The organism is Bradyrhizobium sp. BRP56 (assembly GCF_020194035.1).
Lineage (GTDB): Bacteria > Pseudomonadota > Alphaproteobacteria > Rhizobiales > Xanthobacteraceae > Bradyrhizobium > Bradyrhizobium australafricanum.
In genome coordinates this window covers 1-43,218 of the sequence record NZ_JADYVV010000080.1, presented here as the reverse complement: position 1 = coordinate 43,218, position 43,218 = coordinate 1, and the positions used below count along the sequence as shown (strand labels likewise).

Below are 43,218 nucleotides of genomic sequence, written 5' to 3'. Positions count from 1 at the left end.
CGGACCGAGCTGCCATTGGCCGATAGGCAGGCAATCTCGCATCGGTCGTCCAGAGAGAGCTGCTTGTAAGTCCGCCCCATGGCAACACCTCCTCAAGGAAGTGTTGCACTTCGTTTGTGAACTCAGGAGGCGGCCTAACTCACGACAGCGGCGGCCTTACCGCCACACCGACTTGTCGGCGTCCCAGCGCTGGCCCTTGAACTCCTTGAGCAGCGCGTCGATCGCGCCGTTGTCGTCCCTGGTCTCGCTGCCTTCCTCGTCGCTGCTGGAATCGTCGGACAGATTCAGCTTGGCGCCGGCGCTGTCGTCCGATGTCGAGACGGTGGGGCTCGAGACCCACAGCATCAGCCGGTCAGAGCTTCCGGGCTTGTCGGGCGAGACCAGGGCAGTGACCTCGTAATTCTGGGTGAGGCCGAGTGCCGGGTAAATCGAGCTGGGCCGCTTCAGCACCAGCTTGAGCTTGCCTGTGTTCGCGTTCCACGTCGCCGAGGCGGGCTTTGCGGCAAGCGTCTTCGCCAGCACGCCCGCGATCGCCGATGCCAGCTTGTCCTTGTTGATCTTGTCGCCCTCGCGCCAATCGGCGGCAGCAAAGCGGATGGTGCGGTCCATTTCGACCACGCCGCTGGTCCAGCCGGCAGCGGTCACGCCGGGCGCGGATTTCGCCTTGGCGAGCAGCGCGCCGGCGTGCTCGGGATCGACGGTGAGGTTGATGGTCTGCTCGCCGGAGCGCATCGCATCGCAGGTCACCGCGAGGCTGGAGGTGCCGATCTCGACCGCCTCGCCCTTCAGGCTCTTGAGAAAATCCGCCGCCGCATCGAGCTTCACCCGCACACCGATCGATTCCGGCGAAACGTCGGTGAAATCCTTCGGCTGCGGCGTGATGCCGTCCTCGGTGGCCTGGTTGTCCTGGAATTCCTTCTCGCTGAGATCGGAATTGTCCGTCGAGGCGACCTCGGTCACGGTCTGGCCGATCGTGATCTGGCCGCGGAACTCAAAACCGTCGCCGGTTTGCTTGCGGTTCAGCTTGATGGTGACCGGCTGCTTGTCGGCGACGCTCTGGGCGATGCCGGAAAGCGTCTGGCCGCTGACGGTCAGGTTGGCGACGAAGCGGTCCTTGCGGTCGGAGCTCTTGTCGGCGGGATAGCAGACGTCGAGCACGGCCGCGGTCACGGTCTTGCCCTGGCGGGTTTCCTTCAGGACGACGTCGGCATTGCCGTCCATCAGGCCGTCGATCGAGGTGAAATAGCGCGTCTCGGGGCCATTGGCGGGAGCCGACTTCGATTGCAGCTTCATCTGGGCGAGGGCAGGCGCCGAGGTGACGGCAAGACCGAGCAGCAGGAGCGGGAGCGCGCGCATACGATAAGTCCTCGAAGGGCAGAATCGGTTCCGTCGTAACTAGCAAACCTCCATGTCATTGGCCAAAAAAGAAGGCCGCCTAACGGCGGCCTCGCGCCGCGATCGCGGTCATGTGCGTTCGTCAGGTTCCTCGCCGCCCTCCAGTCGGCCGCGCAGCACCGTCACGACCCGGCTCACGGTTTCGAGGTCCTTCATCGACAGCCCGTCGGCGAGGCCGTTCACCCAGGGCAACTGCAGGCGCATGGCCGCGTCGAAGCTTTGGCGCCCCTTGGCGGTCAGCACGACGAGCTGGGCGCGGCGGTGATGCGGGTTGGTTTCGAAGGCGACGAGCCCGTCCCGTTCGAGGTCGTTGACGATCCGCTGCACGTTCTGTCGGGCAGCGCCGAGGTCGCGCGCCAGCCATGCGACCGGTTGCGGGCGCTCTGTGGCGACGATGGCGCCGAGGATCTGCCAGCGCGCGCTGGTCAGCCCGAGCCCGGCCACCAGCCGGTCGCCTGATGTGAACAGCAGGCTGTTGAGCCTGAACAGGTCAGGAATCAGGGTGCTCAGGGCTTCGCCCGCCGGCGTTCGCTTTGCATTCGGCATTTGTCACCATATAAACGTATTGACATCATAATGTCAATTTCTGTATGTATCCATCAGTACGGAATGACATTATAACACCATATCGAACGGAGCCAACCATGCCGCAGATGCGTCCCCTGGACCCCGCTTTCCCGATCGACCGCCAGCTCGCGGTCGAGGCCAGCAACGTCGTGCTCGTCAACCTCTTCACGCTCGATGCTGCCGACGAGGACACCTTTCTCAAGGCCTGGCAGGACGACGCCGCCATCATGAAGCGGCAGCCGGGCTTCATCTCGACCCAGCTGCACCGCGCGCTCGGCGAGAGCCCGGCCTATCTGAACTACGCGGTCTGGGAATCCACCGCCGCCTTCCGCGCCGCCTTCATGAACCCCGAGTTCAGGGCCAAGCTCTCGGCCTATCCGGCCTCGGCGGTGGCCTCGCCGCACCTGTTCCAGAAGGTGGCGGTGGCTGACATCTGCGTCGCGTAACGGACTGTCAGGCCGTCGCGTCAAGGATCGCTCAGCTGTGCACCAGCATGCCGACCCCGAGCGTGGCGGCAGCGGCCGAAACGATATGTCCAGAAATCGCAGAGGCGCTTTTGGACGATGACCGGCAGAACCGGAAATGACGTAATAGACGCCATAACCCGCGCCGAGGACGACGAACGTCAGCGTTTGCTTGATCCAGAACGTCAAGACGATCGCAAAATCATCGATGCTGTTCGAGGCATAGGTGCCTAACGCGAGCACGGCGCCGATCGCGTAGAACAGCACGAGCGTCAACGTCAGTGATCTGGCGTCGCGGGACATCAGATGATCCTTGCACCTCGATCGTAATCAAACTGCAAAAAAGAAGGCCGCCCGGAGGCGGCCTTCGATCTCGATAGGGATGTGGGAGGCTTAGAAGCCGCCCATGCCGCCCATTCCACCCATGCCGCCGCCGCCCGGCATTGCCGGCGCCGCGTCCTTCGGCAGTTCGGCGACCATTGCCTCGGTGGTCACAAGCAGACCGGCCACGGAGGAGGCGTCCTGCAAGGCGGTGCGCACCACCTTGGCGGGGTCGATGATGCCCTTGTCGACCATGTCGACATAGTCCTCGGTCTGGGCGTCGAAGCCGAAGGTCTCCGACTTGTTCTCGAGGATCTTGCCGACCACGATCGAGCCCTCGACACCGGCGTTCTCCGAGATCTGGCGGACCGGAGCTTCGAGCGCCTTGAGCACGATGTTGATGCCGGCCTGGACGTCGGCATTCGGGTTGGTGAGCCGGCCGACCGCCTTCTTGGCGCGCAGCAGCGCGACGCCGCCGCCCGGCACGATGCCTTCCTGCACCGCGGCGCGGGTCGCGTTCAGCGCGTCCTCGACACGGTCCTTCTTCTCCTTGACCTCGACCTCGGTCGCACCGCCGACCTTGATGACGGCAACGCCGCCGGCGAGCTTGGCGAGGCGCTCCTGCAGCTTCTCACGGTCGTAGTCCGAGGTGGTCTCCTCGATCTGCGCCTTGATCTGGCCAACGCGGGCGTCGATGTCCTTCTTCTTGCCGGCGCCCTTGACGATCGTGGTGTTCTCCTTGTCGATCACGATCTTGCCGGCGCGGCCGAGCATGTTGATCGTGACGCTCTCGAGCTTCATGCCGAGGTCGTCGGAGATCAGCTGACCGCCGGTCAGGATCGCGATGTCCTCCAGCATCGCCTTGCGGCGATCGCCGAAGCCCGGCGCCTTGACGGCGGCGACCTTGAGCCCGCCGCGCAGGCGGTTGACGACCAGGGTCGCCAGCGCCTCGCCCTCGACGTCCTCGGCGAGGATCAAGAGCGGACGGCCCGACTGCACCACGGCTTCCAGCACCGGCAGCATGGACTGCAGGCCGGACAGCTTCTTCTCGTGCAGCAGGATGTAGGCATCCTCGAGCTCGGCGGTCATCTTCTCGGCGTTGGTGATGAAGTAGGGGCTGAGGTAGCCGCGGTCGAACTTCATGCCCTCGACGATGTCGACCTCGGTCTCGAGCGACTTGTTCTCCTCGACGGTGATCACGCCCTCGTTGCCGACCTTCTGCATCGCCTGCGCGATCATCTTGCCGATCGCGGCATCGCCATTGGCCGAGATGGTGCCGACCTGGGCGACTTCGGACGAGGAGGCGACCGGCTTGGCGCGCTTCTCGATGTCCTTGATCACGGCCGCGACCGCGGTGTCGATGCCGCGCTTGAGGTCCATCGGGTTCATGCCGGCGGCGACCGACTTGGCGCCCTCGCGGACGATGGCCTGCGCCAGCACGGTCGCGGTGGTGGTGCCGTCACCGGCGGTGTCGTTGGTCTTGGAGGCGACCTCGCGCAGCATCTGCGCACCCATGTTCTCGAACTTGTCGTCGAGCTCGATCTCCTTGGCGACGGTGACGCCGTCCTTGGTGATGCGGGGAGCGCCGAAGCTCTTCTCGATGACGACGTTGCGGCCTTTCGGGCCGAGTGTCACCTTCACGGCGTTGGCGAGCACGTCGACACCGCGCAGCATGCGGTCGCGGGCCTCTCCGGCGAATTTTACGTCCTTGGCAGCCATTGATTTGAACTCCTGGAATGTTTCGATGCGGGCGCCGGCATCTGCGCTCGTCATTGCCGGGCGAAAGCACGAAGTGCGTCTTCGTGCCAGATGACCCGGCAATCCATCGTCCTTGCGAGAAATCTTGCGAAGATTGATGGATGCCCGGGTCAAGCCCGGGCATGACAGCAGAGGGTGCGGCGGGTTCTGGAATTGCCGGCCCTATTACGCCAGCACGCCCATGATGTCGGACTCCTTCATGATCAGGAGTTCCTGGTTGTCGAGCTTGACCTCGGTGCCCGACCATTTGCCGAACAGCACGCGGTCGCCGACCTTGAGGTCGATCGGGATCAGCTTGCCGGCCTCGTCGCGGCCACCCGGGCCGACGGCGACGATCTCGCCCTGGGACGGCTTCTCCTTCGCCGAGTCCGGAATGATGATGCCGCCCTTGGATTTCTCCTCGGCATCGATACGCTTGACCACGACGCGGTCGTGCAGGGGGCGGAAGGTGGATTTAGCCATGACGTTCCCTCTTGGAGGCTCGGTTTCGGGTCCGGTTCATCGGGACCGGCGTTGGATGCCGGCCCGGTCGGCGCTGGGCAGGACGCCCGACGCTCTTAGCAATCGTGGTGCGAGAGTGCTAATGGTGGGCCGGGAAATATGGCTTGGCGCAGTTTCTGTCAAGCAAACGGGTTAAGGCCTTGGTGAGGCCAATATAGGATGGTGGACCAGAAACCAAATCGTAGCGATGACGTAATTTTGTCAGACGTCATTGCTCCGTCTTAAGTTTTACGCTTGGCTGCGGGACGGGTGCGGCCGGGACATAGTCGGGGGATGCATATGATCAGGTCATTCAACGCGCGATTGGTCGCACGGTTCGCGGCTGTTTCGGCGCTGACGACACTCTTGGGGGCGTGCGGCAGCATGAGCCTGCCGTCGTTGTCGTCGAACCCTGAGCCGGCGCCAGCCGAGCCGGGGGTCGCCCCCGAAATGCCCGCAAGCATCCGCGCCGACGAGATCGTCGGCCGCTGGGGTCTCGCCTCGTTCCAGAATCCCGCCGATCGCGCCCGCACCGAGGCCGCCGCGCGCGGCCAGTGCAAGCAGCCTTACGTGATCGGCGCCGGCCAGAACGGCGGCGTCATCATGCATCTGGCCGACCAGGCCACCCCGCAGGAACTGCGGCTGAAGGGTTCCCCGAGCGGCAAGAACTATATCGGCCCGCCAGGACCGACGCCCGGCGAGCAGGACCGCGAGATCGTCTCGTTCGACGGCCGCGTCATGATCACCCGCTTCGTCGACAAGGACGCCGGGGTCCGCTACGGCAACATGGTCTATGTCCGCTGCGCGCCAAGGGCGTAACGGCGGGACTTCGAGCTATCTGCCGACATAGCGCCGCATAGTCGGCGCACCTCTCTCCCTGTGGGAGAGGTCGGATTGCATCGTCAGATGCAATCCGGGTGAGGGGTCTCCCTCCGCGAGTGACCCTTTCGAGATTTGAGTAGGCGGCGACAACCCCTCATCCGGCGCGGATTGCATCCGCGCCACCTTCTCCCACAAGGGGGGAAGGGAAGGAGACCCGAAAACGCGGCCTTACCGCCGCACGCCAACCCGATTGACGCCGCCATTCAAATTGCCGCCCGCATTGTGGCGGACCGCAGCGCGCGCCACCGGACGAGGCCTGAGCACGACGCCGGCCCGCGCCACGCAACCCTGCGGGTAACCGACATACGTGCAGTAAACCACGGCCTTGGCCGGTGCCGGACTGAGCGCAACACCGGCAATCCCCAACATGAGGCTCGCGGCTATTCCTGCAACCGTCACGGACTTGGCTGGAACGATGTTCGTCCGACGCATGGTGATCCTCCTCATCGCGGGCGGGCCAAAAGATGGTGCGCCGCTTCAGGCGCGGCCCAAGGTATGAGCGGCAAGGCATGGATCGGATTGACGTAGATCAACGCCCGCGCGCGGCCGTACGTCTGTGTGTGAAGTCGGCGCAACGACAGCACGAGCATGGCGCTGTGTCTGGTGACCTCTACTGAGTGGGCTCGCGCAAACAAAAACGCCGGCCCGAGGGCCGGCGTTTTTCGTTTTGATCCGACAAACTTCAGTTGAACATCGCGTCGATATCGTCCTGCGAGGCGTGGCCGGCGTCGCCGTCGAGCTTCGGGCCGTTGAGCAGGCGGGCATCGCCTTCGCGGGTGTCGACGATCGCAGGGACGTGGGTCTTGATCGCGTCGACGCCGCCCCAGATGTTCATCATCTCGTTGATGTGCTGTTCGATGAACTTCATGGTCTGCATCACCTTGCTGATACGCTGGCCGGTGAGGTCCTGGAAGTTGCAGGCCTCGAAGATCGAGACCACGCGCTCCTGAATATCTTCGCTGAGCCGCTTCTGCTGGTCGGGCGTGACGTTGTTGGCCAGCGCGGTCGCCGCCTGGTCGATCGCCTCCACCGCCTCGAGGATCTGCTGGGTGGCCTGTTCGGTGCCGCCGACCACGGCGCCGAGTTCGCCATTGACCTTGGCCATCTCCTCGCCGTTGAAGCTCTTGCCGTGCAGCACGGCGATCTCGCGCTTGGTGCGGCTGATCGCGTCGTGGATCAGGTCGAGCTCGACCTTGAGCTTCTCGCACTGTTCGACCTGCGCACGGTAGGTCTCGAGCAGCGCGTGGGTCTCGGCGACTTCGCGGGCGACCGCGGCATCGACGCTGTCGCCGGTGCGCTGTGCCGGTGCTGCGGCCATCTGGGCGCGGATCGAGCGAAGCTCGGCCATGATCTCGCGATGCATCGGACCGAGATCGGCGCCGCTGGAAACATCCGGCTCCGGCATCACAACCTCGCCCATCGCCTGCTCGACACGAAAACGCTTGCGCTTCACTGACATGATTTTCATTCCCGCCCCTTCACTGAAGTCCGTTCTAGACAGAGCGGATTTAACGTCAGGTTCACGCCGGAACTGTTTGCGCGGATGGCGCGCAAGCGCGGCGATACCGGCGATTAACCATGTCGCTTCGCCGTTCACGCAAAATAAACGCTGTCACGGAAAACCGCGCTGCATTGCCGATGTGGTGAATCGAAACGGCCGATCCGTTTACCAAACCGATGCGGTTTTCATTGCTTATTGACCACGTGCAACGGCGCAAAGTCGGCGCCTCGCGCATCACGTCACGACGAAACCAGTACAGAGTACGTCGATGTTCAGGAAAACCACGCTTGCGCTGCTCGCCGGCGCGTCTTCTCTTATTGCCGTTCCCCATCACGCCATGGCGATCGACGCGGCAGCGCCCGCCGGGCCCGCCGTCATCTATGCCAATCAGGGCGCTCCGCAGCCGCCGATGCGCACCGCCTATGTGCAGCCGCAGCGCTCCAACATGGGCGGCGGCTTCATCGAATTCCTGTTCGGCGATGCGCCGTCGTCGCAGGGGTATTCGCCGCAGCCGATGTATCAGCAGCAGCCGGGCTATTACGGCAACCGTCAGCTGCCGCCGATGGATCCGCAGCAGCAGATGCTCCGGCAGCAGGAAGAGGCCGCGGGCGACCCGGCGCAGCGTCCGTTCGATCCGAGATACGAGAAGCAGCTGGTCGACTATAGCGGCAGGGAAAGCGCCGGCACCATCGTCGTCGATACGCCGAACAAGTTTCTCTATCTGGTGCAGGGCGACGGCCGCGCGCTGCGCTACGGCATCGGCGTCGGCCGGCCCGGCTTCACCTGGGCCGGCGTGAAGACGATCTCGGCGAAGAAGGAGTGGCCGGCCTGGACGCCGCCGCCGGAAATGCTGGCGCGCCGTCCCGACCTGCCGCGGCACATGGAAGGCGGCCCGGAAAATCCGCTCGGCGCCCGCGCGATGTATCTGGGCTCCTCGCTCTACCGCATCCACGGCTCCAACGAGCCCTGGACGATCGGCACCAACGTCTCGTCCGGCTGCATCCGGATGCGCAACGAGGACGTCATCGACCTCTACGGCCGCGTCAATGTCGGCGCCAGGGTCGTGGTGATGTGAGATGCCTGTCTTCGTAGCCCGGATGGAGCGAAGCGAAATCCGGGACAGCGAGCCGCACGATGCGTCAACCTCCCCTTGAAAAGGGGAGGTCGCTTTGCTCAACAGAGCAAAGCGGGTGGGGATCATCTCTCTCCACGAGCAGCGGCGTTTGTGGCTGACCCCCATCCTGACCTTCCCCCTTTCAGGGGGAAGGAGAACAGCTTCTGCCCAGGCTACGACTGATCAAAATGAAAACGGCCGCTCTATGGAGCGGCCGTTTGTGTTTCAGGTGACACGCTTACGCGTAATTGCTGTCGTCACCGTCTCCGCCGCCGTCGAAGCCGTCGTCATCATTGTCGAAGTCGTCGGCGTCTTGATCATCGTCACTGTCCCGGTCGGCCTGCGCCTGGTCGAACGCGCCGGCGCGCGAGCCGCTGTCGCGGTTGGAGCCGATGTCGTTGACCCCGGCGTCACGCGCGAGGTCGCTCGACGACTGGTCGCCGCCCCAGGGACGCGAACCGCCGCCGAGGCCGCCGGCATCGGCCATCGACTGGTGGCTGCCGCCACCCATCATGCCGCGGATGCTGGAGAGCAACAGTCCGCCGCCGACCACGCCGGCCGCGGCCGCCGCCGCCGTGCCGAGGAACGAGCCGCCACCGCCACCCGGCGCGCCGCCGAGTGCCGGCGGCTGCGGGCCGCCATAGCCCTGGCCGTAGGGTTGCGCGGGCTGGCCGTAGCCGCCGCCGGCCTGCTGCATCGCCTGGCCCGAGTTCCAGACCGGGCGGCTGCCAGGATCGCGGCCGCCCATGTCGGGCGCCCGCACCGGCGGCACCGAACCATGCTGCTGGCCCTGTCCGCCGAAGATCGCATCGCGCATCGAATCGAGGAAACCGCCGCCCTGCTGCTGGGCTCCCTGCTGCTGGCCGACCGCGGCCTCGAGTTCCTGGATCCGGTCATGGGCGCGCTTCAGCGCCTCGTCCTGCACCAGCGCGGTCTGCACCAGCGCGTAGACCGCATTCGGCGCGCTGCGCAGGCCTTGCACGATCGCGGACATGGCCTCGCCGTCGCGCGGGGCATTCTCCAGCTTGGCGAGCCGGTCGAAGAGATCGTCGATCAGTTGGCGTTCTTGCGGTGTCATGGCGTTCTCCATCGCGTCGATCGAATCGGCGCGTCCGAGATGTAGGACGGGGTTTGTGGCGCAAGGAGTGGGGGCCAGAATTAAATTTATGTATGCGACAATACGACCGGCGGGTTCTTATGAACCTTGTCAGGCCAGTGTAACTTTATTCAGGGCCAGCAGCGCGGGGAAATCGTCGCCTGCGAGATAGGCATGCTCGGTCTCGCGCTGCGTCGTGAGCGGGTCGAGGCTCTTCAGCGTTTCGTCGACGAAACCTGGATGGCACATCACGAGCCCGTCCTCCGGCATGCCGTCGAGGAAGCCCTGCATCAGCGCCGCGAAATCATTGCCGCGCGTAAAATCATAGGCGCCGGCGAAGGCCGGATTGAACCGCAGGCCGGCTCGCTGTGCCTTGATCCGGAATTGCGTGCTGAGCACGTTCAGCACCAGCGCCTTCGGCGCGGCCAGCTGGCGCGCCAGCGGGCCTTCGCGGCCGCACTGCCGCACCCAGGCGCCCGGCGCGCGCTCCTTCACGGCGCGCAGGAAGCCGTCGCGCACCTGCGGGAACAGCTGCGCGTGCTGATGACCGTCGACGAAGTCGGGTGCGCGGCCGAACAGATCATGGAAGGCGTCGAGCTGCGCCAGCACCTCGGCATGGACCAGTTCGGCGTCGAGCCGGTGCATCAGCCCGGCGCGCAGCAGCCGCGGGAAGGGCAGGAACATGTCGCTGTCGAGCGGGCGGAAATGCATCGTCAGCGGCCGGAACGGCGCGGTCAGCGTCACATGCAGCCCGATCGCGCAGCGCGGGCTGTTCGCCACCGACGCCGTGAGTGCGCTGGCCGCATCGCGGCCGATCGCCGGCGTCACCGTCATCACCGACGTCGCATTGAGGCGGCCGCGCTCGATCAGGTCGCGGATCGCGCGGTTGACGCCGTCGCTCAAGCCATAATCGTCAGCACACAGCCAGATCCGGCGCGGCGTATCGGTGTTCATTCCGCGGCGGTCCGCTCGGAGGCATTTTGCGCCGCGCCGCCGTCGGCGTGCTTCTCGGTGTGCTCGGCGACGAAGTAGATCGGCCGCGCTTTCAGCTCGGAGAGGATCTTGCCGATATATTCGCCGACGATGCCGATCATGATCAGCTGCACGCCGCCGATCGTCATCATGCCGATCATCAGCGACGGATAGCCGGGGACCTGCTTGCCGGTGGTCAGCACTTCCCACAGGATCGAGAGGCCGAACAGGAACGCCACGCCGGCGAGCAGCGCGCCGAGCAGGCTGGCGAAGCGCAGCGGCGCCACCGAGAACGAGGTCAGGCCCTCGATCGACAGGCCGATCAGCCGGCCGGCGTTGAAGGTGGTGACGCCATGCGCGCGCGGCGCCGGCTCGTAATCGACGCGGATCTGCCTGAAGCCGATCCAGCTGGCGAGGCCCTTGAAGAAGCGGTTGCGCTCCGGCAATTGCCGCAGGGCCGCGGCCGCGCGCGGCGACAGCAGGCGGAAGTCGCCGGCATCCTCCGGGATCTGCTGCCGGGCGCCCCAGTTGATCAGCGCGTAGAAGCCGCGCACGGCCAGCCGCCGCGCGGCCGATTCATTGTCGCGATGCGCCTTCGCCGTGTAGACCACGTCGTAGCCGTCATCGATCCAGTGTGCGACCAGTTGCTCCACGAGCGTCGGCGGATGCTGGCCGTCGCCGTCCATGAACAGCACCGCGCCGCGGCGGGCGTGGTCGAGGCCGGCCATCAGCGCCGCCTCCTTGCCGAAATTGCGCGACAGCGACACCACCTGCAGGTCGAGCCCGTCGGCGGGCAGGCCGCGCGCGATCATCAGCGTGTTGTCCGCGCTGCCGTCATCGACATAGATCACCTCGCAGGCGAGGCCATAGCGGGCGCGCAGCGTCCTGGCGAGGTTGATCAGCCGCTCATGCAACGCAGCAAGCCCGGCCGCCTCGTTGTAGACGGGCACGACGATCGACAGACCCTGCCCGGCGGCGGTCTTGGCGGTCGTGGTCAGGCTGGAAACGTCAGAGCCCAGCATCATCGATCAGGTTCCAGAACTAGAGCGTTTTCGAGCGAAATGGCCTTCCGCCTCGCACGAAGACACCGTGTCAAAACGAGAGATCCCTCGAACACAATATGGTACCGCAGGGTAGCTGTCGCCAACATGAACGGCGTGGCCGCCTCATTGTCGCAGGAACGCCTCGAGCCTGGCGAACAGCGGGTTCTCACGGTCGAACACATAGTCCAGCGACACCACCGACACGGTTTCGGCGCCGTGCTCGCGCAGGAAGCTGCCGAGCGCGTAGAGCTTGCCCGGTGGGCAGTGCAGCGTAAGCATGCCCGACGAGGTCGGGCCGCCGAACGGGGCGACCACGCCGAAGCGGTTATGCGCCTCGGAGAGCAGCGCATCGTTGCAGCCGGCGAAGCGGGTGCGGACCTCGCGATACTTGCTGGCGCGGGCGCGCGCCGCGATGTGGTCGAGGATCACGCGCGCGGTCTCGCGGGCGCCCTTCGACCAGTCGGCATCCTTCGACGCCACCAGATTGGCCTGGCTGCGCAGCATGACGCCGTCGTCGAGCACCTTGAGCCCGTTGGCGGCGAGCGTCGCCCCGGTCGTCGTGATATCGACGATCAGTTCGGCGGTTCCGGCGGCGGGCGCGCCCTCAGTGGCGCCGGCGCTCTCGACGATGCGGTAGTCGCCGACGCCGTGTTTGGCAAAGAAGCCGCGCGTCAGATTGATGTATTTGGTCGCCACCCGCATGCGGTGATTGTGCTGCTCGCGGAAGCCGCTTGCGACGTCGTCGAGATCGGCCATGGTGCGGACGTCGATCCAGGCCTGCGGCACCGCGACCACGACATTGGCATAGCCGAAGCCGAGGCCTTCGATCATCAGCACGCGCCTGTCGGCATCGGGAATGCTCTCGCGCACCAGGTCCTCGCCGGTGACGCCGAGATGCACCGAGCCGCGAGCCAGATTGGCCGCGATCTCGCTCGCCGAGAGATAGGCGATCTCGACATTGTCGACGCCGGCTATGGTGCCGCGATAGTCGCGGGCGCCGCCGGCCTTCGACAAGGTCAGCCCGGCGCGGGCGAAGAAGCTTTCGGCGTTTTCCTGCAGCCGCCCCTTGGAGGGAACGGCGACGACGAAGGGCGTGCTCATTGGGCGGCTCCGAGGGAGGTGGCCTGGCCATGCCGGGTCATCGCCTCGATCCAGACCGAGAAGCCGACCGCGGGGATCGGAGCCGCCGAGCCGAGCTGCGTCATCAGCCCGTCATAGCGCCCGCCGGCGACCAGCGGCTCGGCGCCGTTGCCCTTGGCGTGCAGCTCGAACTCGAAGCCGGTGTAGTAGTCGAGGCCGCGGCCGAACGCGGTGGAGAACCGGGTCTTTCGAATGTCGATGCCGCGCGCGGCCATGAAGCCGATCCGGCTCTCGAGTTGGTCGATCGCGGCGGCAAGGTCCAGCTTGGCCTCGCCAGCCAGCGCGCGCAATTGCGCGACCGCGTCGTCGGGATCGCCCGCGATCGCCAGGAAGCGCTTGATGGTCGCGACCGCATCGCGTGGCAGCGCGCCGCCCTTCAGCGTCGATTGCTCGAGGAAACGGTCGGCGATCTCGGCCACGGTGCGGCCGCCGACATTGGTGGTGCCGGCGATCGACATCAGATCGGTGACCAGCGCCAGCGCCGCCTTGCGGTCCGAGCCGGCCAGCGCGGCGAGCACGCCCTCATATTCGTTGCGGCCCGGTGCCGTCTTGAGCGCTAGCTGCTCGATGTCGTCGGTCAGCGAGACCTTGCGGTTGAAGTCCTTGATCAGCCGGCGCCGCCACACCGGATAGAGGTCGAGCGCATCGATCAGCGCGTTGAACAGCGCGACGTCGCCGGTGCGGATCTCGACGTCCTTCAACCCGAACGCCGTGGTCGCCTCCAGCGCCAGCGCCAGCATCTCGGCGTCGGCCGCGGCGCGATCCTGCCGCCCGAACGATTCGATGCCGGCCTGCAGGAACTGGCTCGGCGCACCGCCGCGATAGCGGAACACGGGGCCGAGATAGCTGAAGCCGGCCGGCTGGCCGGCGCGGGCGGAGGCGAGGTAGTCGCGCGCCACCGGGATCGTGAGGTCCGGGCGCAGGCAGAGCTCCTCGCCGCTCGGGTCGGTCGTCAGATACAGACTCTTGCGGATGTCCTCGCCGGAGAGATCGAGGAACGGCTCGGCCGGCTGCAGGATCGCGGGCTCGGACCTCTGATAGCCGGCCTGCGCGAACGAGGCCAGCAGCGCATCCGCCCAGACGGCGGATCCGGCGGCGGATCGTGGTGCGGCAGCTTCGGTCATCTCGACGTCCAATTCGCTCCGGACCAGGTTCCGGTGCGGGTTCCAAGGGTGGTTGGGGGCAGCCCTTACCATGGCCGGATCGGGGTTTCGACAGCGATCGGCCAAGTGGCTTAATGATTGCGTGCGTTAACGATTTTACGACGGCTTGGCTAGGGGCAGATGTTCCCCACAATCGGTGGCGTAGCCCGGATGTAGCGCAGCGAAATCCGGGGCACCTCGCGCCGTTGAAAAGGTTTCCCCGGATTGCGCTGCGCTTCATCCGGGCTACGCCCGCCAATCCCCCAGAGCCGCCTGCACCAGCGCCAGCGCGGCGACGGCGGCGGTGTCGGCGCGCAGGATGCGCGGGCCGAGGGCGAGGCGGAGGATGGCGGGCTGGCGCAGCAGCAGCGCGCGCTCCTCGTCGGCAAAGCCGCCTTCCGGACCGATCAGGACATCGATCCCGCCATTCGCAGCCGTTGCCGCCGCCAGCGCCTGCACCGGGCTTTCGACCTCGGCCGCCTCGTCGCAAAACACCAGCAGCCGCGCCGGGTCGCGGCCCGCCAGGAAACGCTCGAGGGGCAGGGGGTCGGCGACCTCGGCGAGCGAGATGATCCCGCATTGCTCGGCCGCCTCGACCACATTGGCGCGCATCCGCTCGCCGTTGACCCGCGACACCTGGGTGAAGCGTGTCAGCACCGGCACCAGCCGCGCGGCGCCCATCTCGACCGCCTTCTGCACCATGTAGTCGAGCCGCGCATGCTTCAGCGGCGCGAACACATAGGTGACGTCGGGCAGGCGGTCCTGCGCGCGGGTCTGTGCCGCGACCGTCAGCATGTCGGGGCGCTTGCGGCCGGAAATCTCGGCGCGCCATTCGCCGTCACGCCCGTTGAACACCAGCACGCTGTCGCCGGCGCCGAGCCGCAGCACGTTGCCGAGATAGTTGCTCTGATCGCGTTCGAGCGGAACGGTTGCGCCGGCGCCGAGCGGGGCGTCGACAAACAGGCGGGGGCTGCGGAAATCGAGTTCAGGCATATCCGAGGCGGCTTCAGTGCGGTGTGGCCAGTTTACCAAACTGCGCGACACCGTAATCCCGCGGACTCCTCAGGAACTCGCCAGCCAGGTAATATTGAGCGTCGATATATTGCTTCTGTCACCAAGTCATTTCCTTAGTCCAAGGGGCCGCTTGCACGCGGTCCCTTTTGCTGTTCGGTCGCCCGCGGCGTCGGCCCATAAATCCAAACCGGGGCCTTACCAAAAATCCTGTTCAGGCAAATTTGATGGTCCATTTTACCGCCGTTCGTAGCCTAAAGGCTTAGAATCGGGGAACAATTTAATGTGGCCGGTGTGGCCCTACGCCGCGCTGTCGCCTAAATCCACGGGTTGTTAAGGCCTCACAGGAATCGTAAAACGCCCCCAAAATTCGTTGCTTCGTTTTTGTTGCGCTGGGGTTGCCTGGACCTTTTGCCGGAGAAACACCCTCGATGATCCGCCGTCTGATCGTGCTGACCCTTGCCGCGACCGCCCTGTCCGTGGGGCAAGCCGCCGCGCAGAGCGCCTTTCCGGCCCCGTTGCCCAATCAGGCCGGTAAGGCCGGCACCGCGTCCGACCCCGCGTTTCCGCCGGTCAATGGCATGCGTCCAAGCCAGGCCGGAACCGCCTCGGATTCCGCATTCCCGCCGGTCAACGGCGCGCCGGCGGCCAGGGTCGGTGCCACGCCGTCGGCATTTCCGAGCAGTGGCGCGGCCCCCATCGCCGGCGGCGGGCTGTCGTCGCCGCCCCCGCCGGGTGCGGGTGGTGGTGGTGCCGCCGACGCCTGCATGAAGAATTTCACGCCGCTGCGCGAGGATGCGGAGAAGCGCGGCAAGGCGATCAAGGCGGCGAGCGATCGCCACGCCAGCCCCCAGGAGGCCTGCAAGCTGATCGGCAATTACAGCCAGGCCGAGATCAAGATGATCAAATATGTCGACACCAACGCGCAGAAGTGCGGAATTCCGCCGCAGATCGCCGACCAGCTAAAGGCCGGACACAAGAATACCGAAGCGCTGCTGAAGAAGGTCTGCAATGTCGCGGAGCAGGCGGCGGCGCAGCCGCGTGGGCCAGCGGGGCCGAGCTTGAGCGACGTGCTCGGTTCGTCCGCCTCGCTGCCGGAAGCGACGCCGACCAAGAAGGGCGGCAGCACCTTCGATACGCTGAACGGCAACGTCCTCACCCGTTGATGGATCACCCATGAGCGATGTCTCCACCCGCGTTGCCGATTCCACAGGCAACTGGGTGGATACCCATGCGCCGGTCTGGACGCGGCCTTATCTGCGGCTTGCGCGCTACGACCGGCCGATCGGCTCCTGGCTATTGTTGATGCCGTGCTGGTGGTCGGCGGCGCTTGCCGCCGGCGTCGCGCATGATGTGCGCTCGCTGCCGCTCGTGGTCCTGCTGTTCTTCATCGGCGCCTTTGTGATGCGCGGCGCCGGCTGCACCTGGAACGACATCACCGATCGCGATCTCGACGCCAAGGTCGAACGCACGCGGTCGCGGCCGATCCCCGCCGGGCAGGTCACGGTGACGCAGGCGGTGGTCTTCATGGTCCTGCAGGCGCTGATCGGGCTTCTCGTGCTGCTGCAGTTCAACCGCTTCGCGGTGATGACCGGCATCGCCTCGCTTCTGATCGTCGCGATCTACCCGTTCATGAAGCGGATTACCTGGTGGCCGCAGGTCGTACTCGGCCTTGCCTTCTCCTACGGCGCGCTGATGGGATTTGCGGTGACGCTCGAGCGCATCGATGCGACCGCGATTGCGCTCTACGCCGGATCGATCGCCTGGGTGATCGCCTACGACACCATCTACGCCCATCAGGACGCCGAGGATGATGCGCTCATCGGCGTCAAATCCACCGCGCGCCTGTTCGGTGCACGCACCCATCGTGCGCTTGTGATCTTCTATGGTCTCGCCGTGCTTTTGATCGGCGTGGCGTTCGCACTCGCGGGGGCGCGCTGGCCGGCCTGGATTGGGCTGGCGGCGTTTGCGTTGCATCTCGCCTGGCAGGTCCGGCGGCTCGACATCAGCGATGGCGCGCTCTGCCTGCGCATCTTCAAGTCCAACCGCGACGCCGGCTTGATCCTGTTCGCGAGCCTCGTCGTCGACGCGGTGCTGCGCGCGGCGTGACGACTTCGCAGGATGGGTGGAGCGAAGCGATACCCGTCATTCTCGCCGCAGAACAAGAGTTGATGGGTTTCGCTTCGCTCTACCCATCCTACGCAGCTCGAAATGACGGCGAGAGGTACGACAAATCACGCATGCGCGGGTGATGACACCGCGTGGTGTGAGACGATGAATCGAAACCCATCCTCATCGTCGTCCTGGCGAAAGCCAGGACCCATTACCCCAAATCACAATTGTTGCGCGACGCTGGGGCCGCGATCCCGTTCATCACCGAATGCGGTGGTAATGGGTCCTGGCTTTCGCCAGGACGACGGCGATGGAGGGAATGCTGAGTGCGCCGAACTCAATCCCGCGCCATGATCTCGCGTTCGTCGCGATGCACGCTGGCTTCGTTGAGCTGGACGCCCGCGCGGCGCCGGACCAGGAATTTCGGTCTCCGCGCGCGGATCGCGTTGCGGCGACGGCGCCGCGGGGAGGGCGTCCGCGGCACCGGCTCGGTCAGTTGCGGGAGACGGAAGATGTCGCTCCACATCTGCCAGGCGGAGCTGATCTCCTCGGCGTCCGAACTGGAGCCGAGCGGAACGCTGAGCGCGGGATCGCGGTGAACCAGCACCAGCATCTGCGCGTCGTCGATCCCGCGCACCGCGATGCCGAGAAAGTCGCTGACGCGGACATTGACCGCCATCCGCATGCCGAGAACGGCACGGCGCAGCACGACATGTTCGCGATGAAGCTCGACCTGCCGCATGCCGCCATCCGCGCGCGCGTCCTGCGCGTGGAAGCTGAGCGGAAGGGAAAGAGGGTCGAGCCGCAACGCGCAGCTCGACCCGGCGGAATTGATTCCGCTTGTTGGTGTTTGACGCCTCAAAGCTCTGTCTCCCCGCCGGGATTTTGTTCCCGGTCGTTGTGTGAGAGCCTAGCCGAGCGATGTCCGTTCCCCCTTAAAAAGCCTGGTTAATCCCTCCTCACCTCGTGCCATGATTGACAAGAGGTTGGCCCGCATGATTGACGAAGCCTTGCCCCGATCACTCAAATCTTTGTTGCCTGCCGGTGCAAAGTGCTTGAAATCCCTGTGAAACCGGCACATCTGGTGGGTCTGTCGACCTCGTTCCGGCCCCCCCTCAATCCGCAGGAATTCGTTCGTGAACTCTTCACCATCTGCATCGCGACACGGCGATACCTCCGATCTGTTCGACCAATCGGGCCTGAGCGACCTTGCGCAGCGCCTGGTCGATGCCGCCAAGCGCGCGGGCGCCGATGCGGCCGATGCCATCGCGGTGCGCGGCGTCTCGCAGGGCGTCGAGGTGCGCGACGGCCGCGTCGAGGAAACCGAGCGCTCCGAAGGCGATGACGTCGGCCTGCGGGTGTTCGTCGGCCAGCGCCAGGCGGTGGTGTCGACCAATGACGTCAGCGGCGACGGGGTCGCCAAACTTGCCGAGCGTGCGGTCGCGATGGCGCGCGTGGCGCCGGACGACAAATATGTCGGTCTCGCCGATCCGGCGCTCCACGCACACGATTTCCCCGATCTCGATCTGCTCGATCGCAAGGTTCCGAGCACGGCCGAACTCGAGCAGCGCGCGATCGAAGCGGAGGCTGCGGCGCTCGCGGTCAAGGGTGTCACCAAGTCCGGCGGCGCGTCGGCCTCGACCGGGATCGGCGGCATGGTGCTGGTGACGTCGACCGGCTTCCACGGTTCTTATCTGCGCTCCAGCCACGGCATCTCGACGACGGCGATTTCCGGTGAGGGCACCGGCATGGAACGCGACTACGATTTCACCAGCGCGCCGCATGCCACCGATCTCGATTCACCTGCTACCGTCGGTCGCAAGGCCGGAGAGCGCGCGGTGGCGCGGGCCAATCCGCGCAAGGTCGAGACCTGCAAAGTGCCGGTGGTGTTCGATCCGCGGGTGGCCGGCTCGATCGTCGGCCATCTGGTCGGCGCCATCAACGGCGCTTCGATCGCGCGCAAGACCAGCTTCCTGAAGGACAAGCTCGGCGAGCAGCTGTTCTCCAGGGACATCCGCATCATCGACGATCCGTTGCGCGTGCGCGGCCTGCGCTCGCAGACCTTCGATGCCGAGGGCGTCAGGGTGAAGAAGACGGCGCTGATCGATGCGGGCGTGCTCACCACCTGGGTGCTTGATTCGGCGACCGCGCGCGAGCTCGGGCTTGTTACGACCGGTCATGCGCATCGCGGCGTGTCGTCCTCGCCGTCTCCCGGAACGTATAATCTGCATCTCGAGCCGGGTGCGGTGACGCCGAAGGAGCTGATCTCCGACATCAAGCAGGGCTTCTATGTCACCGACCTGATCGGCTCCGGCGTCAACGGCGTGACCGGCGATTACAGCCGCGGCGCGTCCGGCTTCTGGATCGAGAACGGCGAGATCACCTATCCGGTCAGCGAAGTGACCATCGCCGGCCATCTGCTGCCGATGTTCAAGTCGCTGGTCGCCGCCAACGATCTGGAATTCCGCTACGGCGTCAATTCGCCGACGCTGCGCATCGAGGGCCTAACGCTTGGCGGACGCTGATACGGACGACTGGACCAAGGCGCGCGATGCCGCCTTGCTGACCAGATCGGTGCAGGAAGCGGGCCGGCTCGCATCGTCACTGTTCCGCACCGAATTGAAGAACTGGATCAAGGGCGCGTCCTCGCCGGTCTCCGAGGCCGACATCGCGGTCAACGACCTGCTGGAGCAGCAGCTGCGTTCGGCAACGCCCGGCTATGGCTGGCTGTCGGAAGAGAGCGCCGACAACGACACCCGCCTCGGCAGGCGCTTCACCTGGATCGTCGATCCGATCGACGGCACCCGCGCCTATCTCGCCGGCCGCGAGGATTGGTGCGTCAGTGTGGCGCTGGTTGAAAATGCATCGCCGGTGCTCGCGGCGGTGTATGCGCCGGTCAGCGAGGAATTCTTCTTCGCCGCGCGCGGACAGGGCGCCACCCTGAACGACGGCGCGGTGCATGCAACCGCAGGCACCGATTTCAACTTTCCGCGGATGGCGGGACCGAAGCCGCTGGTGCAGCGGCTCAGCCCGACGCCGGACGAGATCACGCTCTATCCGCGGATCGGATCGCTGGCGCTGCGGTTGTGCCGTGTAGCACAAGGTCGACTTGACGCGGCCTTTGCGGGCGGGCAAAGCCGCGACTGGGATCTTGCCGCCGCGAATTTGATCGTGCAGGAAGCGGGTGGTAAGATGACCGCGCTCTCGGGGGACGCGATTGAGTACAATCGCCGGGAGGTGACGCATGGGGTGCTGGTGGCAGCAGGACGCGAACGTCATGCACGCATTGTCGAGCATTTTCGCAGCCGTCCTTTGCCGTGAGGCCCCGCCGATCCGCGCCGCGTTTCCGATTGTGACGACCAGACCTGTTGCGACAGCCTTGTGACGACCAGACCTGTGACGACCACGACTTCATTTGTTTGCCGGGCATCTCGTTAGGAAAAGCACCATCATGTCAGACAATGCCCAGCCCCAGCTGCTTCACCTCGTGATCGGCGGCGAGTTGACCGATCTCGAGCACAACACCTTCAAGAATCTGGACGAAGTCGAGATCGTCGGCGTCTACCCGAACTATGCGACCGCCTATGCAGCCTGGAAGGCGAAGGCGCAGCAGACCGTGGACAACGCCCAGATGCGCTATTTCGTCGTTCACCTCCACCGGTTGCTCGATCCTGAGCAGGACACAAAGCATTCCCATTGAAACGACTTTTTCGCGATCTGCTGCGCAGCGGCTTCGTGCAGCGCGCGCTGGGTGTGCTTGCGGCCGAGTATCTGCGGCTGGTGTGGTACACCAACCGCTTCAGCTACCAGCCGCATGACGTGTACGGGATCGTCGAGCCCCTGATGCCGGCGATCTTCGTGTTCTGGCACGGCCAGCACTTCATGACGCCGTTCATCAAGACCAAGGAGAGCTACCGCGCCAAGGTGCTGATCTCCCGCCACCGTGATGGTGAATTCAACGCCCTCGCGGTGGAGCGGCTCGGCATCGGCACCATCAGAGGTTCCGGCGATCATTCCGGCGCGTTCCATCGCAAGGGCGGCGTCGGCGCCTTCCTGGAGATGGTTCGGGCGCTGGAAGACGGCTGCAACATGGCCACCACGGCCGACGTGCCGAAGCGGGCGCGGGTGGCCGGCCTCGGGGCCATCATGCTGGCGCGGGAGACCGGCCGGCCGATCATCCCCTTTGCGATGGTCACCAGCCGATTCATCCGGTTGAAAAACTGGGATTCGACCACCATCAATTTGCCATTCGGGCGCGGCGCAGTGGTAGGTATTGAGCCGGTCTATGTGCCGCCCGACGCCGACGCAGCGACGATGGAAAAGCTTCGGCAGCACGTGGAGGAACTTCTCAACGAAGCGACCCGACGTGCCTATGCAGCGGTCGGGCGGCCGGAGGCAGCGCTTGGCTAGCTCGCTACCGATGACGTTGCGTGTGTACCGCAAGCTGTCGTCCGCGATGGTGCCGCTCGCGCCTGCCCTGATCAAGCGGCGGCTCAAGCTCGGCAAGGAAGATCCCGAACGCGTCGGCGAGCGGCGCGGCGTGAGCGCCGATACCAGGCCGCAGGGCCCGCTGGTATGGATTCACGGCGCCAGCGTCGGCGAGGTGCTGGCAGCGGCCGGGCTGATCGAGCGGTTGCGCGCGCTCAATTTGCGCATCCTGCTCACCTCGGGCACGGTGACCTCGGCCGCGATTGTGGCCAAGCGCTTCCCGCCCGACGTCATCCATCAATACGTGCCGTACGACTCGCCGCGTTATGTGACGCGCTTCCTCGATCACTGGCATCCGTCGCTGGCGCTGTTCATCGAATCCGATTTGTGGCCGAACCTGATCCTGTCGAGCGCCGCGCGGCGGCTGCCGATGGTGCTGATCAACGGCCGGATGTCGCAGCGCTCCTTCCCGCGCTGGCGCCGGGTCTCCAACACCATCGGCGCGTTGCTCGGCCGGTTCGACATCTGCCTCGCGCAGTCGAATACCGACGCCGAACGCTTTGCCGCGCTCGGCAGCCACAACGTCGTCGTCACCGGCAACCTCAAGCTCGACGTCGCGGCGCCGCCGGCCGATCCGGCCAAGCTGGAGCGGCTGATGTCGGTGACGCGCGGCCGCGCCATCGTGGTTGCGGCGTCGACCCATCCCGGCGAGGAAGAGATCCTGATCGAGGCGCACAAGTCGCTCGCGGGATTCTTCCCCGGCCTGCTGACAGTGATCGTGCCGCGCCATGCCGCGCGCGGCGAGGCGGTGGCGCGGCTGGTGACGGAGGCCGGTCTGCGCCCCGGCCTGCGCTCGCACGAGGATCTGCCGGTCGCGACAACAGATATTTATGTCGCCGATACGATGGGCGAACTCGGCCTGTTCTATCGCCTCGCGCCGATCGTGTTCATGGGCGGCTCGCTGGTTGCGCATGGCGGCCAGAATCCGATCGAGGCGATCAAGCTTGGCGCGGCGATCGTGCACGGCCCGCACGTGTTCAACTTCACCGATGTCTATGAGGCGCTCGATCGCGCCGGCGGCGCGCGCCGCGCCGATGATCGGGAAGCGCTGGTCAAGCAGCTCGGCCAGTTCCTTGCGGATTCCGCGGCACGCGACACGTCGCTGGCGGCCTCCGAGCGCGTCGTCGAACAGCTCGGTGGCGCGCTGGAGCGCACGGTGACCGCTCTCGAGCCCTATCTGTTGCAGTTGCGGCTCGAGATGGGAGCCGCCAATGCGTGAGCCGGCCTTCTGGCACCGGCCGTCGTCTTGGACATCGCAACTGCTCCAACCGCTCGCCGCGCTTTACGGCGCGGTCGCCGCGCGGCGGATGCGGCAATCCGGCGTCGACGCCGGCATTCCCGTGATCTGCGTCGGCAATTACCATGTCGGCGGCGCCGGCAAGACGCCAACGGTACTGGCGCTGGCAAGATTGCTGCGTGAGCTCGACGAGCGGCCGGTGGTGCTCAGCCGCGGCTATGGCGGCAGGCTCGCTGGCCCGGTCAAGGTCGATCGCGACAGCCACACGGCGGCCGATGTCGGCGACGAGCCGCTCATGATGGCGGCGAGCTTGCCGGTCGTGGTGTCGCGCGACCGCGCCGCGGGCCTGGCGCTGGCGCGCGCGCAAGACGCGAGCGTGATCCTGATGGATGACGGCTTTCAGAATCCCTCGGTGGCGAAGGATGCCTGCCTGATCGTGATCGACGGCACGCGCGGCGTCGGCAATGGCCGCGTGATTCCGGCAGGACCGTTGCGCGCGCCGCTGGTGCCGCAGCTGGAACGGACCGACGCGCTGATCGTGGTCGGCGAGGGGAGCGCGGCGCAAAGGATTACGGCCGATCTCGCGTCCCGCGGCAAGCCGGTGCTGGCGGCGCATCTGAAGCCGGACCAGGCTTCGCTGGCGGCGCTGAACGGAACACGTGCGCTCGCCTTTGCCGGCATCGGCGATCCCGCGCGCTTCTTCAACACATTGCTCTTAAGCGGCGTCGACGTCGTGCGCAGCAAGGCTTTCGCCGATCATCATGCCTTCACGAAGGAGGAGATCGAAGCGCTCGTTGCTGACGCGCGTGGCGACGCCCTGACGCTGGTGACGACGGAAAAGGATCTCGCGCGGTTGCGTGGTCCGGACGGGATGCCTGCATGGGCACAGGCGATCGTGCCGTTCGCGGTGACGCTGCAATTCGACGATGGCGACGCGCTGCGGCGCCTGGTGTCCGATCAGCTGTTCAGGGCGCGGGACAGGAGGCTGCGCAAATGAACCCGGCCTTGCGCCTAGGCCTGCGGCTTGAGGACGCCGGGATGGTGGCGCTGCAGCACGGCGGTCGGGGTGGCGTAGGCTTCCTGCAGATCGACGCTCCAGTACTTCAGCTCGTCGAGCGGAATCCGGACGTCGGTGATGGCACAGCGCACAAAGGTGCCGGGCGAGATCACGCGGAAATCGCCGTCGAGATATTGCACCTGCGCCTCGCCATGGCCCGAGGGACCGAACTTGTTCAGCACGATTGAGCTCTCCGCCTTGCCTCCGACGAGGCCATCTGGATGTCGATGAAACCGTCTATCACAGATAGGGTCTCATGTCCGCCCGTTAAACCACCGACTTGTGATGATTTGGCGGCGGACGCGCATGGTAGCCTTGCGGCCGTGGTCCGCTGTGTTTGCAGCGCCATAACGAGCCGGCCGGATCGGATGCGCCTCAAGTCAGTTTTCATGTGCCTCGCCATGCTTGCCGTGCCGGCCGTGGCCGCGGCGCCACTCCCGGCCCCGCATCAGGTCGATATCCCCGAAGGCAACGTCACGCTGCACGCGCAGCTCTACCGGCCCGATGGCGATGGCCCGTTCCCGACCGTGATCGCGCTGCATGGCTGCGGCGGTCTCGCCGGCCGTTCCGAGCCGGTCCTGCCGCGCTATCGCGATTGGGCCGAGCAATTGCTGACGACCGGCCATGCGGTGCTGTTGCCGGACAGCTACGGCTCGCGCGAGCTCGGTCCGCAGTGCCGCATCAGGGAGCATCAGGTGCAGACCCGCCGTGCGCGGGTCGCCGACATCAACGCGGCGCGGCAGTGGCTGGTGCAGCAGAAATGGGTGGCGAAGCGCCGCATCAGCCTGATCGGCTGGGGCAACGGCGCCGCTGCCCTGCTGTGGGCGGTGCGGCCGCAGTTGTGGTCGCGCAACGTCGAGCCGGATTTTCGCTCGGCGGTCGCGTTCTATCCGGATTGCCGCGCCTCGTTCGGCCTCGGCTGGAGCGCGCGGGTGCCGACGCTGGTCCTGATCGGCGCGCGCGACGACGTCACATCATCATCGGCCTGCCACCAGATGGTCGACGGCGCCCGTGGCCGCAGCGCGCTGGCGCGGATCGTGGTCTATCCCGAGGCCTATCACGACTTCGACCGGCCCAACCTGCCGCTGCACGCGGTCGCGGCCTCCGATGCCGAGATCGCCGAGCGCGGTCACGTCGGCACCGATACCGGCGCGCGCCAGGATGCGCAAAAGCAAGTCGCCGAGTGGCTGTCGCGCTAGAGCATGATCCGGAAAACTGCGCAGCGGTTTTCCGGAGAGATCATGCTCCAATAAAAATCAGAACAAGCTGCCCTGATCTACCGGCTTGGTGACGCGCTTCGGCGCCGCGGGCTTTGCCTCACGCGGCTGAGGCTTCGGCTGGCCTTCGGGCGCTACCGTTGCCGGAGGCTGATTGGCGTCAGCGGTGGCGGCGACGCGGCCATCGGCGAACTCGATCGACAGGCCGGCGTTCGGGCCGACCGCCGCGGCGGAGTGCAGGGCGTGGCCGTGCGCGTCGCGCACCAGCGCAAAGCCGCGCGCCAGCACGCCGCGATAGGACAGCGCCGACAACAGCTGGCCGCTATGGGCAACGCGTGCCTCGAGTCGCTGCATCGTCGTCTCCAGCGCGCGGCGGGCGCGCTCGGCGAGGCGGTGGGTGCGCTCGAGATCGCGGGCGATGGCGTTGCGCTGGGCCTTGGCGTTGGCGAGCTTCGAGGCCTTGAGCCGGATCTCGAGCCCGCTGAAGCGCTCGCGGCGGCGATGCAGCAGGGCGCGCGCCGACAGCGTGATGCGCTCGCCGGATGCGGTGAGCCGCTGCCGCGCATGCGCGATCTGGCCGCGCAGCACGCCGATGGTGAGGCGCGAGCTGCTGGCGGCAAAGCGGCGGAAATGCGCGTGCGTATTGGCCTTCAGCCCGCGCGGCAGACCCGCTGCGAGATGATCGAGCCGCTGCCGCGGGATCGCGAGCAGTTCGTGCGCCGCCGGCAGCGCCCGCGCCGCGGCGCGCAGCTCGTTGCGGCGGGCCTCCTGGGCGCGCTGCCAGCACACCATGGTGCGGCGGGCGAGGGCTGCGACCTCGACGAACAGCTCGCTGCGCACCGGCACCGCCATCTCGGCGGCGGCGGTCGGCGTCGGCGCGCGCTTGTCGGCGACGAAATCGATCAGCGTGATGTCGGTCTCATGGCCGACCGCCGAGATCAGCGGGATATGGCTCTCGGCCGCGGCACGGACCACGATCTCCTCGTTGAACGACCAGAGGTCCTCCAGCGAGCCGCCGCCACGCGCGACGATCAAGAGATCAGGCCGTGGAATCTTGCCGCCCTCCGGCAGCGCGTTGAAGCCGCGGATCGCGGCCGCCACCTGCTCGGCCGAGCCGTCGCCCTGCACCTTGACCGGCCAGACCAGCACGCGGCGGGGAAAGCGGTCCTCCAGCCGGTGCAGGATGTCGCGGATCACGGCGCCGGTCGGCGAGGTGACGACGCCGATCACCTCGGGCAGCCAGGGCAAAAGCTGCTTGCGGGCCTCGTCGAACAGGCCCTCGGCGGCGAGCTTCTTCTTGCGCTCCTCCATCAGCGCCATCAGCGCGCCGACGCCGGCGGGCTCCAGCGAATCGATGACGATCTGGTACTTCGAGGAGTTCGGATAGGTGGTCAGCTTGCCGGTGGCGATGACCTCGAGGCCCTCCTGCGGCTTGAAGCGCATCCGGGCATGGGCGAACTTCCAGATCACGGCCTCGATCTTGGCGCTCTCGTCCTTCAGGGCGAAATAGCAGTGGCCGGAGGAATGCGGGCCGCGAAAGCCCGAAATCTCGCCGCGGACACGGACATGGCCGAAGCGGTCCTCCACCGTCCGCTTCAGGGCGGAAGAGAGTTCCGAGACGGTGAATTCAGGCGCGTTGACGAGATTCGGAGCAGCGGTCATCTGATCTATAGAATCGGGGTTTTCGACCCCGTGTGCAAGGTCCGGACGCCTCGTTTCAGGCGTCGAATCACATATCCACATCTGATCGAACCGCGTGTTGCCGCGGTTCGGGAGCGTGCTAAACCGGACGAAATGGCGTTACAACCCCTCTGATCGGCGACACAGATGAACATCCTCCTGCTCGGTTCCGGCGGCCGCGAACATGCGCTGGCGTGGAAGATCGCCGCATCCCCGCTGGTGACCAAACTGTGGTGCGCGCCGGGCAATGCCGGGATCGCGCGCGAGGCCGAATGCGTCGCGCTCGACGTCGCCGACCATGCCGCGGTGATCGAATTCTGCCGGGGCAATGCGGTCGATCTCGTGGTGGTCGGTCCGGAGACGCCGCTCGCCGCCGGGATCGTCGACGACCTCGCGGCGGTCGGCATCAAGGCGTTCGGGCCCACCAAACAGGCCGCCCAGCTCGAGGGCTCCAAGGGTTTCACCAAGGACCTGTGCAGCGAGTTCGACATTCCGACCGGTGCCTATCGCCGCTTCGACAACGCAAAGGACGCGGTGGCCTATGTCCGCGCCCAGGGCGCGCCGATCGTGGTCAAGGCCGACGGGCTTGCGGCCGGCAAGGGCGTCGTGGTGGCGCAGACGCTGCCCGAGGCCGAGGCCGCGATTGCGATGATGTTCGAGGGCGCGTTCGGCTCGGCCGGCGCCGAAGTCGTGATCGAGGAGTTTTTATCGGGCCGCGAGATCAGCTTCTTCGCGCTGTGCGACGGCGAGACCGCAATTCCCCTGGCCTCGGCGCAGGACCACAAGCGGGTGTTCGATCACGACAAAGGGCCGAACACCGGAGGCATGGGCGCCTATTCGCCGACGCCGTTCGTGACATCAGAGGTGCACGACCAGATCATGGCGCGGATCATCCTGCCGACGGTGGCCGGGATGAAGAGCCGCGGCACGCCGTTCAAGGGCGTGCTCTATGCCGGCGTGATGCTGACCGCGCAGGGTCCAAAACTGTTCGAATACAATGTCCGCTTCGGCGATCCCGAGTGTCAGGTGCTGATGCTGCGGATGATGTCGGATATCCTGCCGGCGCTGCTCGCCTCCATCGACGGGCAATTGAAGAACTTCGATCTGCGCTGGTATCCGGACCCGGCGCTGACGGTGGTGATGGCGGCCAAGGGCTATCCCGGCGACTACATCAAGGGCACGCGGATCGATGGCCTCGACGACGCAGCCAAGGTCGAGGGCGTCGAGATCTTCCATGCCGGCACGGTGGCGAAGGATGGCGCGACCATCGCCAATGGCGGCCGGGTGCTGAACGTCTGCGCGATGGGCAAGACGGTCACCGAGGCGCGCGACCGCGCCTATCAGGCTGTCGATCGCATCAAATGGCCGGACGGATTCTGCCGCCGCGACATCGCCTGGCAGGCGGTGGAGGCGGAGAAGGGTTGATCGATCCGGCCTCAGCGGCGACAATGGCGCGCCCGGGGGCCTTCGAATGACCGATTTCAGACTGCCCGAGACGCACTACGCGCAAAGCGCCGACGCGAGCATCGCCTATCAGGTGATGGGCGATGGTCCTGTCGACATCATCCTTGTCCCCGGTCTGTTTTCGCACATCGAGTTCATGCACGAGATGCCCGGCTACACCGCCGTGCTGCGCCGCCTGTCGCGCTTCGCCCGGGTCGTGACCTTCGACAAACGCGGACAGGGATTGTCGGATCGGATGACCGGCGCGCCCTCCCTCGAGCAGCGCATGGACGACGTCCGGGCCATCATGGATGCTATCGGCTCCGCGAAGGCGGTGTTGTTCGGCTTCTCCGAGGGCTGCCCGATGAGTGTGCTGTTTGCAGCGACCTATCCGGACCGCGTTTCGCATCTCGTTCTGCTCGGCAGCTTTGCCCGCTCGAAGGATCGCCTGCCGGACGACGTGTGGCAGCTGCGCTGCGACGAGATCGTGCAGAACTGGGGTTCTGGCGACACGGTCAAGACTGTCGCGCCGAGCCAGGCAACGAATGCGGAAGTGATCGCGCAGATCGCGAAATTCGAGCGGCTGTCGAGCAGTCCGGGAGCGTTGCGGACGCTGCTCGTTCTCAATCGCGCGATCGACGTCACGACGATCCTGCCGATGCTCCAGACTCCGACGCTTGTCCTGCATCGGACCGGCGATGCCCGCGTTCCCGTGGCGCTCGGCCGTGCCGTCGCGCGCTCGATCCCCGGCGCGAAATACGTCGAATATCCGGGCGGCGATCACTACTATTGGGTCGGCGAGACCGAGGCGATGCTTGGCGATGTCGAGGAATTCGTCACCGGCCATCGCGATGGTGGTGATGCCGAGCTCGACCGTGTGCTTGCGACCGTGCTGTTCACCGATATCGTCGATTCGACCCGCAGCGCCGCGACGATGGGAGATCATCGTTGGCGACGTCTGCTCGACGATCACGATCAACTCGCGCAGCAGATGGTCGGCCGCCATCGCGGCCATCTGGTGAAGAGCACTGGCGACGGCATTCTGGCGACCTTCGACGGTCCCGGCCGCGCCGTACGCTGTGCGCTGGCGTTCGGCTCGGCCGCGCGGCAGATCGGCCTGCCGGTGCGAGCGGGCCTGCACACCGGCGAGATCGAGGTGAGGGGGACGGATATCGGCGGCATAGCGGTCCACGCCGCGGCGCGCGTGATGTCGCAGTGCGGCTCGAACGAGGTGCTGGTGTCACGCGTGGTGACCGATCTGGTCGCGGGCGCCGGGTTGAAATTCGCCGAGCGCGGCGCGTTCGAGTTGAAGGGACTCCCCGGGACATGGGAGCTGTTTGCGGCGAGCGGCTAGGTTCGGCTGCTGATCTCCGCTCGTCATGCGCGGGCTTGACCCGCGCATCCATCACCTTCGAGAGAATTTCTTTGCGCGATGGATTGCCGGGTCAAGCCCGGCAATGACCGAGTTGTGGGCGCTGGTTACAGCAGATCCCCGCCCGATGGATTCTGCCGCCGCGACATCGCCTGACAGGCGGTTGAGGCGGAAACAGCGAAGGGTTAGCGCGGCTCGTCATTGCGAGGAGCGAAGCGACGAAGCAATCCATCTATCCCCGCGTGGAGAAGTGGATTGCTTCGCTTCGCTCGCAATGACGATGGGTCAGAGCAGATCCCCGCCTGCCGCTGACGCCGTGGTGCCGTGCTCGCGGAACGCCTTGATGACGTTCTTGCCGATCTTCCACTTGTGCACCTCGTCGGGGCCGTCGACCAGCCGCTGCGAGCGCACCTGGGTGTACCACTTCGCCAGCGGCGTATCCTGGCTGAAGCCGAGCGCGCCGTGCAGCTGGATCGCGGTATCGATCACCTTGTGCACCATGTGGGCGTGGAAGATCTTGGCGATCGAGTTCTCCTGGCGGATGTCGAGGCCCTTCTCGGCCTTGTAGGCGATGTGCAGCAGCATCAGCCGGCCGATATAGAGTTCGCTGGCACAGTCGGCGAGCATGAACTGCACCGCCTGCCGGTCCGCCAGTAATTGCCCGAAGGTCGAGCGCTTGGTGACATGGGCGGCCGCCATGTCGAGTGCGCGCTGCGCCTTGGCAACGTTGTGCATGCCGTGGCGCAGCCGGCCGTAGGCGAGGCGGTGCTGGCCCATGTTGAAGCCGTTGCCTTCGCCGCCGAGCAGATTGTCGGCCGGCACCTTCAGATCCCTGATCTCGATCTCGGAGTGACCGCCATGGATCACGTCGTCATGCGGACCCTCGATCGCCATGTTGGCGACGTTGCGCTTGATGCGGTAGCCGGGGTTGGGCAGCTCGACGATGAAGGTCGAATATTGCTTGTGGCGCGGCGCGTTGGGATCAGTCTTCGCCATGACCAGCGCAAGGTCGGCGACGCTCGCCGACGAGGAAAACCATTTCTCGCCGTTGAGGATATAGTTCTCGTTGCCGTCCTTCACCGCCGTGGTCTGCATGCCGGTGGCATCGGCGCCGGCGGCCTTTTCCGTCATCGAGAAGCAGATGCGCTTTTCGCCGTTGAGCAGGGGCTTGAGGAATTTTTCCTTCTGGTACTCGGTGCCGTGCGCCAGGATCGTCATCATCGAGGCGTCGTCCGGTCCCTGCGTGTTCATCGAGAGCGCGCCGAGCATGCTTTCGCCGAGCTCCATCTGCACCAGCGCGTTGGCGAGCGGGCCAAGGCCCATACCGCCATACTCCTTCGGCACGAACGGGCACCACAGGCCCTGCGCGCGGGCCTTCTTCCGCAGCGGTCCCAGCACCTCGGCAAGCGGCTTGGTGTCGAGTTCCTTTTCCGCCGGAATGCATTCGTCGTGGACGAATTTGCGAACCTTCTCGCGGATCGCCTTGGCCTCGGCGGGGATTTCGAAGTCGATCGACATGGCACTTCCTCGTTTCATGTTGTTGTTGGCAGGACTTGAGGATGGCATAAACCTCGCCAAAGCCAGCGGCAACGCCGAACAAAGTTTGAAGCAGCGCCCGCGACAGGGAAGGAGCTACCGATGCCTGATCTCGCTGATCTTTTTCCCGGCTATGAATCAAAATGGATCAACACCTCGCAGGGCCGCATCTTCGCCCGCGTCGGCGGCAAGGGCCCGCCATTGCTGTTGCTGCACGGCTTCTCCTCGACGCACGTGATGTGGCACTCGGTTGCGCCGAAACTCGACGACAGGTTCACGCTGATCGTCGCCGACCTGCCGGGCTACGGCTGGTCCGATATGCCCGACAGCGACAAGGACCATACGCCCTACACCAAGCGGGCCTGGGCGAAGACCATGGTCGAGCTGATGGAGCAGCTCGGGCACGTGCATTTCGCGCTCGCCGGCCACGATCGCGGCGGCCGGGTGTCGTACCGGCTCGCGCTCGATCATCCCGGCCGGCTGTCGAAGCTCGCGGTGCTCGATATCGCGCCGACCTATGATTACTGGCAGAAGCTCAATCGCCTGTCGGCGCTGAAGATCTACCACTGGGCGTTCCTGGCGCAGCCCTATCCGCTGCCGGAGACGCTGATCTCCAACAATGGCGAATTCTTCCTCAAGGAGAAGATGGCGAGCCAGACCAGGAGCAAGACGCTGGAGGCGATCGATCCGCGCGCGCTCGAGCACTACCTCGCGCCATTCCGCGATCCCGCGCGCATCCATGCGATGTGCGAGGACTATCGCGCCGGCGCCTATGCCGACTACGAGATAGACAAGGCCGATGTCGACGCCGGCAAGAAGATCACGGTCCCGATGCTGGCGCTGTGGGGCGATGCCGGGGTTGCGAGCGCCGCAACGACACCGCTCGACACCTGGAAGACCTGGGCCACCAATGTCAGCGGCGCGCTGGTGGCGTCGGGGCACTTCCTGCCCGAGGAGAATCCGGAGGCGACGGCGAAGCTGCTGCGGGAGTTTTTCCTGGCGGGGTGACCCCGCTCAATCACCGTCACCCTGAGGAGCGCGCATCGCGCGCGTCTCGAAGGGCGACGGCCCGACTGTGGCCGTGCATCCTTCGAGACGCGCTACGCGCTCCTCAGGATGACGGGTTCAAGATCTTGGTAGCCCGGATGGAGCGGAGCGAAATCCGGGACGGTCTCCGCGGAGGCAGCTCCCCGGATTGCGCTGCGCTTTATCCGCGCTACGAATTCGTCACCGCCGCTCCCTGAAGAACTCGCGCAGCAGGCGCGCGGACTCGGTCTCGCCGACCGCGCCATAGACCTCCGGCACATGGTGGCAGGTCGGCTGCGCGAAGAACCGGACGCCTGACTCGACCGCGCCGCCCTTGGGGTCGGCGGCGCCGTAATAGAGCCGGCGGATGCGGGCAAAGGAGATCGCGCCGGCACACATGGTGCAGGGCTCCAGCGTCACGTAGAGGTCGCAATCGACCAGCCGCTCGGTGCCGATGGCCTCGGCGGCCTGCCGGATCGCAAGGATTTCCGCATGGGCCGTCGGATCGTGGTCGGTCAGGGTGCGGTTGCCGGCGGTGGCGATCACCTCGTAGCCCCGCACGATCACGCATCCGATCGGAACCTCGCCAGCTTTTCCGGCACTTTCGGCGGTTTTTAGCGCCAAATCCATGAAAGAAGGGGCAGACATGCCTCGTATCATCGGAAGAAACCTGCTAGTAGCGTCGCCTTCAGCAGAAGTGGATGCCGGTTTTGCGCCAGTCGCGCCCAGATGGCGCGCGTATCGCCGGTTGCCCTGCGCCCCAATTTAACCTCCAGGCGAGAACATTCATGCCCCGCGACAGCGACAAAAACAACGATTCCCGCGGCCGGCGGGACCGGGGGGCGCCCGGGAAGGGGCGGCCCAGTGGCTCCCGCGGATCGGACAAGCCGTTCGGCAAGCGCAGCTTCGGCGGCAAAGGTGGTGATCGCGACAAGCGCTCGTTCGGCGACAAGGGCGAGGGCCGCTCGTTCCGCCGCCGTGAGGACGGCGACGCGCCGCGCCGCGATTACGGCGACCGGCCCCGCTTCAAGCGCGACGACCGCGGCGGCGAGGGGGGCGGAAAGCGCCCGTTCAAACCGCGCGGCGAGCGCCGCGACTTTGATGCGGGCGATCGTCCGCAGCGCGGTGGCGCGCGCTCGGAAGGCCGGTCATCCGACCGCAAGTTCGGCGAGAAGCGGAGCTTTGCGCCGCGCGGCGAGCGCGCCGAGCGCAAATTCGACGACCGGAAGTTTTCGCGCGGCGATCGCGACAAGGGTTCATTCCGCGACAAGGGCGAGGGCCGCCCGTTCCGCCGCCGCGAGGACGGCGACGCACCGCGCCGCGATTTCGGCGATCGGCCGCGCTTCAAGCGCGACCGCGACTTCGAAGGCCGCGACCGCGGCGACGAGAAGCCCTGGCAGAAGCGAGATCGCAAGCCGCGCGACGGCTACAAGCCGCGCGACGACCGCGGCGGCGACGAGCGTCCGCGCTTTTCGCGGTCGCGCGACGATCGCGGTGGCGGCGAACGTCCGCGGTTCTCGAGGTCCCGCGACGACCGTGAGCAAGGTGATCGTCCGAAGTTCGGCCGGCCGCGCTGGGATCGTCATGATGAAGATGGTGGCCGCGACAATCGTCGGCGTGAGCGCCCCGAAGGCCGTACCGACTGGCAGGAGCATCCGCGCAGCGAGGGCCGCTTCTCCGACCGGCCGCGCCGCGACAATGAGGACGACAGCAAGGTCTTTGCGAAGCGCCCGGCCTTCGGCGGCCGCGGCGCCTATCGCGAGCGCTCCTACGACGATCGCCGCGAGCGTCCCGAGCCGAAGCCGAAGAAGACAGGCGAACGGATCGCCAAGGTGCTGGCGCGCGCCGGTCTCGCCTCGCGCCGCGATGCCGAGGAGATCGTCACGCAAGGGCGCGTCACCGTCAACGGACGCGTCATCAACTCGCCGGCGCTCGATATCACCGAGAACGATGTCGTGGCGGTCGACGGCAAGCCGTTGCCGCCGCGCGAGCGGACCCGGCTGTTCATGTATCACAAGCCGCGCGGGCTGATGACGACGCATGCCGATCCCGAGGGGCGGCCGACCGTGTTCGACAATCTGCCCGAGGGCTTGCCGCGGCTGATCTCGATCGGCCGGCTGGATTTCAACACCGAAGGCCTGTTGCTGCTGACCAATGACGGCGGCCTGGCGCGGACGCTGGAGCATCCCGACACCGGATGGCTGCGCCGCTACCGCGTGCGTGCGCATGGCGAGGTGACGCAGGGCCAGCTCGACCAGCTCAAGGGTGGCGTCGAGGTCGACGGCGTCAAATACGGGCCGATCGACGCGACGTTGGAACGCGACCAGAGCGCCAATGTGTGGGTGGTGTTTGCGATCCGCGAGGGCAAGAACCGCGAGGTCCGCAACGTGATGGCGCATCTCGGGCTCGAGGTGAACCGCCTGATCCGGATCTCCTACGGCCCGTTCCAGCTCGGCGAGCTCGAGGAGGGCAAGGTCGAGGAGGTCAAGACGCGGGTGCTGCGCGAGCAGCTCGGCGAGAAGATCGCCAAGATCGCGGGCGCGGACTTCACGCGGCCGGAGCAGCGTGACGCAGCCGACGGCGACGATGCGCCCGCCAGGAAGCCGAAGCCCAGCAAGCGCGAAACCATCAACGATCGCAAGGGCCGCCGCGTGCTGGTGCAGCGCACCGGCAGCGAGGAAGCGCGTGCCCGCAATGAAGACGAAGCGAGCGGCTACGGCCCGCCGCGCCGTCCCAAGCGCGGCTACCACGGCAAGCGCGATCTCAAGCCGCGCGACGAGTAACGGTCGATGCGCGTCGTCGGGGGCAGGCTGAAGGGCCGCAATCTCGCTTCACCTGCGGGCCGCGAGATTCGTCCGACCGCGGACCGCCTGCGCGAGTCCGTGTTCAACATTCTGATCCACGCCTACGACAATCCGATCGAGGACGCGCGCGTGCTCGATCTGTTTGCCGGCACCGGCGCGCTCGGCATCGAGGCGGCCTCGCGCGGCGCCAGGTTCACGCTGTTCGTCGACAATGGCGCCGAGGCGCGGGCGCTGCTGCGCAACAATGTCGAATCGTTGGGTCTCGGCGGCACGACCAAGGTCTATCGCCGCGATGCCACCGATCTCGGACCGGCGCATCCGGTCGAGCCGTTCTCGCTGGTGTTTCTCGATCCGCCCTATGGCAAGGGGCTAGCCGACAAGGCGCTCGCCTCGCTGCGCGACGGCGGCTGGCTGACGCCGGGCGCGCTGCTCGTGGTGGAGGAGGCGAAGGCCGCGGCGTTCGCGGCACCCGAGGGCTTCGAGGAGCTCGAGCGGCGGGCGTATGACGACACCGAGTTCGTGTTTTTGCGAGCTGTCACCGCAATCTAGAATTCGTAGGATGGGTAGAGCGCAGCGAAACCCATCAACTTCTGGGCCGCGGAAGAGATGATGGGTTTCGCTGCGCTCTACCCATCCTACGCGATACTGATTCATCACCGCTAGGGGAGCGCGAACCATGGCCGACACTCTTGCCGGGCTGGCCGGTCAGCTGGAGACGCAGGTCAAGGCGTTGCGCGGCGCTGGCGATGATGCGGCGCTGCTTGCGGCAGCGCGCGATGCCGCCGATCAGATCGAGCGCAGTTGCGGCGCGCGGGATGGGGACGCGCGTGACGCGCTCATGATGGTCCAGCGCTGGACGTTCAATGCGGCGGCCGATTGCTGGCCGGGCTGGAGCGTGTCCGACAAGCCGATCAATCAGGACAATCTGCTGGCCGCACGCGAGCTTGCAGAACGCTCGCTCCGGCTGGTGCGGACTCTGGAGATCGGACCGCTGCGCGAGGCGACGGGCGTCTGGATGGTGGGGGCGTTTAACCTGGCGCTTGGCCGCTATGAGGAGGCGATCAGCATGTTTCGCGAAGCACGCGAGCATTATGTTGTCGCGAGCGCGCCCGGCCTCGTGCTGCTGACGGAGGGCTATGTCGCGATTGCGAGGCAGGTCGGCAAGGATCAAGCATCACCTGGGGGCGAAGATCTCGATCAGATCTGCACGCGGATCGCGGCAGGCGGGTTCGAGGACGGTCACGAATGGATCGCGCAACGTCGCACGGTGCTGGACGTGTTTGCCCGGCGGAACAATTCGTAGAATGGGTAGAGCCAGCGAAACCCATCGACTTCCGGGCCGCGGGAGAGATGATGGGTTTCGCTGAGTTTATCATAGGGCCGCGCTTTGCGCCGACCCGTTGGTTTGCCCGGAACGACGGGGATGGAGACTACCGCCGCCCGAACAGCTTCTCGATATCGCTCAGCTTCAATTCGACATAGGTCGGGCGGCCGTGGTTGCACTGGCCGGAATTCGGCGTGTCCTCCATCTCGCGGAGTAGCGCGTTCATCTCTTCCGGCTTGAGGCGGCGGCCGGCGCGGACCGAGCCGTGGCAGGCCATGGTGGCGGCGACGTGCATCAGCCGGCGTTCCAGTGGCAGCGCCTCGTCCCACTCCGCCATGTGCTCGGCGAGGTCGCGCAACAGGCCCGCCGCATTGGCCTTGCCGAGCAGCGAGGGCGTCTCGCGCACCGCGACCGCGCCGGGGCCGAAGGATTCGATCGAGAGCCCGAATGACGCCAGCTCCTCGGCGCGATCGAGCAGCTTCTCGACAGTCGACTCATCGAGCTCGACGATCTCGGGGATCAAGAGGATCTGCCGCTGCACGCCGTTCTTCGCCAGCGAGGCCTTGAGCTTCTCATAGACGATGCGCTCATGCGCCGCGTGCTGGTCGACCACGATGAGGCCGTCGCGGGTCTGCGAGACGATGTAGGTCTCGTGGATCTGGGTGCGCGCGGCGCCGAGCGGCCGGTCGAGCAGGTCGGGCGCGGGCGCGGCCTCGAAGCGCACATCGGCGGTCGGCATGCCGACGTCGAAGGCGGCCTGTCCGGGCTCGGCGAAGGCGGGCGCCGCCGCACCGTCGAACGCGCGCATCGGACCAGCCGGATAGGACGGCGAGCCGCGCCAGTCCCAATTGCCCGGACGCGGCGGCGTGGTGAAGGCGGGGCGGAAGGCCGAGAGCGCGGCGCCGTCGGCGGTATTGGCCGCGGTGCGCCTGCCTTCGCGTGCGAGGCCTTCCTTCAACGCGTGCACGATCAGCGCGCGCACCAGACCGGCATTGCGGAAGCGCACCTCGGTCTTGGCCGGATGCACATTGGCATCGACGCCCTCGGGGTCGCACGTCACGAACAGCGCCACGACGGGATGGCGGTCGCGCGGCAGATAGTCGGAATAGGCCGCGCGCACCGCGCCAAGGATCAGCTTGTCGCGCACCGGGCGGCCGTTGACGAACAGATATTGCCCGAGCGCATTGGCGCGGGTCAGCGACGGCGCGGCGGCAAAGCCCTCGACCACGACCCCCTCGCGCTCGGCGCGTACCTCGATCGCACTGGCGCGAAAATCCGCGCCCAGGATATCGCCGAGCCGGGTCAGCCGGCCCGCGGCGCCGGGCAGCGCTGCGGCCCAAGTGACCGGCGCCCGCTCTTCGCCGGCTAGCGTGAAGGCGATGTCGGGCCGGGCCATGCCGAGGCGGCGCACGACTTCGCGGATCGCTTCCGCCTCGGTGCGGTCGGTCTTGAGGAATTTCAGCCGCGCCGGCGTCGCATAGAAGAGTTCGTTGACCTCGACGCGGGTGCCCTGGCCGAGCGCGGCCGGCATGACCTCGGACTTCTCGCCGCCTTCGACCGACAGCGACCAGGCATGCGGTTCGCTGGCATGACGCGTGGTGATGCCGAGCTTTGCGACCGCGCCGATCGAGGGGAGCGCCTCGCCGCGGAACCCGAGCGTGCGGATTCGCAACAGGTCTTCGTCGTCGAGCTTGGAGGTGGCGTGGCGGTCGACCGCAAGCGCAAGGTCTGACCGAGTCATGCCGCCGCCGTCGTCGGTGATGCCGATCCGGCGCCGCCCGCCGCCGTCGGTGAAAACGTCGATCCGGCTGGCGCCGGCGTCGATCGCGTTCTCGACCAGTTCCTTGACGACGCTCGCGGGGCGTTCGACCACTTCGCCGGCGGCGATGCGGTTGACGAGCTGTTCGGGAAGCTGGCGGACGGGCATGGATTGGACGTTCGGAGCGCGATTCGAGGCTGGCCATTACTATAAGTCGCCGCGCCGGCAAATGCATGGGACCGATCTGGCGGCCGGACACGGGGTGGGGATGAGTCCGGCCTATCGCCTTGAAGACGCTTGGCTTCGGCGGCCGGCGCGTTACGTCCTACGTCCCGATTGTGGGGCAGCGTGCACAGGTATATCGTTTAGAAAAATTATAAGTTCTCGCCGGAGGAACGCCATGTGCCATCTTTTCGCGCATCAGCCGCAACGCGACTATGAATCGCAGACCCGATCGTTGCGGATCGACGGCCATTGCACCTCGATCCGGCTGGAAATGTCGTTCTGGGATACGCTGGAGGAGATCGCGGCCAAGGAAGGCATGACGCTGGCCAAGTTCCTCACCACCCTGCACAACGAGGTGCTCGATCATCACGGCGAGGTGAACAATTTCGCGTCGCTGCTGCGCTGCTCCTGCCTGATCTACCGCGCCAAGGCGAATGCGCCGGCGGTGGTCCCGGACTATCGCGGGGCGGCGGCGATCATGGACGCCGCGGAATAGGTTTCGCGCAAGTCCATCACGCAAAGAAGAAAGCGGCCTTGTCCAGTTGGGCAAGGCCGCTTCAGTGAGAGGGGAATTGTATTTTCTTGCTGGATCTCCTCGCTAGATCTCCTTGCGCTGCATCGCGCCGGCGATGTGGTCGGCCTGGCGGATCGCCAGCGACACGATCGTCAGCGTCGGGTTGCAGGCCGCGCCTGACGTGAACTGGCTGCCGTCGGAGACGAACAGGTTCTTGATGTCGTGGGTCTGGCCGAACTTGTTGACCACGCCGTCGCGCGGCTTCTCGCTCATCCGGTTGGTGCCCATGTTGTGGGTCGAGGGATAGGGCGGCGTCGGATAAGTGACGGTGGCACCGACCGCCTCATAGACCGCGGAGCCCTGCTTGTAGGCATGGTCGCGCATCGCGACGTCGTTCGGATGATCGTCGAAATGCACGCTGGCGACCGGCATGCCGAACTTGTCCTTGATCTTCGGATCCAGCGTGATGCGGTTGGTCTCCTGCGGCATGTCCTCGCCGACCAGCCACATGCCGGCCATCCGCGGATAGCCCTCGATCGCGCTGGTGAAGCTGCGTCCCCAGGCGCCGGGATTGAGGAACGCGGCCATGAAGGGCAGGCCGAGCGACAGCGTCTCCATCTCGTAGCCGCCGACGAAGCCGCGCTTCGGATCGTTCTTGGCCTCGTCGCGGATGATGCCGGCCATCGTGGTGCCGCGATACATGTGCACCGATTTCTCGAAGCTCGCATACACGCTGCCGGTCATGTGCCGCATGTAGTTGCGGCCGACCTGGCCGGATGAGTTGGCGAGCCCGTCCGGGAACATGCTGGACGCGCTGTTGAGCAAGAGCCGCGGGCTCTCGATCGAGTTGCCGGCGACCGCGACGACGCGGGCCTTCTGGCGCTGCATCGCGCCGGTCGCATCGGCATAGACCACGCCGGTGACCTTGCCGGACTGGTCGTGCTCGATCTTGATCACCATGCTGCCGGGGCGCACTTCGAGATTGCCGGTGGCTTCGCCCTTCGGGATCTCGGTGTAGAGCGTCGACCATTTGGCGCCCGACTTGCAGCCCTGGAAGCAGAAGCCGATCTGCTGGCAGGAGCCGCGGCCGTCGCGCGGCTCGCTGTTGATCGCCATCCGCCCGGTGTGCACCTCCTTGTAGCCGAGCTTCTTGGCGCCGGCTTCCATCACCTTGAAGTTATTGTTGCCGGGCAGCCCTGGGATGCCGTTGGTGCGGGTGACGCCCATCTTGTCCTCGGCCTTGGCGTACCACGGCTCCATCTCGGCGAGCGTGATCGGCCAGTCGATCAGGTTGGCGCCGGGAATGGCGCCATAGGCCGACTTGATCTTGAACTCGTGCTCGTCGAAACGCAGCGAGGCGCCGGCCCAATGCGTGGTCGAGCCGCCGACCGCCTTCACGATCCAGGCCGGCAGGCCCGGAAAATCCTGGTGGACGCGCCAGCTGCCCGAGGTCGAGCGCGCGTCGGACCAGGCGAGCTGGGTAAAACTGTCCCATTCATCGTTGATGAAGTCCTGGTTCTCGATGCGCGGGCCGGCCTCCAGGATCACGACCTTGACGCCCTTCTGCGCCAGTTCATTGCCGAGCGTTCCGCCGCCGGCACCGGAGCCGACGATCACCACAACGCCGCTGTCATTCAGATCGAATTTTGCCATTGTTTCCTCCCGACCCGTTCAGACCTTCGGCAGCCAGTCGATATCGGCGAAGCCGCGCTTGATGTAGCCGCCATGCTCGGCCGAGGAGCCCTCGTAGCCGAACCGCGGCCACACCTCCTTGTTGTTGTAGATGGAGACGATGAGGTCGCCGCGGATCTTCTGGAAGAACGCGCTTTGCTCGATCTGTTGCAGCAGCGCGACGCGATCGTTTTCCCAGGCGACCTGGACATATGGCATCTTGTGGCGGTCGTTGGCCGCCTGATCGAGCCTCGTGACGCCGTCATTGATCAGCGACTTGACCGCCGGATCCTTCGCGGCCTTCTCATCCCACGGCTTGACCGCCGCTATGTAGTAGCTGTCGCCGAGGAAATCGTGCGGATAGATATCGCGCGCCATCTTCAGCAGCGTCTTCAGCGTGGCCGGCGTCAGCGTCGTGGCGCCTTCGGCCCACGCATCGGTGATGCCGAGCCCCGTCGAGGTCGCAATCGCGACTGCGGGTGCGGTCACGGCCGCGCCTTTGAGAAAGACACGCCGGTCATATTTGCTGCGTCGATCGATTTCTCTCATGGGTTCCTCCGTCAATTTTTATTTGTGCAATTGCCTTGTTATCTGAGCATGCTCTAGCCGAAGCGCCCGCCGCGCTGGATCACCTCGATCTTGTAGCCGTCGGGATCGGAGACGAAGAAGAAGCGCGCCAGCGTCTTGCCGTCGTGCTTGAAGTCGCGCAGCGGCCCCGGCGACAGTTTCTCCTTCTCGAAGCGCGCGTGCTCGGCATCGACGTCATCGACGATGACGGCGAGATGGCCGTAACCGTCGCCGAGCGTGTAGGGCTCCTTGCGATCGAAATTGACCGTGAGTTCGACCTCGAACGGCGAGGAGGGATGGCGCAGATAGATCAGCGCGAAATCGGGAAATCTCAGATTGTCCGCGATCTCCAGGCCGAACGCGCGCTGGTAGAAGTCGAGCGCTTTGGCTTCGTCGAGCACGCGGATCATCGAATGCACGGGTTTCGCCATTCAGTTCAGCTCCTTCAGATAGGCGATGATCATGGCGCGGGTTTCCGGCTTGGCTTGCCGGTAGGCCATCACGGCGCCGGGGATCAACTCCTGCGGGTTGGTCAGCCAGGCATCGAGCCTGGCGTCGTCCCAGACGAAATCGGCCTTGCCGAAGCCCGCGGAATATTTGAAGCCGTCGGCCTTGCCGGCATGGCGGCCGACGATCCTGTAGAGCGACGGGCCTTGCCGGACGGCATCCGACATGTTGGTGGTGTGACAGGTCGCGCATTGCTGCTTGAACAGCGTCGCCCCGTCGGGCGGCTTGGCGGCCGGCAGGGGCATCTGCGCAGCCGTCATTTGCACTGCAAGCATTGCGCTGCAAAATCCCAGCCCCAACGACCACCTTGCGCGCAGCTTTGTCATCTACATCACCGCCTCTGTGCGGAGACTGTAGGAGGCTGAAATCCGCCGTTGGTAGTAGCGGGCTGTTTCACAGCAGAACAAAGCTGGGCGGTGATCTGGCGCGGAACCGGTGGTTGCCGCATATGCGGACGACAATTTCGCAAAATGACCGCGAAATCCCTGCACGATCACCACACGACGCAGCTTGCATCTCGCGTGCGCCGTTTGCGGAAAATGCAGTCTCGCGCGATGGGGTTCAGGGTCGGCGCTGCAAACGGCGCACCATCTGCGCCGCTCCTCCATCGTCAATTAAAATCCCAGGAGAAATGGATGACGTTTGCAAAAACCAGCGTGCTCGCCCTTGCCATCTCGGCCGCGATGGCCGGCCCCGTCCTGGCACAGGGAACGACTGCACCGGATACCCGCGGCGGTGCACCGGGCAGAGGTACCATGCAGCAGGGCGGCGGCATGTCCGGCAGCGGCGATGAGGAAATGACGGCGCAACCTGGCGCGCCGACGCAGAAGAGCGGTGCCGCCGCCAAGTCGGGCAGCAAGGGAACGGTCGGCAGCGGACGCACGGCACCGAAGTCGGGTGGTTCCGAGATGGCGCCCGCAACCAAGAAGTACTGAAGCACGAGGGCCTTCGCGGTTCTGATCAATCGGAACCAAGGCTCAGGCTTCTTGTTCTGACGCGTTCCTTCGCGCGAACCGACATCCGCTTCGCGCGAAAACGCTTCTGGTTACGCTGACCGGATCCCGGATGCAGTGCCGCGCGCGCTGCGTCCGGCGTTCCCTAACGTCGACGTTCCCTAATCGTCGAAACGGCGTGTGCCGCGCCCCGCCTTGATGTCGCTGCGGCGCTTCTTGCCCTCGAGCCGGCGCTGCTTGGAGCCGAGCGTCGGCTTGGTCGGCCGCCGCGGTGTCGGCCGCACCATCGCCTCCCTCAACATCTCGAGCAGCCGCTCGATCGCATCAGCGCGATTGCGTTCCTGGGTGCGAAAGCGGAACGCGTGGATCACGATCACGCCTTCCTTGGTCATGCGGCTGCCGGCGAGCCGCGCCAGCCGCTGCGCGGCGTCCGCCGGCAACGCAATCTTGTTGGTATCGAAGCGAAGCTGCGCCGCGGTCGAGACCTTGTTGACATTCTGTCCGCCCGGGCCGGAGGCGCGGACAAAGACGATCTCAACGTCGTTCTCGTCGATCGTAAGGTCGCGGGACACCCGCAGCATGACATCACCCGTGGGGGAAGAATCGGCAGGCCGCAGGATAGCGGGTTTGTGCTGTGCGTGCTTCAGCTGCGTAGATGCAGCGTTAGGTACGTCTGAGAGCGCCGCGTGCGGCTTACCCCTCTCCCCACCCTCCCCCCGCAAGGGGGGAGGGTGCCGGAACAGCGTGCCCACCTCACAGCGAGTCATCGCAAACACTACAGTCCGTTCTCGGGCCGTCAGGGACGTATAGGCGGTAGGGCTCCCTCCCTCCTTGCGGGTA

At 66.0% G+C, this 43,218-nt stretch carries 43 protein-coding genes; 20 read left to right on the top strand and 23 right to left on the bottom strand.

The genetic code is table 11. From position 1 onward, the window contains the following. Positions 1-156: 156 nt before the first annotated feature. Together I6F38_RS37290 and I6F38_RS37285 are read right to left on the bottom strand one after the other, a co-directional pair. The gene (locus tag I6F38_RS37290) at positions 157-1,356 is read right to left on the bottom strand and encodes a hypothetical protein (RefSeq protein WP_225163905.1); all 1,200 of its coding nucleotides are present in this window, start codon (positions 1,354-1,356) and stop codon (positions 157-159) included. Between the two features lie 108 nt (positions 1,357-1,464). Next, positions 1,465-1,941 (bottom strand): MarR family winged helix-turn-helix transcriptional regulator, encoded by a 477-nt coding sequence (locus I6F38_RS37285; protein WP_057018090.1) that lies wholly within the window; start codon positions 1,939-1,941, stop codon positions 1,465-1,467. Positions 1,942-2,039: 98 nt separating this feature from the next. Between I6F38_RS37285 and I6F38_RS37280 the strand changes: the two genes are divergently transcribed. Further along, positions 2,040-2,408, top strand: coding sequence for an antibiotic biosynthesis monooxygenase family protein (locus I6F38_RS37280; protein WP_225163904.1), 369 nt, complete (start codon positions 2,040-2,042; stop codon positions 2,406-2,408). 411 nt (positions 2,409-2,819) lie between these two features. Here I6F38_RS37280 and groL read toward each other — a convergent pair whose 3' ends face one another. Together groL and I6F38_RS37270 are read right to left on the bottom strand one after the other, a co-directional pair. After that, on the bottom strand, positions 2,820-4,466 hold the full coding sequence (groL, locus tag I6F38_RS37275) for a chaperonin GroEL (protein ID WP_038388056.1): 1,647 nt from the start codon (positions 4,464-4,466) through the stop codon (positions 2,820-2,822). Between the two features lie 204 nt (positions 4,467-4,670). Then, positions 4,671-4,967 (bottom strand): co-chaperone GroES, encoded by a 297-nt coding sequence (locus I6F38_RS37270; protein WP_018269780.1) that lies wholly within the window; start codon positions 4,965-4,967, stop codon positions 4,671-4,673. A gap of 318 nt (positions 4,968-5,285) precedes the next feature. Here I6F38_RS37270 and I6F38_RS37265 point away from each other — a divergent pair, with 318 nt between their 5' ends. After that, positions 5,286-5,804: a hypothetical protein gene (locus I6F38_RS37265; protein WP_026192247.1), complete on the top strand. Its 519-nt coding sequence runs from the start codon at positions 5,286-5,288 to the stop codon at positions 5,802-5,804. 231 nt (positions 5,805-6,035) lie between these two features. Here I6F38_RS37265 and I6F38_RS37260 read toward each other — a convergent pair whose 3' ends face one another. Next, the gene (locus I6F38_RS37260; protein ID WP_225163903.1) at positions 6,036-6,299 is read right to left on the bottom strand and encodes a hypothetical protein; all 264 of its coding nucleotides are present in this window, start codon (positions 6,297-6,299) and stop codon (positions 6,036-6,038) included. A gap of 250 nt (positions 6,300-6,549) precedes the next feature. Continuing rightward, on the bottom strand, positions 6,550-7,326 hold the full coding sequence (locus tag I6F38_RS37255; RefSeq protein WP_225163902.1) for a protein phosphatase CheZ: 777 nt from the start codon (positions 7,324-7,326) through the stop codon (positions 6,550-6,552). 310 nt (positions 7,327-7,636) lie between these two features. Here I6F38_RS37255 and I6F38_RS37250 point away from each other — a divergent pair, with 310 nt between their 5' ends. Further along, a complete protein-coding gene (locus I6F38_RS37250) occupies positions 7,637-8,443 on the top strand; it encodes a L,D-transpeptidase (RefSeq protein WP_225163901.1) in 807 nt (268 codons plus the stop codon). Between the two features lie 277 nt (positions 8,444-8,720). Here the strand turns inward: I6F38_RS37250 and I6F38_RS37245 are convergent, their stop codons facing one another. The 6 genes from I6F38_RS37245 to I6F38_RS37220 all read right to left on the bottom strand — a co-directional run bounded on the left by I6F38_RS37245 (position 8,721) and on the right by I6F38_RS37220 (position 14,868). Then, positions 8,721-9,560, bottom strand: coding sequence for a DUF2076 domain-containing protein (locus tag I6F38_RS37245; RefSeq protein ID WP_225163900.1), 840 nt, complete (start codon positions 9,558-9,560; stop codon positions 8,721-8,723). 129 nt (positions 9,561-9,689) lie between these two features. Beyond that, positions 9,690-10,532, bottom strand: a complete 843-nt coding sequence (locus I6F38_RS37240; RefSeq protein ID WP_225163899.1) for a ChbG/HpnK family deacetylase — start codon at positions 10,530-10,532, stop codon at positions 9,690-9,692. Continuing rightward, the gene (locus I6F38_RS37235; RefSeq protein WP_057016655.1) at positions 10,529-11,575 is read right to left on the bottom strand and encodes a glycosyltransferase family 2 protein; all 1,047 of its coding nucleotides are present in this window, start codon (positions 11,573-11,575) and stop codon (positions 10,529-10,531) included. Before I6F38_RS37235 ends, I6F38_RS37240 begins: the two co-directional genes overlap by 4 nt. A gap of 141 nt (positions 11,576-11,716) precedes the next feature. After that, a complete protein-coding gene (gene hisG, locus I6F38_RS37230; protein ID WP_225163898.1) occupies positions 11,717-12,694 on the bottom strand; it encodes an ATP phosphoribosyltransferase in 978 nt (325 codons plus the stop codon). Then, entirely contained in the window at positions 12,691-13,857 is a 1,167-nt protein-coding gene (locus tag I6F38_RS37225; protein ID WP_225163897.1) for an ATP phosphoribosyltransferase regulatory subunit, read from the bottom strand. The genes hisG and I6F38_RS37225 overlap by 4 nt, the downstream gene beginning before the upstream one ends. Before the next feature lie 264 nt (positions 13,858-14,121). Further along, positions 14,122-14,868, bottom strand: coding sequence for a 16S rRNA (uracil(1498)-N(3))-methyltransferase (locus I6F38_RS37220; RefSeq protein ID WP_225163896.1), 747 nt, complete (start codon positions 14,866-14,868; stop codon positions 14,122-14,124). A gap of 449 nt (positions 14,869-15,317) precedes the next feature. On the opposite strand from I6F38_RS37220, the gene I6F38_RS37215 reads away from it, so the two are divergent. Continuing rightward, positions 15,318-16,052, top strand: a complete 735-nt coding sequence (locus I6F38_RS37215; RefSeq protein WP_225163895.1) for a hypothetical protein — start codon at positions 15,318-15,320, stop codon at positions 16,050-16,052. A gap of 10 nt (positions 16,053-16,062) precedes the next feature. Then, the gene (gene ubiA, locus I6F38_RS37210) at positions 16,063-16,995 is read left to right on the top strand and encodes a 4-hydroxybenzoate octaprenyltransferase (protein WP_225163894.1); all 933 of its coding nucleotides are present in this window, start codon (positions 16,063-16,065) and stop codon (positions 16,993-16,995) included. Between the two features lie 340 nt (positions 16,996-17,335). Here ubiA and I6F38_RS37205 read toward each other — a convergent pair whose 3' ends face one another. Next, the gene (locus I6F38_RS37205) at positions 17,336-17,860 is read right to left on the bottom strand and encodes a DUF6101 family protein (RefSeq protein ID WP_225163893.1); all 525 of its coding nucleotides are present in this window, start codon (positions 17,858-17,860) and stop codon (positions 17,336-17,338) included. A gap of 274 nt (positions 17,861-18,134) precedes the next feature. Here I6F38_RS37205 and I6F38_RS37200 point away from each other — a divergent pair, with 274 nt between their 5' ends. From I6F38_RS37200 to lpxK, 6 genes are all read left to right on the top strand, one after another. Next, entirely contained in the window at positions 18,135-19,523 is a 1,389-nt protein-coding gene (locus I6F38_RS37200; RefSeq protein ID WP_225163892.1) for a TldD/PmbA family protein, read from the top strand. Further along, positions 19,510-20,319 carry a 3'(2'),5'-bisphosphate nucleotidase CysQ gene (locus I6F38_RS37195; protein WP_225163891.1) on the top strand — a complete coding sequence of 270 codons (810 nt, stop codon included), beginning with the start codon at positions 19,510-19,512 and terminating at the stop codon, positions 20,317-20,319. Before I6F38_RS37200 ends, I6F38_RS37195 begins: the two co-directional genes overlap by 14 nt. Positions 20,320-20,449: 130 nt before the next feature. After that, positions 20,450-20,698: a DUF4170 domain-containing protein gene (locus I6F38_RS37190; RefSeq protein WP_016848023.1), complete on the top strand. Its 249-nt coding sequence runs from the start codon at positions 20,450-20,452 to the stop codon at positions 20,696-20,698. Then, positions 20,695-21,408, top strand: a complete 714-nt coding sequence (locus tag I6F38_RS37185) for a lysophospholipid acyltransferase family protein (RefSeq protein WP_050384219.1) — start codon at positions 20,695-20,697, stop codon at positions 21,406-21,408. The genes I6F38_RS37190 and I6F38_RS37185 overlap by 4 nt, the downstream gene beginning before the upstream one ends. After that, positions 21,371-22,705 carry a 3-deoxy-D-manno-octulosonic acid transferase gene (locus tag I6F38_RS37180; protein ID WP_050384218.1) on the top strand — a complete coding sequence of 445 codons (1,335 nt, stop codon included), beginning with the start codon at positions 21,371-21,373 and terminating at the stop codon, positions 22,703-22,705. The genes I6F38_RS37185 and I6F38_RS37180 overlap by 38 nt, the downstream gene beginning before the upstream one ends. Next, complete coding sequence (gene lpxK / locus I6F38_RS37175; RefSeq protein ID WP_225163890.1) at positions 22,698-23,720, top strand: tetraacyldisaccharide 4'-kinase; 1,023 nt, start codon at positions 22,698-22,700, stop codon at positions 23,718-23,720. The genes I6F38_RS37180 and lpxK overlap by 8 nt, the downstream gene beginning before the upstream one ends. A gap of 14 nt (positions 23,721-23,734) precedes the next feature. Here lpxK and I6F38_RS37170 read toward each other — a convergent pair whose 3' ends face one another. Then, complete coding sequence (locus tag I6F38_RS37170) at positions 23,735-23,962, bottom strand: DUF2093 domain-containing protein (RefSeq protein ID WP_016848019.1); 228 nt, start codon at positions 23,960-23,962, stop codon at positions 23,735-23,737. A gap of 186 nt (positions 23,963-24,148) precedes the next feature. Here I6F38_RS37170 and I6F38_RS37165 point away from each other — a divergent pair, with 186 nt between their 5' ends. Next, entirely contained in the window at positions 24,149-24,979 is an 831-nt protein-coding gene (locus I6F38_RS37165; RefSeq protein ID WP_225163889.1) for a dienelactone hydrolase family protein, read from the top strand. 57 nt (positions 24,980-25,036) lie between these two features. On the opposite strand, the gene xseA is transcribed toward I6F38_RS37165, so the two are convergent. Further along, complete coding sequence (gene xseA, locus I6F38_RS37160) at positions 25,037-26,659, bottom strand: exodeoxyribonuclease VII large subunit (protein ID WP_225163888.1); 1,623 nt, start codon at positions 26,657-26,659, stop codon at positions 25,037-25,039. A gap of 165 nt (positions 26,660-26,824) precedes the next feature. Here xseA and purD point away from each other — a divergent pair, with 165 nt between their 5' ends. Next, the gene (gene purD, locus I6F38_RS37155; RefSeq protein ID WP_225163887.1) at positions 26,825-28,102 is read left to right on the top strand and encodes a phosphoribosylamine--glycine ligase; all 1,278 of its coding nucleotides are present in this window, start codon (positions 26,825-26,827) and stop codon (positions 28,100-28,102) included. Between the two features lie 46 nt (positions 28,103-28,148). Then, positions 28,149-29,474 carry an adenylate/guanylate cyclase domain-containing protein gene (locus I6F38_RS37150; protein ID WP_225163886.1) on the top strand — a complete coding sequence of 442 codons (1,326 nt, stop codon included), beginning with the start codon at positions 28,149-28,151 and terminating at the stop codon, positions 29,472-29,474. Positions 29,475-29,777: 303 nt separating this feature from the next. On the opposite strand, the gene I6F38_RS37145 is transcribed toward I6F38_RS37150, so the two are convergent. Further along, a complete protein-coding gene (locus I6F38_RS37145) occupies positions 29,778-31,010 on the bottom strand; it encodes an acyl-CoA dehydrogenase family protein (protein WP_225163885.1) in 1,233 nt (410 codons plus the stop codon). Between the two features lie 120 nt (positions 31,011-31,130). Here I6F38_RS37145 and I6F38_RS37140 point away from each other — a divergent pair, with 120 nt between their 5' ends. Beyond that, the gene (locus tag I6F38_RS37140) at positions 31,131-32,036 is read left to right on the top strand and encodes an alpha/beta hydrolase (RefSeq protein ID WP_225163884.1); all 906 of its coding nucleotides are present in this window, start codon (positions 31,131-31,133) and stop codon (positions 32,034-32,036) included. Positions 32,037-32,255: 219 nt separating this feature from the next. On the opposite strand, the gene I6F38_RS37135 is transcribed toward I6F38_RS37140, so the two are convergent. Continuing rightward, entirely contained in the window at positions 32,256-32,702 is a 447-nt protein-coding gene (locus tag I6F38_RS37135; RefSeq protein WP_225163883.1) for a nucleoside deaminase, read from the bottom strand. A 140-nt stretch (positions 32,703-32,842) separates the two neighbouring features. Here I6F38_RS37135 and I6F38_RS37130 point away from each other — a divergent pair, with 140 nt between their 5' ends. The 3 genes from I6F38_RS37130 (at position 32,843) to I6F38_RS37120 (ending at position 36,161) form a co-directional block, all read left to right on the top strand. Beyond that, complete coding sequence (locus I6F38_RS37130; RefSeq protein ID WP_225163882.1) at positions 32,843-34,837, top strand: pseudouridine synthase; 1,995 nt, start codon at positions 32,843-32,845, stop codon at positions 34,835-34,837. A gap of 6 nt (positions 34,838-34,843) precedes the next feature. Then, on the top strand, positions 34,844-35,407 hold the full coding sequence (gene rsmD, locus I6F38_RS37125; protein ID WP_225163881.1) for a 16S rRNA (guanine(966)-N(2))-methyltransferase RsmD: 564 nt from the start codon (positions 34,844-34,846) through the stop codon (positions 35,405-35,407). A gap of 127 nt (positions 35,408-35,534) precedes the next feature. Beyond that, complete coding sequence (locus tag I6F38_RS37120) at positions 35,535-36,161, top strand: hypothetical protein (protein WP_225163880.1); 627 nt, start codon at positions 35,535-35,537, stop codon at positions 36,159-36,161. A gap of 127 nt (positions 36,162-36,288) precedes the next feature. On the opposite strand, the gene mutL is transcribed toward I6F38_RS37120, so the two are convergent. Beyond that, positions 36,289-38,109, bottom strand: a complete 1,821-nt coding sequence (mutL, locus tag I6F38_RS37115) for a DNA mismatch repair endonuclease MutL (protein ID WP_225163879.1) — start codon at positions 38,107-38,109, stop codon at positions 36,289-36,291. A gap of 232 nt (positions 38,110-38,341) precedes the next feature. Between mutL and I6F38_RS37110 the strand changes: the two genes are divergently transcribed. Then, positions 38,342-38,662 (top strand): ribbon-helix-helix domain-containing protein, encoded by a 321-nt coding sequence (locus I6F38_RS37110; RefSeq protein ID WP_016848007.1) that lies wholly within the window; start codon positions 38,342-38,344, stop codon positions 38,660-38,662. Between the two features lie 102 nt (positions 38,663-38,764). Here I6F38_RS37110 and I6F38_RS37105 read toward each other — a convergent pair whose 3' ends face one another. From I6F38_RS37105 to I6F38_RS37090, 4 genes are read right to left on the bottom strand one after another with little or no spacing between them, the layout of a single operon-like run. After that, positions 38,765-40,333 (bottom strand): GMC family oxidoreductase, encoded by a 1,569-nt coding sequence (locus tag I6F38_RS37105; protein WP_092089079.1) that lies wholly within the window; start codon positions 40,331-40,333, stop codon positions 38,765-38,767. 18 nt (positions 40,334-40,351) lie between these two features. Further along, entirely contained in the window at positions 40,352-40,900 is a 549-nt protein-coding gene (locus I6F38_RS37100; RefSeq protein WP_225163878.1) for a gluconate 2-dehydrogenase subunit 3 family protein, read from the bottom strand. Between the two features lie 53 nt (positions 40,901-40,953). Next, the gene (locus I6F38_RS37095; RefSeq protein ID WP_016844454.1) at positions 40,954-41,349 is read right to left on the bottom strand and encodes a VOC family protein; all 396 of its coding nucleotides are present in this window, start codon (positions 41,347-41,349) and stop codon (positions 40,954-40,956) included. After that, on the bottom strand, positions 41,350-41,670 hold the full coding sequence (locus I6F38_RS37090; protein WP_225163906.1) for a c-type cytochrome: 321 nt from the start codon (positions 41,668-41,670) through the stop codon (positions 41,350-41,352). It lies immediately after the preceding gene. A gap of 390 nt (positions 41,671-42,060) precedes the next feature. Here I6F38_RS37090 and I6F38_RS37085 point away from each other — a divergent pair, with 390 nt between their 5' ends. Beyond that, entirely contained in the window at positions 42,061-42,360 is a 300-nt protein-coding gene (locus I6F38_RS37085) for a hypothetical protein (protein ID WP_225163877.1), read from the top strand. 179 nt (positions 42,361-42,539) lie between these two features. On the opposite strand, the gene arfB is transcribed toward I6F38_RS37085, so the two are convergent. Further along, a complete protein-coding gene (gene arfB, locus I6F38_RS37080) occupies positions 42,540-42,959 on the bottom strand; it encodes an alternative ribosome rescue aminoacyl-tRNA hydrolase ArfB (protein ID WP_225163876.1) in 420 nt (139 codons plus the stop codon). Between the last annotated feature and the right edge of the window lie 259 nt (positions 42,960-43,218).

Bases quoted from the DNA above. Each gene is read 5' to 3' on its own strand.
- I6F38_RS37250 (WP_225163901.1), top strand. From the start codon at position 7,637: ATGTTCAGGAAAACCACGCTTGCGCTGCTCGCCGGCGCGTCTTCTCTT.
- I6F38_RS37090 (WP_225163906.1), bottom strand. From the start codon at position 41,670: ATGCCCCTGCCGGCCGCCAAGCCGCCCGACGGGGCGACGCTGTTCAAG.
- lpxK (WP_225163890.1), top strand. From the start codon at position 22,698: ATGCGTGAGCCGGCCTTCTGGCACCGGCCGTCGTCTTGGACATCGCAA.
- I6F38_RS37225 (WP_225163897.1), bottom strand. From the start codon at position 13,857: ATGACCGAAGCTGCCGCACCACGATCCGCCGCCGGATCCGCCGTCTGG.
- I6F38_RS37180 (WP_050384218.1), top strand. From the start codon at position 21,371: ATGCAGCGGTCGGGCGGCCGGAGGCAGCGCTTGGCTAGCTCGCTACCG.
- I6F38_RS37255 (WP_225163902.1), bottom strand. From the start codon at position 7,326: ATGTCAGTGAAGCGCAAGCGTTTTCGTGTCGAGCAGGCGATGGGCGAG.
- mutL (WP_225163879.1), bottom strand. From the start codon at position 38,109: ATGCCCGTCCGCCAGCTTCCCGAACAGCTCGTCAACCGCATCGCCGCC.
- I6F38_RS37150 (WP_225163886.1), top strand. From the start codon at position 28,149: ATGACCGATTTCAGACTGCCCGAGACGCACTACGCGCAAAGCGCCGAC.
- arfB (WP_225163876.1), bottom strand. From the start codon at position 42,959: ATGCTGCGGGTGTCCCGCGACCTTACGATCGACGAGAACGACGTTGAG.
- I6F38_RS37130 (WP_225163882.1), top strand. From the start codon at position 32,843: ATGCCCCGCGACAGCGACAAAAACAACGATTCCCGCGGCCGGCGGGAC.
- I6F38_RS37120 (WP_225163880.1), top strand. From the start codon at position 35,535: ATGGCCGACACTCTTGCCGGGCTGGCCGGTCAGCTGGAGACGCAGGTC.
- I6F38_RS37270 (WP_018269780.1), bottom strand. From the start codon at position 4,967: ATGGCTAAATCCACCTTCCGCCCCCTGCACGACCGCGTCGTGGTCAAG.
- I6F38_RS37265 (WP_026192247.1), top strand. From the start codon at position 5,286: ATGATCAGGTCATTCAACGCGCGATTGGTCGCACGGTTCGCGGCTGTT.
- groL (WP_038388056.1), bottom strand. From the start codon at position 4,466: ATGGCTGCCAAGGACGTAAAATTCGCCGGAGAGGCCCGCGACCGCATG.
- rsmD (WP_225163881.1), top strand. From the start codon at position 34,844: ATGCGCGTCGTCGGGGGCAGGCTGAAGGGCCGCAATCTCGCTTCACCT.
- I6F38_RS37290 (WP_225163905.1), bottom strand. From the start codon at position 1,356: ATGCGCGCGCTCCCGCTCCTGCTGCTCGGTCTTGCCGTCACCTCGGCG.
- purD (WP_225163887.1), top strand. From the start codon at position 26,825: ATGAACATCCTCCTGCTCGGTTCCGGCGGCCGCGAACATGCGCTGGCG.
- I6F38_RS37285 (WP_057018090.1), bottom strand. From the start codon at position 1,941: ATGCCGAATGCAAAGCGAACGCCGGCGGGCGAAGCCCTGAGCACCCTG.
- I6F38_RS37135 (WP_225163883.1), bottom strand. From the start codon at position 32,702: ATGTCTGCCCCTTCTTTCATGGATTTGGCGCTAAAAACCGCCGAAAGT.
- I6F38_RS37260 (WP_225163903.1), bottom strand. From the start codon at position 6,299: ATGCGTCGGACGAACATCGTTCCAGCCAAGTCCGTGACGGTTGCAGGA.
- I6F38_RS37245 (WP_225163900.1), bottom strand. From the start codon at position 9,560: ATGACACCGCAAGAACGCCAACTGATCGACGATCTCTTCGACCGGCTC.
- I6F38_RS37140 (WP_225163884.1), top strand. From the start codon at position 31,131: ATGCCTGATCTCGCTGATCTTTTTCCCGGCTATGAATCAAAATGGATC.
- I6F38_RS37280 (WP_225163904.1), top strand. From the start codon at position 2,040: ATGCCGCAGATGCGTCCCCTGGACCCCGCTTTCCCGATCGACCGCCAG.
- I6F38_RS37190 (WP_016848023.1), top strand. From the start codon at position 20,450: ATGTCAGACAATGCCCAGCCCCAGCTGCTTCACCTCGTGATCGGCGGC.
- I6F38_RS37105 (WP_092089079.1), bottom strand. From the start codon at position 40,333: ATGGCAAAATTCGATCTGAATGACAGCGGCGTTGTGGTGATCGTCGGC.
- I6F38_RS37165 (WP_225163889.1), top strand. From the start codon at position 24,149: ATGCGCCTCAAGTCAGTTTTCATGTGCCTCGCCATGCTTGCCGTGCCG.
- xseA (WP_225163888.1), bottom strand. From the start codon at position 26,659: ATGACCGCTGCTCCGAATCTCGTCAACGCGCCTGAATTCACCGTCTCG.
- I6F38_RS37235 (WP_057016655.1), bottom strand. From the start codon at position 11,575: ATGATGCTGGGCTCTGACGTTTCCAGCCTGACCACGACCGCCAAGACC.
- I6F38_RS37220 (WP_225163896.1), bottom strand. From the start codon at position 14,868: ATGCCTGAACTCGATTTCCGCAGCCCCCGCCTGTTTGTCGACGCCCCG.
- I6F38_RS37110 (WP_016848007.1), top strand. From the start codon at position 38,342: ATGTGCCATCTTTTCGCGCATCAGCCGCAACGCGACTATGAATCGCAG.
- I6F38_RS37085 (WP_225163877.1), top strand. From the start codon at position 42,061: ATGACGTTTGCAAAAACCAGCGTGCTCGCCCTTGCCATCTCGGCCGCG.
- ubiA (WP_225163894.1), top strand. From the start codon at position 16,063: ATGAGCGATGTCTCCACCCGCGTTGCCGATTCCACAGGCAACTGGGTG.
- I6F38_RS37215 (WP_225163895.1), top strand. From the start codon at position 15,318: ATGATCCGCCGTCTGATCGTGCTGACCCTTGCCGCGACCGCCCTGTCC.
- hisG (WP_225163898.1), bottom strand. From the start codon at position 12,694: ATGAGCACGCCCTTCGTCGTCGCCGTTCCCTCCAAGGGGCGGCTGCAG.
- I6F38_RS37095 (WP_016844454.1), bottom strand. From the start codon at position 41,349: ATGGCGAAACCCGTGCATTCGATGATCCGCGTGCTCGACGAAGCCAAA.
- I6F38_RS37240 (WP_225163899.1), bottom strand. From the start codon at position 10,532: ATGAACACCGATACGCCGCGCCGGATCTGGCTGTGTGCTGACGATTAT.
- I6F38_RS37100 (WP_225163878.1), bottom strand. From the start codon at position 40,900: ATGAGAGAAATCGATCGACGCAGCAAATATGACCGGCGTGTCTTTCTC.
- I6F38_RS37145 (WP_225163885.1), bottom strand. From the start codon at position 31,010: ATGTCGATCGACTTCGAAATCCCCGCCGAGGCCAAGGCGATCCGCGAG.